At 70.5% G+C, this 56,526-nt stretch carries 51 protein-coding genes (2 of these 51 only partly in view); 32 read left to right on the top strand and 19 right to left on the bottom strand.

All coding sequences use genetic code 11. The features are described 5' to 3' along the window. Both ACYSUO_RS12650 and ACYSUO_RS12645 read right to left on the bottom strand, forming a co-directional pair. A protein-coding gene (locus ACYSUO_RS12650; protein ID WP_461776162.1) for an amidase crosses the window boundary here: on the bottom strand, window positions 1–1,327 show its 5' portion. The gene continues 107 nt to the left of window position 1, outside the view; the window shows 1,327 of its 1,434 coding nt (coding positions 1–1,327); its start codon is at window positions 1,325–1,327; its stop codon lies beyond the left edge, outside the window. Window positions 1,328–1,450: 123 nt separating this feature from the next. Next, window positions 1,451–2,464, bottom strand: coding sequence for an Lrp/AsnC family transcriptional regulator (locus tag ACYSUO_RS12645; RefSeq protein WP_461776161.1), 1,014 nt, complete (start codon window positions 2,462–2,464; stop codon window positions 1,451–1,453). A gap of 168 nt (window positions 2,465–2,632) precedes the next feature. Between ACYSUO_RS12645 and ACYSUO_RS12640 the strand changes: the two genes are divergently transcribed. The 6 genes from ACYSUO_RS12640 to ACYSUO_RS12615 are packed head-to-tail and all read left to right on the top strand — an operon-like array spanning window position 2,633 to window position 8,516. Beyond that, on the top strand, window positions 2,633–3,895 hold the full coding sequence (locus ACYSUO_RS12640) for a flavin-containing monooxygenase (RefSeq protein ID WP_461776160.1): 1,263 nt from the start codon (window positions 2,633–2,635) through the stop codon (window positions 3,893–3,895). 13 nt (window positions 3,896–3,908) lie between these two features. Beyond that, on the top strand, window positions 3,909–4,373 hold the full coding sequence (locus ACYSUO_RS12635) for a RidA family protein (protein ID WP_461776159.1): 465 nt from the start codon (window positions 3,909–3,911) through the stop codon (window positions 4,371–4,373). Beyond that, window positions 4,370–5,047, top strand: a complete 678-nt coding sequence (locus ACYSUO_RS12630; RefSeq protein ID WP_461776158.1) for a DUF1028 domain-containing protein — start codon at window positions 4,370–4,372, stop codon at window positions 5,045–5,047. Before ACYSUO_RS12635 ends, ACYSUO_RS12630 begins: the two co-directional genes overlap by 4 nt. Beyond that, window positions 5,044–6,189, top strand: coding sequence for a M20 family metallopeptidase (locus ACYSUO_RS12625; protein WP_461776157.1), 1,146 nt, complete (start codon window positions 5,044–5,046; stop codon window positions 6,187–6,189). Before ACYSUO_RS12630 ends, ACYSUO_RS12625 begins: the two co-directional genes overlap by 4 nt. Next, window positions 6,186–7,556, top strand: coding sequence for an MFS transporter (locus ACYSUO_RS12620; RefSeq protein ID WP_461776156.1), 1,371 nt, complete (start codon window positions 6,186–6,188; stop codon window positions 7,554–7,556). Before ACYSUO_RS12625 ends, ACYSUO_RS12620 begins: the two co-directional genes overlap by 4 nt. Window positions 7,557–7,598: 42 nt before the next feature. Next, window positions 7,599–8,516 carry a LysR substrate-binding domain-containing protein gene (locus tag ACYSUO_RS12615; protein WP_461776155.1) on the top strand — a complete coding sequence of 306 codons (918 nt, stop codon included), beginning with the start codon at window positions 7,599–7,601 and terminating at the stop codon, window positions 8,514–8,516. A gap of 12 nt (window positions 8,517–8,528) precedes the next feature. Here the strand turns inward: ACYSUO_RS12615 and ACYSUO_RS12610 are convergent, their stop codons facing one another. Continuing rightward, window positions 8,529–9,140, bottom strand: coding sequence for a TetR/AcrR family transcriptional regulator (locus ACYSUO_RS12610; RefSeq protein WP_461776154.1), 612 nt, complete (start codon window positions 9,138–9,140; stop codon window positions 8,529–8,531). A 201-nt stretch (window positions 9,141–9,341) separates the two neighbouring features. Between ACYSUO_RS12610 and ACYSUO_RS12605 the strand changes: the two genes are divergently transcribed. The 4 genes from ACYSUO_RS12605 (at window position 9,342) to ACYSUO_RS12590 (ending at window position 15,576) form a co-directional block, all read left to right on the top strand. Next, entirely contained in the window at window positions 9,342–10,814 is a 1,473-nt protein-coding gene (locus ACYSUO_RS12605) for an aldehyde dehydrogenase (RefSeq protein WP_461776153.1), read from the top strand. Between the two features lie 17 nt (window positions 10,815–10,831). Next, window positions 10,832–12,196: an aminotransferase family protein gene (locus tag ACYSUO_RS12600; protein WP_461776152.1), complete on the top strand. Its 1,365-nt coding sequence runs from the start codon at window positions 10,832–10,834 to the stop codon at window positions 12,194–12,196. Between the two features lie 118 nt (window positions 12,197–12,314). Further along, the gene (locus ACYSUO_RS12595) at window positions 12,315–13,808 is read left to right on the top strand and encodes an APC family permease (protein WP_461776151.1); all 1,494 of its coding nucleotides are present in this window, start codon (window positions 12,315–12,317) and stop codon (window positions 13,806–13,808) included. A gap of 115 nt (window positions 13,809–13,923) precedes the next feature. Continuing rightward, complete coding sequence (locus tag ACYSUO_RS12590) at window positions 13,924–15,576, top strand: GMC oxidoreductase (RefSeq protein ID WP_461776150.1); 1,653 nt, start codon at window positions 13,924–13,926, stop codon at window positions 15,574–15,576. 41 nt (window positions 15,577–15,617) lie between these two features. Here ACYSUO_RS12590 and ACYSUO_RS12585 read toward each other — a convergent pair whose 3' ends face one another. From ACYSUO_RS12585 to ychF, 3 genes are all read right to left on the bottom strand, one after another. After that, a complete protein-coding gene (locus tag ACYSUO_RS12585; RefSeq protein WP_461776259.1) occupies window positions 15,618–16,097 on the bottom strand; it encodes a carboxymuconolactone decarboxylase family protein in 480 nt (159 codons plus the stop codon). Between the two features lie 5 nt (window positions 16,098–16,102). Further along, on the bottom strand, window positions 16,103–17,182 hold the full coding sequence (locus tag ACYSUO_RS12580; protein ID WP_461776149.1) for an NAD(P)H-dependent amine dehydrogenase family protein: 1,080 nt from the start codon (window positions 17,180–17,182) through the stop codon (window positions 16,103–16,105). A gap of 93 nt (window positions 17,183–17,275) precedes the next feature. Next, window positions 17,276–18,364 carry a redox-regulated ATPase YchF gene (ychF, locus tag ACYSUO_RS12575; RefSeq protein WP_461776148.1) on the bottom strand — a complete coding sequence of 363 codons (1,089 nt, stop codon included), beginning with the start codon at window positions 18,362–18,364 and terminating at the stop codon, window positions 17,276–17,278. Window positions 18,365–18,523: 159 nt separating this feature from the next. Between ychF and ACYSUO_RS12570 the strand changes: the two genes are divergently transcribed. Next, on the top strand, window positions 18,524–19,153 hold the full coding sequence (locus ACYSUO_RS12570) for a DUF6542 domain-containing protein (RefSeq protein ID WP_461776147.1): 630 nt from the start codon (window positions 18,524–18,526) through the stop codon (window positions 19,151–19,153). Between the two features lie 50 nt (window positions 19,154–19,203). Here the strand turns inward: ACYSUO_RS12570 and ppgK are convergent, their stop codons facing one another. Next, on the bottom strand, window positions 19,204–19,953 hold the full coding sequence (ppgK, locus tag ACYSUO_RS12565; protein WP_461776146.1) for a polyphosphate--glucose phosphotransferase: 750 nt from the start codon (window positions 19,951–19,953) through the stop codon (window positions 19,204–19,206). Between the two features lie 29 nt (window positions 19,954–19,982). Continuing rightward, entirely contained in the window at window positions 19,983–20,999 is a 1,017-nt protein-coding gene (locus ACYSUO_RS12560) for a 4-hydroxy-3-methylbut-2-enyl diphosphate reductase (RefSeq protein WP_461776145.1), read from the bottom strand. 83 nt (window positions 21,000–21,082) lie between these two features. On the opposite strand from ACYSUO_RS12560, the gene ACYSUO_RS12555 reads away from it, so the two are divergent. From ACYSUO_RS12555 to ACYSUO_RS12540, 4 genes are all read left to right on the top strand, one after another. Beyond that, window positions 21,083–22,462, top strand: a complete 1,380-nt coding sequence (locus ACYSUO_RS12555) for an APC family permease (RefSeq protein WP_461776144.1) — start codon at window positions 21,083–21,085, stop codon at window positions 22,460–22,462. A gap of 81 nt (window positions 22,463–22,543) precedes the next feature. Continuing rightward, a complete protein-coding gene (gene xseA, locus ACYSUO_RS12550) occupies window positions 22,544–23,755 on the top strand; it encodes an exodeoxyribonuclease VII large subunit (protein WP_461776143.1) in 1,212 nt (403 codons plus the stop codon). A gap of 14 nt (window positions 23,756–23,769) precedes the next feature. Further along, window positions 23,770–24,027: an exodeoxyribonuclease VII small subunit gene (locus ACYSUO_RS12545; protein ID WP_461776142.1), complete on the top strand. Its 258-nt coding sequence runs from the start codon at window positions 23,770–23,772 to the stop codon at window positions 24,025–24,027. 166 nt (window positions 24,028–24,193) lie between these two features. Beyond that, window positions 24,194–24,784, top strand: coding sequence for a malonic semialdehyde reductase (locus ACYSUO_RS12540; protein ID WP_422432023.1), 591 nt, complete (start codon window positions 24,194–24,196; stop codon window positions 24,782–24,784). 133 nt (window positions 24,785–24,917) lie between these two features. On the opposite strand, the gene ACYSUO_RS12535 is transcribed toward ACYSUO_RS12540, so the two are convergent. After that, window positions 24,918–25,460, bottom strand: a complete 543-nt coding sequence (locus ACYSUO_RS12535; protein WP_461776258.1) for a DUF4245 domain-containing protein — start codon at window positions 25,458–25,460, stop codon at window positions 24,918–24,920. A 204-nt stretch (window positions 25,461–25,664) separates the two neighbouring features. On the opposite strand from ACYSUO_RS12535, the gene glpX reads away from it, so the two are divergent. Beyond that, window positions 25,665–26,699, top strand: a complete 1,035-nt coding sequence (gene glpX / locus ACYSUO_RS12530) for a class II fructose-bisphosphatase (RefSeq protein WP_266713611.1) — start codon at window positions 25,665–25,667, stop codon at window positions 26,697–26,699. A 78-nt stretch (window positions 26,700–26,777) separates the two neighbouring features. Here glpX and ACYSUO_RS12525 read toward each other — a convergent pair whose 3' ends face one another. Together ACYSUO_RS12525 and ACYSUO_RS12520 are read right to left on the bottom strand one after the other, a co-directional pair. Next, window positions 26,778–27,143 carry a WhiB family transcriptional regulator gene (locus ACYSUO_RS12525; protein WP_266713609.1) on the bottom strand — a complete coding sequence of 122 codons (366 nt, stop codon included), beginning with the start codon at window positions 27,141–27,143 and terminating at the stop codon, window positions 26,778–26,780. Between the two features lie 159 nt (window positions 27,144–27,302). After that, a complete protein-coding gene (locus ACYSUO_RS12520; RefSeq protein ID WP_461776141.1) occupies window positions 27,303–27,989 on the bottom strand; it encodes a DUF1707 SHOCT-like domain-containing protein in 687 nt (228 codons plus the stop codon). A 166-nt stretch (window positions 27,990–28,155) separates the two neighbouring features. Between ACYSUO_RS12520 and ACYSUO_RS12515 the strand changes: the two genes are divergently transcribed. From ACYSUO_RS12515 to ACYSUO_RS12495, 5 genes are all read left to right on the top strand, one after another. Beyond that, the gene (locus ACYSUO_RS12515; RefSeq protein ID WP_461776140.1) at window positions 28,156–29,832 is read left to right on the top strand and encodes a fumarate hydratase; all 1,677 of its coding nucleotides are present in this window, start codon (window positions 28,156–28,158) and stop codon (window positions 29,830–29,832) included. Between the two features lie 90 nt (window positions 29,833–29,922). Then, window positions 29,923–31,338, top strand: coding sequence for a class II fumarate hydratase (locus ACYSUO_RS12510; protein ID WP_461776139.1), 1,416 nt, complete (start codon window positions 29,923–29,925; stop codon window positions 31,336–31,338). A 73-nt stretch (window positions 31,339–31,411) separates the two neighbouring features. After that, window positions 31,412–32,089: a cytidylyl-2-hydroxypropylphosphonate hydrolase gene (fomD, locus tag ACYSUO_RS12505; RefSeq protein WP_461776138.1), complete on the top strand. Its 678-nt coding sequence runs from the start codon at window positions 31,412–31,414 to the stop codon at window positions 32,087–32,089. A 418-nt stretch (window positions 32,090–32,507) separates the two neighbouring features. Then, window positions 32,508–34,517, top strand: a complete 2,010-nt coding sequence (locus ACYSUO_RS12500; protein WP_461776137.1) for an ATP-binding SpoIIE family protein phosphatase — start codon at window positions 32,508–32,510, stop codon at window positions 34,515–34,517. A 10-nt stretch (window positions 34,518–34,527) separates the two neighbouring features. Beyond that, window positions 34,528–34,992, top strand: coding sequence for a hemerythrin domain-containing protein (locus ACYSUO_RS12495; protein WP_461776136.1), 465 nt, complete (start codon window positions 34,528–34,530; stop codon window positions 34,990–34,992). Here ACYSUO_RS12495 and ACYSUO_RS12490 read toward each other — a convergent pair. Continuing rightward, window positions 34,989–36,026 carry an Lrp/AsnC family transcriptional regulator gene (locus ACYSUO_RS12490; protein WP_461776135.1) on the bottom strand — a complete coding sequence of 346 codons (1,038 nt, stop codon included), beginning with the start codon at window positions 36,024–36,026 and terminating at the stop codon, window positions 34,989–34,991. The genes ACYSUO_RS12495 and ACYSUO_RS12490 overlap by 4 nt on opposite strands. 89 nt (window positions 36,027–36,115) lie before the next feature. On the opposite strand from ACYSUO_RS12490, the gene ACYSUO_RS12485 reads away from it, so the two are divergent. Beyond that, window positions 36,116–37,387 (top strand): MFS transporter, encoded by a 1,272-nt coding sequence (locus tag ACYSUO_RS12485; RefSeq protein ID WP_461776134.1) that lies wholly within the window; start codon window positions 36,116–36,118, stop codon window positions 37,385–37,387. Then, the gene (locus tag ACYSUO_RS12480; RefSeq protein ID WP_461776133.1) at window positions 37,384–38,661 is read left to right on the top strand and encodes an amidohydrolase; all 1,278 of its coding nucleotides are present in this window, start codon (window positions 37,384–37,386) and stop codon (window positions 38,659–38,661) included. The genes ACYSUO_RS12485 and ACYSUO_RS12480 overlap by 4 nt, the downstream gene beginning before the upstream one ends. 170 nt (window positions 38,662–38,831) lie before the next feature. Here the strand turns inward: ACYSUO_RS12480 and ACYSUO_RS12475 are convergent, their stop codons facing one another. Then, on the bottom strand, window positions 38,832–41,072 hold the full coding sequence (locus tag ACYSUO_RS12475; RefSeq protein ID WP_461776132.1) for a transglycosylase domain-containing protein: 2,241 nt from the start codon (window positions 41,070–41,072) through the stop codon (window positions 38,832–38,834). Window positions 41,073–41,359: 287 nt separating this feature from the next. Between ACYSUO_RS12475 and ACYSUO_RS12470 the strand changes: the two genes are divergently transcribed. From ACYSUO_RS12470 to ACYSUO_RS12450, 5 genes are all read left to right on the top strand, one after another. Further along, entirely contained in the window at window positions 41,360–42,310 is a 951-nt protein-coding gene (locus ACYSUO_RS12470) for an SPFH domain-containing protein (RefSeq protein WP_461776131.1), read from the top strand. Further along, on the top strand, window positions 42,307–42,537 hold the full coding sequence (locus ACYSUO_RS12465; protein WP_403719419.1) for a type II toxin-antitoxin system antitoxin: 231 nt from the start codon (window positions 42,307–42,309) through the stop codon (window positions 42,535–42,537). The genes ACYSUO_RS12470 and ACYSUO_RS12465 overlap by 4 nt, the downstream gene beginning before the upstream one ends. 115 nt (window positions 42,538–42,652) lie before the next feature. Next, window positions 42,653–43,180: a PadR family transcriptional regulator gene (locus ACYSUO_RS12460; RefSeq protein WP_461776130.1), complete on the top strand. Its 528-nt coding sequence runs from the start codon at window positions 42,653–42,655 to the stop codon at window positions 43,178–43,180. Then, window positions 43,177–43,875, top strand: a complete 699-nt coding sequence (locus ACYSUO_RS12455) for an ABC transporter ATP-binding protein (protein ID WP_461776129.1) — start codon at window positions 43,177–43,179, stop codon at window positions 43,873–43,875. Before ACYSUO_RS12460 ends, ACYSUO_RS12455 begins: the two co-directional genes overlap by 4 nt. Next, on the top strand, window positions 43,872–46,268 hold the full coding sequence (locus tag ACYSUO_RS12450; RefSeq protein ID WP_461776128.1) for an FtsX-like permease family protein: 2,397 nt from the start codon (window positions 43,872–43,874) through the stop codon (window positions 46,266–46,268). Before ACYSUO_RS12455 ends, ACYSUO_RS12450 begins: the two co-directional genes overlap by 4 nt. A 3-nt stretch (window positions 46,269–46,271) precedes the next feature. Here ACYSUO_RS12450 and ACYSUO_RS12445 read toward each other — a convergent pair whose 3' ends face one another. Further along, window positions 46,272–47,237: a LysR substrate-binding domain-containing protein gene (locus tag ACYSUO_RS12445; protein WP_461776127.1), complete on the bottom strand. Its 966-nt coding sequence runs from the start codon at window positions 47,235–47,237 to the stop codon at window positions 46,272–46,274. Window positions 47,238–47,369: 132 nt separating this feature from the next. Between ACYSUO_RS12445 and ACYSUO_RS12440 the strand changes: the two genes are divergently transcribed. Continuing rightward, window positions 47,370–47,924 (top strand): peroxiredoxin, encoded by a 555-nt coding sequence (locus tag ACYSUO_RS12440; protein ID WP_266713589.1) that lies wholly within the window; start codon window positions 47,370–47,372, stop codon window positions 47,922–47,924. Between the two features lie 2 nt (window positions 47,925–47,926). Continuing rightward, a complete protein-coding gene (locus ACYSUO_RS12435; RefSeq protein WP_326018640.1) occupies window positions 47,927–48,457 on the top strand; it encodes an alkyl hydroperoxide reductase in 531 nt (176 codons plus the stop codon). Between the two features lie 167 nt (window positions 48,458–48,624). Here the strand turns inward: ACYSUO_RS12435 and ACYSUO_RS12430 are convergent, their stop codons facing one another. The 4 genes from ACYSUO_RS12430 to ACYSUO_RS12415 all read right to left on the bottom strand — a co-directional run bounded on the left by ACYSUO_RS12430 (window position 48,625) and on the right by ACYSUO_RS12415 (window position 53,646). Then, window positions 48,625–49,992, bottom strand: coding sequence for an AI-2E family transporter (locus ACYSUO_RS12430; RefSeq protein WP_461776126.1), 1,368 nt, complete (start codon window positions 49,990–49,992; stop codon window positions 48,625–48,627). A gap of 108 nt (window positions 49,993–50,100) precedes the next feature. After that, window positions 50,101–50,826: an aggregation-promoting factor C-terminal-like domain-containing protein gene (locus ACYSUO_RS12425; RefSeq protein ID WP_461776125.1), complete on the bottom strand. Its 726-nt coding sequence runs from the start codon at window positions 50,824–50,826 to the stop codon at window positions 50,101–50,103. 418 nt (window positions 50,827–51,244) lie between these two features. Continuing rightward, on the bottom strand, window positions 51,245–52,570 hold the full coding sequence (locus tag ACYSUO_RS12420) for a PhoH family protein (RefSeq protein WP_327661785.1): 1,326 nt from the start codon (window positions 52,568–52,570) through the stop codon (window positions 51,245–51,247). Between the two features lie 302 nt (window positions 52,571–52,872). Further along, window positions 52,873–53,646 carry an isoprenyl transferase gene (locus tag ACYSUO_RS12415; RefSeq protein WP_327661786.1) on the bottom strand — a complete coding sequence of 258 codons (774 nt, stop codon included), beginning with the start codon at window positions 53,644–53,646 and terminating at the stop codon, window positions 52,873–52,875. A 108-nt stretch (window positions 53,647–53,754) separates the two neighbouring features. Between ACYSUO_RS12415 and mgrA the strand changes: the two genes are divergently transcribed. Both mgrA and ACYSUO_RS12405 read left to right on the top strand, forming a co-directional pair. Further along, on the top strand, window positions 53,755–54,792 hold the full coding sequence (gene mgrA / locus ACYSUO_RS12410) for an L-glyceraldehyde 3-phosphate reductase (protein ID WP_461776124.1): 1,038 nt from the start codon (window positions 53,755–53,757) through the stop codon (window positions 54,790–54,792). A gap of 702 nt (window positions 54,793–55,494) precedes the next feature. Further along, window positions 55,495–55,845 (top strand): ArsR/SmtB family transcription factor, encoded by a 351-nt coding sequence (locus ACYSUO_RS12405; RefSeq protein ID WP_399227676.1) that lies wholly within the window; start codon window positions 55,495–55,497, stop codon window positions 55,843–55,845. Between the two features lie 21 nt (window positions 55,846–55,866). Here the strand turns inward: ACYSUO_RS12405 and ACYSUO_RS12400 are convergent, their stop codons facing one another. Beyond that, window positions 55,867–56,526, bottom strand: the 3' portion of a protein-coding gene (locus ACYSUO_RS12400) for a DUF6882 domain-containing protein (RefSeq protein WP_461776123.1). Its footprint extends 33 nt past the window's final position; only the last 660 of its 693 coding nucleotides appear in the window; the start codon falls outside the window, past its right edge — the gene reads right to left on this strand; it ends in the stop codon at window positions 55,867–55,869.

Raw genomic sequence — 56,526 nt, 5'->3', positions numbered from 1 at the left:
CGACCGGAAGTCCCGCATCCGTGAAGCCGGCCGGGACGGAGAGGGCGGGTGCGCCCAGGACGGTGAGCAGATACGCGGAGCGCATCCAGTCGAGGTAGCTGTGCTGCGGCTGCCCGTCGATGACGGTCGGGTACTCCATGTCGACGTCGAACGGCAGGACCTGGCTGACCGGGGCGATCAGCACGTCGTAGCGCTCGAAGAACCCGGCGGCCGCGAGGTGGATGCGGGTGTGCTCGGTGCGGGCGCGGGCGAGGTCGGCCGAGGTGAGCCTGATGCCCTCCTCGATGTTCCAGATCAGGCTGGGCTTGAGCTGCTCGCGGGAGGACTCCAGGAGCGGGCCGAGCCCGGTGCGGAAGGCCTGCGCCCGCAGGGTGCGGAAGACGTCCTCGGCGCCGTCCAGGTCCGGGCAGTCCTCGACGACGTGCGCGCCGGCCGCCTCGAACACCTTGACCTGCTTGGCGACGAGCTCGCGGACCTCGGGGACGACGTGGACGCGGCCGCCGAGGTCGGGGGCGTACGCGACCCGCAGCCCCTTCAGGTCGCGCTCCAGCGGGGCGCGGAAGACGGATCCGGGGGTCTCCAGGGACTGCGGGCAGCGGGGGTCCGGGCCCGCCATCGCCGAGAGGAGGAGGGCGACGTCGGCGACGGTGCGGCCCATGGGGCCTGCGACGCCGAGCGTCTCCCACAGGTCGTTCGTGGGCAGTGAGGGCACGCGCCCCGGCGTGGTGCGCAGGCCCACGACGTTGCAGAACGAGGCCGGGTTGCGCAGCGAGCCGCCCATGTCGCTGCCGTCGGCGATCGGGGTGAGCCGGGCGGCGAGCGCGGCGGCGGCGCCACCACTGCTGCCGCCGGCCGAGCGCGACCGGTCGTACGGGTTCCGGGTCGCGCCGAAGACCGGGTTGAAGGTGTGCGAACCGGCCGCGAACTCGGGGACGTTGGTCTTCCCGATGCGGATCGCGCCGGCCGACTGGACGCGCTCGACGAGGAGTTCGTCCTCGTCGGGCACGTGCTCGGCGAAGAGCGGCGAGCCGTGCGTGGTGCGCATGCCGCGGGTGAGGTGGGTGTCCTTGAAGGCGATGGGCAGCCCGTGCAGCGGCCCCAACTCGGCTCCGGACGCCGCCAGTTCGTCCGCCTGTCCGGCCGCCGCCAGGGCGCCTTCCACGTCGAGCGTGACGATGGCGTTGAGCGCCGGGTTCACGCGCTCGATGCGGTCGAGGTGGGCGGAGACGAGCTCGCGCGCCGACAGTTCGCGGCGGCGGACGAGTCCGGCGAGCTCGACGGCGTCGAGCCCACAGAGGGAGTCGGAATCGGTGGGGCGTACGGGCATGACCGTCCTCGGGCAGGAGGCGACTGTGTGCGCCCTCACACTGCGGCGAGCTGACCTTTTAAGTCAATGGCTTGTACTGGATGAACTTTTCGGACGTCAGATTTACGGAACTGGCATTTACGGTCACATCGTTGAAACCTCGTCCTGCGAGGCTCGAAGCGTGGACACGGTGGACACGCCGCTGCGCTTCCAGGCCTCGACCACGAGGTGGGACTGCACGGACTCGGCCCTGCGCACCCACGCCGCTTCCGTCAGGAAGGTGTGCAGCGCCTCCTTCGACGGCTGCGTCACGTCGACGAGCAGCTGGTGCTCCCCCATGACCACGGCCGCGTACCGCACCAGCGGCGACTCGACGAGCAGCCGGCCCACCTCCTCGACCTCGCCGGGCCGGGTCCTGATCCACAGCAGCGCCTGCACGGGCAGTCCGAGCAGCGCGGGCTCCACGACCGCGCGGATGCTGACGAGCCCGGCGCGGCTCAGCGCGTCGACCCGGCGCCTGGCCGTGGCCACCGAGACCCCGGCGACGGCGGCGAGTTCGTCGTTGGTGCAGCGCCCGTCCGCGGCGAGGGCGCGCAGGATGGCCTCCTCGTCGGGCGCGAGCTCGACGTCGTCGAGGCCCACCCGGTCGTCCGGCCGCTCGCCGCCACCGAGCGCCTCGACCTCGGCTTCGTCGAGGATGCCCGGCGACCACTCGTGCACGGTGCGGAAGTAGCGCAGCACGGGCGAGACCTGCTGCTGCACGAGCCCCGGAAGGGCGGGCACCTCGTCCAGCATCAGCCGACCCAACTGGCCTGGCGGGCACTGCAGTTCCGCCACGCAGTCGGCGACGCCCGCGAGTACGTACGAGAAGACGACGTCGGGCCGCCGGGCCGTGGCGAGGGCAGCCTCCCGCACGGATCCCAGCCGGCAGTTCATCCGCAGGATCACGGTCTCGCCCCGCACGACGAGCCCGCGCACCGCGACGTCCCCGCTCTCCACGAGCCGGTGCCCGCGCCGCGCCACCTTCCGCTCCGGCTCCCCCAGCACATCGGCGATCCGCCGCCAGGAGGCCCGGCCGTCGATCTGCAGGGCGGCGACGATACGGCGGTCGAGCCCGTCGAGAGGGGCGGGCGGCGTGGGATTCGGCTGGGTCGTCACGCGTCGAGCGTAGGCGCTGGCCGATGGAGACACACGGTCCCGCATCTGAAAAACAGATCACTCACCCCGGAAACATCTGTTGGACAGGGTTGAGGGGGCGGCGAAGGATGTGCCGTGCGGTGCCGCGGAACCAGCGATGGACCAACTACCGCTCAAGTGGAGGCTTCAATGCCCAATGAAGAAACGGACGTTGTCGTCGTAGGTGCAGGTCAGGCCGGTATCGCGATGAGCGAGCACCTGGGGAACCTGGGCATCGCGCACATCGTCCTGGAGCGGGACCGGATCGCCGAGCGATGGCGCACCCAGCGCTGGGACTCGCTCGTCGCGAACGGGCCCGCCTGGCACGACCGGTTCCCGAACCTGGAGTTCCCCGACGTCGGCCCCGACGCCTTCGCGACGAAGGAGCAGGTCGCGGAGTACTTCGAGCGCTACGCCGAGAAGATCGACGCCCCCGTGCGGTGCGGCGTCGAGGTGTCCAAGGTGCGCAAGCACGAGGGGCGCCCCGGCTTCCGGGTCGAGACGTCCGAGGGCACCATCGACGCGGGGTTCGTGGTGGCCGCGACCGGGCCCTTCCAGCGGCCCGTGATCCCGCCCATCGTGCCGGAGGGCGCGGTCGGCACGCAGATCCACTCCAGCGAGTACCGCAACCCGGAGCAACTGCCCGAGGGCGCGGTGCTGGTGGTCGGTGCGGGTTCCTCGGGCGTGCAGATCGCCGACGAACTGCGCCGCTCGGGCCGCGAGGTCTTCCTGTCCGTGGGGCCGCACGACCGGCCGCCGCGGCAGTACCGCGGGCGTGACTTCTGCTGGTGGCTCGGGGTGCTCGGCCTGTGGGACCTGACGACGCCGCCGCAGGGCGCCGCCCACGTGACCATCGCGGTCAGCGGGGCGCGCGGCGGCCACTCCGTGGACTTCCGCGAGCTGGCCGGCACCGGCATCGAACTCCTCGGCATGACCTCCGCGTACGAGGACGGGCTGCTGAGCTTCGCGCCCGACCTCGCCGAGAACATCGCGCTCGGCGACGAGAAGTACCTGGAGCTGCTGCGGGCGGCCGACGCGTACACCGAGCGCAACGGGCTCGACCTCCCCGAGGAGCCCGGGGCCCACGTCCTCGGCCCCGACCCGGAGTGCGTGACGAACCCGCGCCTCGCGCTCGACCTGGCCGCTGCCGGTGTCACGTCGATCGTCTGGGCCACGGGCTTCGCCGCCGACTACAGCTGGCTCGACGTCGACGCGTACGACGAGAACGGCCGCCCCGACCAGCGCCGCGGGGTCTCCACCGAGCCCGGCGTCTACTTCCTGGGCCTGCCCTGGCTGTCCCGGCGCGGGTCCAGCTTCATCTGGGGTGTCTGGCACGACGCCAAGTACGTCGCCGACCACATCACGACCCGGCGCGGATACCTCTCGTACCCCGAACCGCAGCACCAGGACTGAGGAGCAGAGCACCATGGCCAACGCCCCGATCGTGGCCGGCGGGCACACCCGGATCCGGCCGTTCAACACCCGCGACACCTACCCCGAGCAGAACCTCGACAACGACCTCTGCCAGGCCGTCGTCGCCGGAGACACGGTGTACGTCCGCGGCCAGATCGGCCAGGACCTCGACACCAGTGAGAACGTCGGCGTCGGTGACGCGGAGGCGCAGGCCGAGCGGGCCATGGCGAACATCAAGATGCTGCTCGAGGAGTCGGGCAGCCGGATGGAACACCTGGTCAAGCTGACGATCTACCTGATCGACCCGCGCTACCGGGAGGCCGTGTACCGCACGGTCGGCCGCTGGACCAAGGGCGTCCACCCCATCTCCACCGGCATCGTCGTCTCGGCGCTGGCGCGCCCGGAGTGGCTGTGCGAGATCGACGCCGTCGCGGTGATCCCCAAGGACGCGCAGGACTCGAAGGAGGCGCGGGCATGACGTTCTCCCTTGTCGTACGCGACGGTGAGCGGTTCGGCATCGCGGGCAGCTCGTCGAGCCCCGCGGTCGCCGCCCGCATCGCCCATCTGCGGCCCGGCGTCGGCGCGGCGAGCTCGCAGAACATCACCGACCCGACGCTCGGCACGAGCCTGCTCGACGCCCTCGCCGAACACGGTGACGCGGAGCGCGCCCTGGCCGAGGTCACGGGCGACCCGCGCAACGAAAAGACCATCGCCTACCGGCAGTTGACCGCCCTCGGGCGCACAGGACCCGGCTTCGCGTACAGCGGCCCGCACACCCTCGGCACGTATGCGAGCGCCACCGCCGACGGCGCCGTCGCGGCGGGGAACATGCTCTCCGGCAAGCACATCCCCGGCGTGCTCCTGGAGGCGTATCAGGAAGCCACCGGCGAGCTGGAGGAGCGGCTGATCGCCGCTATGAAGGCCGCCGTCGCGGCGGGCGGCGAGGAAGGCCCGGTGCACTCGGCGGGTCTGGCGGTCGTCGCCGACGTCGGCTGGCGGGTCACCGACCTGCGCATCGACTGGGCGGACGACCCGATCGACCGGCTCGGCGAACTCCTCGACGTCTGGCTGCCACAGCGCGACGACTACGTGACGCGCGGCCTCGACCCGGCGAGCTCACCCTCGTACGGCGTTCCGGGGGACGAACGATGAGTGCCCTCAAGGACGCCGCCCGCAAGGAGGTCGACCGGCACGCCGGTCAACTGATCGCCCTGTCCGAGCAGTTGCACGCCGACCCGGAGACCGCCTGGGACGAGCACCGGGCGGCCGCCGCCGTGCCGGAGCTGCTCGACCGGGCCGGATTCGACGTCACGTCGAAGTATCTGGGCCTGGACACCGCGTTCCACGCCTCGTTCGGCAGCGGGCCGCGGCGGATCGCGCTGTGCGCCGAGTACGACGCGCTGCCCGGCCTCGGCCACGCGTGCGGGCACAACCTGATCGCGGCCTCCTCCATCGGCGCCGCCCTGGGCCTCGCCGCCGTAGCCGACGACCTGGGGTTCACCGTGGAGGTCTACGGCACCCCGGCCGAGGAGGGCGGCGGCGGCAAGATCGAGCTGCTCGACCGGGGCGCCTTCGCCGGGGTCGACCTCGCGATGATGGCGCACCCGGCGCCGGTCGACGTCGCCGAGGCGCAGCCGTTCGCGGTCAGCCACTCCAAGGTCGCGTACACCGGGAAGTCGGCGCACGCCGCCGCCTACCCGGAGGCCGGGGTCAACGCGGCCGACGCCTTCACCGTGGCCCAGGTCGCCATCGGCCTGCTGCGCCAGCAACTCCCGTCCTCCACGCGGGTGCACGGCGTCGTGACACACGCCGGGGACGCCCCGAACGCGATCCCGGAGCGCGCCTCGGGCCGCTGGTACGTGCGCGCCGAAACCCTCGCCGAACTCGCCGAGTTGGAGCCGCGCGTCATGCGGGCCTTCGAGGCGGGCGCCCTCGCGACGGGCTGCGAGCTGGAGATCGAACCGGAGAGCAAGCCGTACGCGGAGTTCCGCGCGGACGAGACCGCGCTCGCGCACTACCGCGCCAACGCCCTCGCCCTCGGGCGGGAGTTCGCGCCGCCGGGACAGGCCGCGCGCATGAACCGCGCCTCCACCGACATGGGCAACGTGTCGCAGGTGGTGCCCGCCATCCACCCCTACATCGGCATCGGCTCCCTGCCCGCCACCAACCACCAGCACGAGTTCGCCGCGTACTGCGTGGGCTCCGCCGCCGAGCGGGCGCTGCTCGACGCGGCGGTCGCGCTGGCGTGGACGGGCGTGGACCGCGCCGGACCATCCGAGGAGGCGACGACATGACCGTGACCGAGCAGTCCGGAACCGACGTGCCCACCGATGTCGCGACGCTGCGCAGAAGCGTCGCGGCCGGGGCCGTCGGCGTCTTCGTGCACTGGTTCGACTGGGCGGCGTACGCGTATCTCGCGGGCACCGTCGCGACCGTGTTCTTCCCCGCCGACGACAGCACGACCGGGCTGCTCGCCGTGTTCGGCGTCTTCGCGGTCTCGTTCGGCGTCCGGCCGATCGGCGCCCTCGTCTTCGGGCCGCTCGGCGACAAGATCGGCCGCAAGCGGACGCTGTCCCTGGTCATCTTCATGATGTCCGGCGCGACCCTGGCGATCGGGCTGCTCCCCGGCTACGACTCGATCGGCATCGCGGCGCCGATCCTCCTGGTGGTGCTCCGGCTGGTCCAGGGGTTCGCGGCGGGCGGCGAGTTCGGCAGCGCGGCCAGCTTCCTCGCCGAGAGCGCGCCGCGCCGCCGCCGCGGTTTCGGCGTGAGCTGGCTGGAGGTCGGCTCGCTGCTCGGCTTCCTGGCCGGCTCGTTCGTCTTCCTGCTGCTGTCCTCGGGGCTCGACGAGGCGCAGCTCACCTCCTGGGGCTGGCGGATCCCGTTCCTGATCGCGGCGCCGCTCGGCGTCATCGGCGTGATCATCCGCAACAAGATCGAGGACACCCCGGAGTACCGGGCGCTCGAAGCGAACGACACGGTCCCGCGCAGCCCCGCCCGCGAGCTGCTGCGCACCCACAAGCGCCAACTGCTCCAGGCGGCGGGCCTGATGGCGGCCATGCACGTGCCGTTCTACGCGGTCCTCACCTACCTGGTCACGTACGAGACCGACCACCTCGGCCACTCCGCCGACAGCGCGGCCCTGCTGTCCACCGTGATCTCGCTGCTCGGCCTCGTGCTCGTGCCGCTGTTCGGCGCGCTGTCCGACCGGGTGGGGCGCAAGCCGGTGTTCATCGGGGCGACGGCGGCCCTCCTGGTCGTCTCCACCCCGGCGTTCTGGCTGATGCGGACCGGGATGGCCGGGACCTGGATCGGCGGGCTCGCGCTCGGCGCGATCCTGGCGGCGATCCTCGGCACGTACGCGGTGTGGTCGGCGGAGGTCTTCCCCACGCGCACCCGGCAGAGCGGCCTGTCCATCTCGTACAACGTGACGGCGGCGCTGTTCGCGGGCACCGTGCCGTACCTGATGACGCTGCTCATCTCGGCGACCGGGAGCACGCTGGTGCCGGGCCCGTACCTGATGGTGTTCGCCGTGGGCGGCCTGGTCGCGGCGCTGTCCCTGAAGGAGACGGCGGGCTCCGCGCTGCTGCACCCCGAGGACGTACGGGAGTCGGCCTCCGTACAGGAGTCGACCTCCGTACAGGAGGAGAGCGCGGCTTAGAGTCGGGCGCACGCACCCGGTTCATCTGGCACGAGGTCTCGCATGACGTCTCCGTTGGGTTTCACGCTCGTTCAGCTGCGCTACTTCCTGGTCGCGGCCGAACGCGGCTCGATGACGGAGGCGTCCGCGGAGCTGCACATCGCGCAGTCCGCCGTGTCCGCCGCCATCCACAACCTGGAGCGCGACCTCCAGGTGCAGCTGTTCATCCGCCGCAGGGGCCGGGGCCTGACCCTGACCCCCGCCGGGGAGCGGCTGCGGGCGCAGGGCCGTGACCTCCTCGCCCGCGCGCGCGAGGTCGAGCGGGAGGCGCGCGGGGACGGCGCGGAGCTGTCGGGGCCCGTGACCGTCGGCTGTTTCGTGACGCTCGCGCCGTACTATCTGCCGCGCCTGTTCAGCGAGTGCACGCGCCGCCACCCGGGCATCGAGATCGACGTGGTGGAGGCGGAGGCCGACGAGCTCGTCGAGGCCCTGACGACGGGCCGCATCGACTTCGCCCTCACGTACGACCTGGGCCTGTCGACCGAGCCGGAGCTGCGCAGCGAGACGATCGCCCGCGCCCCGGCCTACGTCATCGTCGCGGCCGACCACCCCCTCGCCGGCCGGGGCAGCGTCTCCCTCGCCGACCTGTCCGCCGAGCCGCTCGTCCTCCTCGACCTCCCGCACAGCCGCGACTACTTCCGCTCCCTCGTCGCCGCCACCGGCACCGCCCCCGACGTCCGCTACCGCACCCGCAGCTACGAGACCGTGCGCTCCATGGTGGCCCGGGGCCTCGGCTACTCCGTGCTCAACCAGCGCCCCGCGACCGGCCTGACCTACGGCGGGGGCGAGATCGCGGAACTCGAACTCCGGGACGCCGGGCGCCCGTTGGAGGTCAGGATCGCCTCGCTCGGCGGCATGACGCAGAGCGCGCGGGCACGCGCGGTGATGGACGTACTGCGGGACAGCGCCGACGCCACGTGAGGCGTCGAGGCGTCACAGGTCGGCGCACCCCGTGACCGCCCGCGCGTGGACCCGGATCAGCCGCTGCGCCTCGGCCCGCGTCAGCCCGGCGTTGCGGCTCACGATGTGCAGCCCGTAGCCGTCCTCCAGCGCGACCAGGTTCCTGGCCAGGTCACCCACGGGCCCCGCAAGCGTGAACACCCCCGTCGCGGCGCCCACTTCGAGCACGGTGACGTACAGACCCACCTCACTGGCGAACAGTGACGCCATCAGCTCGGCGTGTCCGGGGCTGCGGTCGGCCCGCCGGTGCAACTCGAAGAGCAGCCCGTGCGTCGCGTCGTCGGGGGCGGAGGGCAGCCCGGAGGCAATCAGCGCGCGCAGCCGTGCCACCGGGTCGGCGACCTCGTCGGTGACCTCGTGCCGCGCGGCCAGGAAGCGCTCGACCGCACCCCGGTGCACCTCCAGGACCAGCTCGCCCAGCTCCGGGTAGTAGTAGAGGACCGAGCCCGCGGACATGCCGGCCTCCGCCGCGATGTCCTTGATCCGCAGCCCTTCGAGGCCCCGCTCCGTGATGGCCCGCCCCGCCGCGTCCACGAGCGCCTCGCGCCGCGCGGTCTGGTTCTTCGGTCTCCCCGGTTTACCCATGCGGTTAATTCTCTGTTACCGAGTTCAAGGAAATCAAGCCGATCGCGCGGAACCCATTGACGGGCCGCTGACGCATTGTTTGAATCCAACTTCAAAGATCTCGTCGCCGATCTCGCACAGATCGCAGATCCCGCACAGGTCATAGATCTCGCACAGACCGCTCCCGTACGCCCCGTGCCGTACGCAATCGAAGGTCACCGCATGACGACGCACTCGCACTGGCGGCAGCGCGCCGCCGAGTTCGCACCCCGCACCCGCCTCTACATCGACGGAGCGTGGACCGACCCCTCGGACGGGGAGTGGCTCCCCACCGTCGATCCGGCCACCGGCAAGACCGTCGCCGACGTCGCGGTCGCCTCGGCCGCCGACGTCGACCGGGCCGTGGCCGCCGCCCGCGCCTCCTTCGAGGACGGCCGCTGGTCGCGCGCCGACCCGGCCGAACGCAAGCGCGTCCTCCTGGAGTTGGCCCGCCTGATCGAGGCCAACGGCGAGGAACTCGCCCTCTGCGACACCCTCGACATGGGCAAGCCGATCGCCGAGTCGTACGGCACCGACGTGCCCGGCGCCGCCGGCGTCTTCGCCTGGTACGCCGAGGCGATCGACAAGCTGTACGACGAGGTGGCCCCCGCCCCGCCCGGCAATCTCGCCCTGGTGAGGCGCGCCCCGCTGGGCGTGGTCGGCGCGGTGGTGCCGTGGAACTTCCCGCTGGACATAGCGAGTTGGAAGCTGGCACCCGCACTCGCGGCCGGCAACAGCGTCGTGCTCAAGCCCGCCGAGCAGTCGCCGCTCTCCGCGCTCCGCCTCGCCGAACTCGCCACGGAGGCCGGGCTTCCCGACGGAGTCCTGAACGTCGTTCCCGGCCCCGGCGGGGTGACGGGCCGCGCGCTCGGCCTGCACCCCGACGTCGACACCCTCGTCTTCACCGGCTCCACCGCCGTGGCCAGGAAGTTCCTCGGCTACTCCGCCGAGTCGAACATGAAGCAGGTGTGGCCCGAGGCCGGCGGCAAGAGCCCCAACATGGTCTTCGCCGACGCCGACCTGGAGGCCGCGGCGGAACGCGCCGCGTGGGGCTTCGCGTACAACGCCGGACAGGTCTGCTCCTCCAACACCCGACTCCTGGTGGAGGCCTCGATCGCCGAGGAGTTCACCGCCCGCGTCGCCGAGCACGCCCGCGCCTGGGTCCCCGGCGACCCGCTCGACCCCGCGACCCGGATCGGCCCGCTGGTCGACGCGGCGCAGGTGGAGCGGGTGCTCGCCGCGGTACACGCCGCGGGCGGCACGCTCGCCTGCGGCGGCACCCGGCCCGACCGCGAGGGCGCGTACCTGGACCCGACGGTCGTCACCGGCCTGACCCCCGAATCCCCGCTCGTACGCGAGGAGTTGTTCGGCCCGGTCCTCGTGGTCCTGCCGTTCCGCGACGAGGCGGAGGCGGTCCGCCTCGCCAACGACTCCGCGTACGGCCTGGCCGCCTCCGTGTGGACGCGGGACATCGGCCGCGCCCACCGCGTCGCCGAGGCCCTGACCGCGGGCACCGTCTCGGTCAACACCGTCGACGCGCTCAGCCCGCTCACCCCCTTCGGCGGCTTCAAGCAGTCGGGCCACGGCCGCGACCTCTCCCTGCACTCCTTCGACAAGTACACGGGCCTGAAGACCACGTGGATCGCGTACAACTGAAAGGGCTTGACCACACCATGAGCCGCACCGCAGACCGGACCGCAGACCAGCTCGCCGCCCTCGACCGGGCGCACATCATCCACCCCTACCTGCCGGGCAGCGCCACCGAGCGCGTCGTGATGACCGAGGGGTCGGGCTGCCGCCTGACCGACTCCGAGGGGCGGAGCTACCTCGACGCCACCGGCGGCCTGTGGCTGGCCCAGGTCGGCCACGGCCGCGAGGACCTGGCGGACGTCGCCCACGAGCAGATGAAGAAGCTCGAGTACTTCACGAGCTTCTGGGAGTTCTCCAACGACCGCGCCATCGAACTCGCCGCGCGCCTGGCCGAGTTGGCACCGGACCCGCTGAACCACGTCTACTTCACGTCCGGCGGTTCGGAGGGCAACGAGGCGGCCATCAAGATGGCCCGCTACTACCACCACCGCCGCGGCGACACCGACCGCACCTGGATCCTGGCGCGCGACAAGGCGTACCACGGCATCGGCTACGGCGGCGGCTCGGCCACCGGATTCCCGCTGTACCACGAGGGCTTCGCCCCGATGATGCCGCACGTCTCGCACCTGACGCCGCCCTGGCCGTACCGCACGGACCTGTACGCGGGCCAGGACCCCACGGACTTCCTGATCCGCGAACTGGAGGAGCGCATCGCGGAGATCGGCGCGAAGAACATCGCGGCGATGATCGGCGAGCCCATCATGGGCGTCGGCGGCATGCTGGTCCCGCCGGCCGACTACTGGCCGCGCGTGCGCGAGGTCCTGGACCGCCACGGCATCCTGCTCATCTTCGACGAGGTGGTGACGGCGTACGGCCGCGTGGGCGAGTGGTTCGCCGCCCAGCACTTCGGCGTCACGCCCGACATCATCGTCACGGCCAAGGGCATCACCTCCGGCTACGTACCGCTGGGCGCGCTGATGGTCGCGGACAACGTCGCCGAGGTGCTGCTCCGGGATCACGGCTTCCCGATGGGCTACACGTACAACGGCCATCCGGTCGCGACCGCCGTCGCGCTCGCCAACCTCGACGTCATCGAGAAGGAGGGCCTGCTGGGCCGGGCGAAGACGATCGGCGCCACGCTGCACGCCGAACTCCAGTCCCAGCTGGGCGACTTGCCGATCGTCGGCGAGATCCGCTCGGTCGGCATGATGCTCGCGGTGGAACTGGTCGCGGACCGCGCCACCCGCGCCCCGCTCCCCCTGCACCCCGACCGGATGCCGCACGACGTGATCCGCCGCGAGACCGGCGTCATCGTCCGCGACTCCGCGCACAGCCTGGTCCTGTCCCCGCCGCTGATCATGACGGAGACCGAGACCAAGGAGGTGGCGTCGGCGCTGCGCGGCGTACTGGAGCGCACGGACGCCTCCGGAGAGATCCGGGAGGCGTGACAGTACGGGGCCCGGCGGTGGACACCGCCGGGCCCCGGCCCGCACGTGGTCACGCCCGCACCCCGCACACCCGCACGCCTCAGCTCGCAGTCCCCGACTCCCGCCTTAGGACATGCCCGTGCCCACGAACAGCCCCTCCGCAGCGCCACAGAAGCCGCACGACACCACGTCGGACCCGAACTCGAACCTGAAGCGCAGCCTGAAGCGCTTCGACATCACGGCGATGGCCGTCGCCGCGGTGATCTCCTTCGACACCATCGGCCAGATCGCCACCGGCGGCGGCGAGGCGGCCACCTGGACCGCCGCCATCGCCCTGTTCTTCCTGCTCCCCTACGCCCTGCTGTTCGCGGAGACCGGCGCCGCATTCCCGCAGGAGGGCGGCCCGTACGTCTGGGTGAAACTGGCCCTCGGCCGCCCGGCGGCGGCGCTCACCACGCTCTTCTACTGGGTCACGAACCCGATCTGGCTGGGCGGTTCACTGGTCTTCCTGGCCGCCGAGACCTGGGACGGCTTCGTCTTCCACCTGGGCTCGGGCACGTTCGCCGACTACACGTTCAAGCTGCTCTTCGTGTGGGTCGCGATCCTCACGGCGATCGTCTCGCTCAGCCGCGGCAAGTGGATCACGACGGCGGGCGCGGCGGTCAAGGTCCTGTCGCTGGCACTCTTCACGATCACCGCGATCCTGTACGGGGCGGAACACGGCTTCCAGGGCCTGGCGACCGCCCACTTCGCCCCCACGACAGCCGGCTTCCTCGCCCTCGTCCCGATCCTTCTCTTCGCCTACGTCGGGTTCGAGGCGCCGAACGCGGCGGGCGAGGAGATGCACGACCCGCAGCGCGACGTCCCCGCGGCGCTGGGCCGCTCGGCGACGATCGCGGCGGCCTGCTACCTCCTCCCGATCCTCGCGCTCCTCGCGGTCGTCCCCTCGAACAAGGTCACCGGCATCGGCGGCTTCATGGAGGGCGTCCGCCTGGTCTTCGGCGTCTACGGCCCGGCGGCAGGCCCCCTCCTCACCGTCACGGCGGTGATGTTCGTCTTCGCCCTCCTCACGCAGGGCAGCGCGTGGATGATCGTCAGCGACCGCATGCAGGCGATGGCGGCGGCCGACGGCGGCTTCTTCAGCCGCGCACTGGGCGCCTTCCACCCGAAGCTCGGCACCCCGGTCCGCACGAACCTGCTCTCCGGCGCGGTGGCCACGGTGTTCATGCTCGCGGCGATGCAACTGGTGAAGGGCGACACGGGCGCGATCTTCGGCGTGGTCCTGACGGTGGCGGTGACGACACTCCTCCTCTCCTACCTCCTGGTCGTCCCCGCCCTGGTGGTCCTGCGCGTGCGCCGCCCGGAGGTCCCCCGCCCCTACCAAGTCCCGTTCGGCAACCGGGGCTTCATGGCCTGCGCGGCCCTCGTCTACGCCTGGATCCTGGTCGGCTCCTGGTCCGCCCTGTTCCCCGGCGTCCTGGAGTCCGTCTTCGGCCTCGACTACGACTTCATGGACGTGTGGGGCGTCTCCCGCGCCACGTTCGAGACGTTCACGCTGGGCACGATCGTGGTGCTGCTCCTGGTGGGCACGGCGGGCCTCGCGGCGGCGCGCCGCTCCGAGCGACGGCCGTGAGCCAGGAGCCGTACGGGTACAAGATCGGACAGAAGTTACTTCTAGGTATGCAGTGACTTAATGAGCCAGTAGCAGTAGAACTCGTTCTCATTCGTACGAGAGTGAGGAACGGCATATGAGTGACACACCCGTGCGCCCTACCGCCCAGGAGGGCGTCACACGTCGAAGATTCATCGCCGGAACCGGTGCCATGGTCGGCGTCGCCACGCTCGCGAGTCAGCTCGCCGCGAGCCAGGCACAGGCCGCCGCCCCGGCCGCGGCGGCCGCCGTCATCGGCGACGGGGCCCGTGTCCCCGTCCTGGTGATCGGCACCGGGTACGGCGGCTCCGTCGCCGCCCTGCGCCTCGCCCAGGCGGGCGTCGACGTCCACATGATCGAGATGGGCATGGCCTGGGACACCCCCGGCTCCGACGGCAAGATCTTCGCCCACACGACCTCACCCGACGGCCGTTCCTACTGGCTGCGCACCAAGACGAAACAGCCCCTGAGCAACTTCCTCGGCTTCCCGATCGACCGGAACATCCCCCGCTACACCGGGATCCTCGACGCCGAGGAGATGGGCGGGATCATCGTCTACCAGGGCCGGGGCGTCGGCGGTGGCTCACTGGTCAACGGCGGCATGGCGGTCACACCCAAGCGCGAGAACTTCGGCGCCGTCCTCCCGTCGGTCGACGCCGACGAGATGTACTCGACGTACTACCCGCGCGCCAACGCCGGTCTCGGCGTCAGCACCATCGACCCCGCCTGGTTCGACAGCGTCGACTGCTACCAGTACTCCCGGGTCGGCCGTAAGCACGCCCAGCGTTCCGGCTTCCCGTACGTCTTCGTGCCCGGCGTCTACGACTGGGACTACATGAAGCAGGAGGCGGCGGGCACGGCCCCCAAGTCGGCGGTCTCCGGCGAGATCCTCTACGGCAACAACTACGGCAAGAAGTCCCTCCAGAAGACCTACATCGCGAAGGCCACCGCCACCGGCAGGGTCACCATCTCCCCGCTGCACAAGGTCACCACGGTCTCCCCCGCGTCCGGCGGCGGCTACACCGTCGTCATCGAGCAGCTCGACACCAGCGGCACCACTACGGCCACCAAGACCGTGACCGCGGACAGGGTGTTCTTCGCCGCCGGCAGCGTCGGCACCAGCAAGCTCCTGGTCAAACTGAAGGCCACCGGCGCACTGCCCGGGCTGAACGGGGAGATCGGCAAGGGCTGGGGCGACAACGGCAACGTCATGTGCGGCCGCGCCAACCACATGTGGGACGCGACCGGCTCGGTCCAGTCGGCCATCCCCACGGGCGGCATCGACAACTGGGCGGCCGGTGGAGCGTTCGCCGAGGTCGCGCCGCTGCCCACCGGGATCGAGACCTACGCCTCGTTCTACCTCTCGATCACCAAGAACCCGAACCGTGCCGCGTTCACCTGGAACGCCGCCGCGAACAAGGTGGAGCTGAACTGGCAGACGGCATGGAAGCAGCCGTCCATCGACGCCGCCAAGACCATCTTCGACAAGATCAACTCAAAGGAGGGGACGATCTACCGCACCGATCTGTTCGGCACGTACAAGATCTGGGGCGACCACCTCACCTACCACCCGCTCGGCGGCGCCGTCCTGAACAAGGCCACCGACAACTACGGCCGTCTGCACGGCCATCCGGGCCTGTACGTCATCGACGGCTCGCTGATCCCCGGCAACGTGAGCGTCAACCCGTTCGTCACCATCACGGCGCTCGCCGAGCGGAACATTGAGAAGATCATCGCCACTGATCTGTAGCAACTCCCCTCAATAACCGGGCAGTTCAATGACTGGGCAGTTCAATGACCGGGGAGTACGCACACCGCGTCGAGGCCGAGCACATGGTTGAGCCGGCCGAACGCCAGCCAGGAACCGATGCTCATGCTCAGCTCCACGATCTCGCGCTGGCTGTAGTGCGCGGTCATCCGCGTCCAGAACTCCTCGTCGAGGCCATGGTGATCCAGGGCGTACCGCTCGGCGTACTCGGCGGCAAGACGTGTGCGGTCGTCGAAGGCGTCGGTGGTGCGCCACTGGGTCACCGCGTCGGCGAACTCCTCCTCGACCTTCTGGCCCTCGCGTTCGGTCCGCCAGTCGAGGCAGAAGAGGCACCCGTTGATCTGCGCGATGCGCAGCCGCGCGGCCTCGAACTCCCGCAGGCCCAGGGTCGTGTGCTCGTACACCGCGAGGGAGAAGTTCGCGGCGGCCGTGCCGATCCCGGGGACCATGTCGCCCCACACGTACCCGATCGGCTCCTGCCCCTCGGGAATGTCTATGTTCATCGCGCTCATTGCTTGCTCCTTCCGAGCTTGCCGGTCGCGGGGCGCAGCGGGACGTCGAGCGCGTCGTAGAGTCCGGGTTCCGCGGCCACGAGCCAGTCGATGGCGCCGACCAGGCGGCCGACCGCGGTGGCGTTGCCGCCCGCCGACCGGTTCTCGCCCTCGTCGGTGGCCTCGACCGTGACCTCGATGCGCGGGCGGCCCTCGATGATCACCCGGTGGGCACCCGCGCCGTCGGGCGGTGTCGGCCAGTCCGGGGCGCAGGACGGGTGGATGCGGGTGACGTGCTCGATGACGATGCGGGGTTCGCCGTCGACGATGCCCTGCACCTCGAACCGCACCGCGCCCTGGGTGCCCGCCTCGAAGTCGCCCATCGTCCGCGTGCTCACCGAGGTGTCGAGCGCGCGGCGCTCCAACGTCTCGCGGATGTCGTCGAGTTCGACGCCCAGGGCCCTGGCCATCAGCCGGATCTGACCGCCCCACACCATGGTCGGGACGGTCTGAGCGAGCATCAGCGGCTCATAGCCCATGGGGTGCCCCATGCCGATCAGGTGGCGTACGGAATCCTCCTGGTCGTACGTGGAGTAGTCGAAGATCTCCTGGCAGCGGATCGCGTCGACGGTGCTGCCGAGTCCGCTGACGAGGAGCGGCAGTACGTCGTTGCCCCAGCCGGGATCGACACCGGACACGAACAGCGAGCCGCCGCCGTCCGCGATGGCGGCGAGGACCGGATCCCGCAGTTCGGGCGGGGCGTTGCGCTGGTCGTAGAGGGCGTACAGCGCGGGGGTGACGACCACGGCGCCGGCCCGGACCGCCCTCGCGATGTCGGCGAGGGCGTCGTCGGGGCGGAGGTCGCCGGAGGCCGCGTACACCACGGCCCGCGGCGATGCGCCGAGGACCGCGTCGATGTCGTCGGTCGCCGGGACCCCCAGATCCCGCTCGAGCCCGGCGAGTTCGGCCGCGTCGCGGCCGACCTTGTCGGGGGCGTGGACGAGCACTGCCGTGAGCTTCAGCCCCGGATGGGCCGCGACGGCACGGATGGCCGCGCGGCCGACATTTCCGGTACCCCAGACAACCGTCGGAATCATGCGCCGGAGGGTAACCAGAGGACGTATCAGTTCATAGAGCCATGACCGGCGAGATTTGCTCACCGGACCAGTGACATGCCGATACGTCAGCCACTACACGTTGAAGCGGAACTCCACCACGTCGCCGTCCTGCATCACGTAGTCCTTGCCCTCCATGCGCGCCTTGCCGGCGGCGCGGGCGTCGGCGACCGAGCCCGTTTCGACCAGATCGGCGAAGGAGATGACCTCGGCCTTGATGAAGCCCTTTTGGAAGTCGGTGTGGATGACACCGGCCGCCTCGGGGGCCGTGGCGCCCTTCTTGATGGTCCAGGCGCGGGACTCCTTGGGGCCTGCCGTCAGGTAGGTCTGGAGGCCGAGGGTGTTGAAGCCGACCGTGGCGAGCGTGGCGAGGCCCGGCTCCTCCTGGCCGACGGACTGGAGGAGTTCGAGGGCCTCCTCCTCGTCGAGCTCGGCGAGGTCCGCCTCCAGCTTGGCGTTCAGGAAGATCGCCTCGGCCGGGGCGACGAGGGCGCGCTGCTCCTCCTTGAACGCCTCGTCCGTCAGCTCGTCCTCGTCGACGTTGAAGACGTAGAGGAAGGGCTTGGTGGTGAGGAGGTGCAGGTCGTGGAGGAGCTCCTCGTTGCCCGAGCCCTGGACGATGCCCGCCGAGAACAGCGTCTCGCCCTTCTCCAGGATCTCCTTGGCCGCCTCGACCGCCTTGACCTTCGGAGCGATGTCCTTCTTGATGCGCGACTCCTTCTGGAGGCGCGGGAGGACCTTCTCGATGGTCTGGAGGTCGGCGAGGATCAGCTCGGTGTTGATCGTCTCGATGTCGCTCTTCGGCTCGACCTTGCCGTCCACGTGCACGACGTTCTCGTCCTGGAAGGCGCGGATGACCTGGCAGATCGCGTCGGACTCGCGGATGTTCGCCAGGAACTTGTTGCCCAGGCCCTCACCCTCGGAGGCGCCGCGCACGATGCCCGCGATGTCGACGAAGTCGACCGTGGCCGGGAGCACCTTCTGGGAGGAGAAGATCTCCGCCAGCTTCGTGAGGCGGGCGTCCGGGACGCCGACCACGCCGACGTTCGGCTCGATCGTGGCGAACGGGTAGTTGGCCGCGAGCACGTCGTTCTTGGTCAGGGCGTTGAACAGGGTCGACTTGCCGACATTCGGCAGACCGACGATTCCGATCGTGAGCGACACGTTGCGACTTCCCGTACGTGATGTGGTGGTGTGGGGCAGGGCGATCCACCAGTCTACGGCCTCGCCCGACCCGGCCGACTTCCGCCAAGCGCGGTCAAGCTCGGCCAAAGTGCGTGTCCCTTGGCCTATTGGGCACATAAGCGCATCTATGTTGGGCTTGTGGAGCAACCCAGGACGCGTCCCCCGCAGGCCAGGCCCCGCCGCACGGCCCCGCTGCCGCCGCAGGCGCAGGGCGGCCAGGACGGCGCCGTGCCGTCCGGTGAGTCCGCCACCGTGTACCGCGCCGCCCGTGGGGGTCCGGCTCCCGGGCGCCGCCCCCTCCGCTTCCCGAACCCACGGCTCACGGGGCGGGGCAGCGGTCTGTTCTGCATCGCCGCGATGCTGGTCGTCGGGTTCCTCGACCGGCTGCTGTTCGGGGGCGCCGCGGCCGTCTACGGAGTGCTGTTCCTGCTCGTCAGCGGGCTCACGGCGGTGTGGGTGCGGGGCGCGGACCTGGTGACGGCGCCGGTCGTGGTGCCGATCGCGTTCGCCGTCGGCATCGCGCCGATCTCCGAGGGCACGGGTGGCTTCGGGCAGCAGTTCATGGGGCTCGCGACGACGCTCGCCATGAACGCGATCTGGCTGTACGGCGGGACGCTCATCACCGGTGTGCTCGTGACCGTACGGAAGGTGCGGCTCATGGCCCGGCGGGCCGCGGTGCGCAGGGCCGGTGGCCGGCAGCCGTCCGGCGCGCAGTCCTCGTCCCAGTCCGCTTCCCAGGCGCCGGGACCGCGCCGCCGTACCGCGTAGCCGGCTCCGTGTAGCCGACTACGTGTGGTCGACTCCCGTAGAGCGGGGCGCTACGCGCGCGACGCCGTCATCGCCGCTCCCACGATCCCCGCGTTGTTCTGCAGCTCGGCCGGGACGATCTCCGCCTTGATGCCCTTGATCAGCGGCAGGAACTTGTGCGCCTTGCGGCTGATCCCGCCGCCGATGATGAACAGCTCTGGCGAGACGAGCATCTCCACGTGCGCCAGATACTTCTGCACGCGGTGCGCCCAGTGCTCCCAGCTGAGGTCGTGGTCCTCGCGCGCCTTCGTGGAGGCGTGCTTCTCCGCGTCGTGCCCGTTCAGCTCCAGGTGGCCCAGTTCCGTGTTCGGCACGAGGACGCCGTCGGTGAACAGGGCGCTCCCGATGCCCGTACCGAAGGTGAGCAGCAGCACGGTGCCCTTGCGGCCGCGGCCCGCGCCGAAGTGCATCTCGGCGACGCCCGCGGCGTCCGCGTCGTTGAGCACCGTGACCGGGAGCCCGCCGAGCTTCTCGCTCAGCAGGGCCCGCGCGTCCACGTCGACCCAGCTCTTGTCGACGTTCGCCGCCGTGCGCACCGTGGCGCCGCCGGTGACGACGCCGGGGAACGTGATGCCCACCCGGTCGGGCCGCACGTCGGCGAAGTGGTCGATGACCTGCTTGACCCCGTCGGCCACGCCCTCGGGCGTGGCCGGGTGCGGGGTCAGCACCTTGTGGCGCTCCTGGGCGAGATCGCCGCGCTCCAGGTCGACCGGGGCGCCCTTGATCCCGGATCCGCCGATGTCCACACCGAAGATCTGCATGACTCCACGTTACGACGGGAGACCGACAGTCACTCCTTGGAAGCGGATTCTCCGGCTTCGCCGACCAGCGACCGGGCCTCCGCGCGCAGGTCGCGGCGGAGCTCCTTGGGCAGCGAGAACGTGATCGACTCCTCGGCCGCCTTCACGATCTCCACGTCCGCGTAGTCGCGCTGCTTCAGGTACTCCAGGACCTCCTCGACGAGGACGTCCGGGACCGAGGCACCGGAGGTGACGCCGACGGTCGTGACGCCGTCCAGCCAGGACTCGTCGATCTCGGAGGCGTAGTCCACGAGGTGGGCGTCCTTGGCACCGGCCAGCTTGGCGACCTCGACGAGACGCACGGAGTTCGAGGAGTTGCGCGAGCCGACGACGATGACGAGGTCGGACTCGGCGCCCATCTGCTTCACGGCGAGCTGACGGTTCTGGGTGGCGTAGCAGATGTCGTCGCTGGGCGGCGAGATCAGTCCCGGGAACTTGCCCTTGAGGGCGTCGACGGTCTCCATCGTCTCGTCGACGGAGAGCGTGGTCTGGGAGAGCCAGACGACCTTCTCCGGGTCGCGGACCTCGACCTTGGCGACGTCCTCGGGGCCGTCGACGAGCGTGATGTGCTCGGGGGCCTCGCCGGACGTGCCGATGACCTCCTCGTGGCCCTCGTGCCCGATCAGGAGGATGTCGAAGTCGTCCTTGGCGTAGCGGATCGCCTCCTTGTGGACCTTGGTCACCAGGGGGCAGGTGGCGTCGATGGTGGCGAGCTTGCCGCGCTCGGCCTCTTCGTGGACGGTCGGTGCGACACCGTGCGCCGAGAACATCACGATGGAGCCCTCGGGGACCTCCTCCGTCTGCTCGACGAAGATGGCGCCCTTCCTCTCCAGGGTCTGCACGACGTACTTGTTGTGCACGATCTCGTGGCGGACATAGATGGGCGCCCCGAACTGCTCGAGGGCCTTCTCGACGGCGATCACGGCACGGTCCACACCGGCGCAGTAACCCCGGGGGGCGGCGAGCAGGACGCGGCGGGAGCCAGGCGTTGCAGTCATGCCCCCCATCGTAAGGGCGACCCCAGGGCGCCAAAGATCGTCCAGGTGGGGAGACTGGGTTCTGCGCGCTGCACGAGAGCTACGGAGGCACCATGTCCGCCGACATCACACAAGAAGAGACCGCCCTGCGGCGCAGTCTCGGCTTCCGGGACCTCGTGGTCTACGGGCTCCTCTTCATCGCCCCCATGGCGCCCGTCGGCGTCTTCGGCACCCTGGACGCGAAATCGCACGGTGCGGTCGCCCTCGTCTACATCGTCGCGACGATCGCGATGGCGTTCACCGCATTCAGCTACGCACAGATGGTGCAGGTGGCCCCGCAGGCGGGCTCGGTCTTCGCCTACGCGCGCGCGGGTCTCGGAAAGGGCCCGGGGTTCATCGCGGGCTGGATGGCGATGCTCGACTACGTACTGATCCCCGCGGTCGCGTATCTCTTCGCCGGCATCGCGATGAACTCGCTCGTCCCCTCGGTCTCCCAGTGGGTGTGGACGGCGCTCGCGGTGGTGATCACGACGCTGCTCAACCTGTGGGGTGTGCGGGCGGCGGCGCGGGTCGGGTTCGCGGTCCTGGCGCTGGAGATCGTGGTCCTGCTGGTCTTCGTGGTCTCGGCGGTCGTGGTGCTGGCCACGGACGGGCCGCAGCGCGACTGGCTGTCCCCGCTGACGGGCGACGGCACGCAGGGCGCGTTCGCGCTGTCGGCGGTGATCGGCGCGGTGTCCGTTGCGGTCCTGTCGTACCTGGGCTTCGACGCCATCGCGTCGTTCGCGGAGGAGGTCACCGGGGGCTCGGCGAAGGTCGCGCGTGCGGTGCTGTTCTGCCTCGTCTTCACGGGTGTGCTGTTCGTCGCGCAGACCTACTTGGTCGCGCTGCTCGAACCCACGACGTCGGCGCAGCTCGCCGCCGACCCCGGAAAGCAGGGCAGCGCCTTCTACGACGCCGTGGACGCGTCCGTGGGCTCGTGGCTGCACGACCTGGTGGCGGTGAGCAAGGCGATCGGCGCGGCGTTCGCGGCGCTCGCGGGGCAGGCGGCGGCCGGGCGGCTGCTCTTCGCGATGGCCCGCGACCGGCGGCTGCCGAAGGCGCTCTCGCGGACGTACTCCGGGGTGCCGCGGGTGGCGCTGCTGCTCGCCGCGGTGATCACGCTCGTCGCGGCGGTGTGGGCGGCCAGCCGGGACGACGGCATGGACCACCTGGTCTCGGTCGTCGACATCGGCGCCCTGACGGCCTTCACGCTGCTGCACGCGAGCGTGGTGGGGTATTTCGCGGTACGCCGCCGTGGCGGCGAGGTGAGCTGGTGGCGCCACATCCTGATTCCGGTCGTCGGCGCGGCGATCACCGTCGCGGTGATCGTGGAGGCGTCGAGGACGGCGCAGGTGGTCGGCGCGATCTGGCTGGTCATCGGCCTCGTGGTGCTCGCGGTGCAGCGGGGCCGGGAGCCGGCCGTGCCACAGGCGGACGGCGGCACGGCGGGCTGAGACCGTCGGCAGTCTCAGCCGCACGGGGCACCGGTACCCGGGACCACCTGCGGTGTCAGTGTCTGCGACTACGCTCACGGCATGGCTGTCAACACGTCCGCGGACGCACCGCTGCCCGTCGGGCAGGTGTCGCGGCTCATCGGGGGATGGATCGACCGGCTCGGCGCCGTGTGGGTCGAGGGGCAGATCACGCAGCTGTCCCGCAGACCGGGCGCGGGCGTCGTGTTCCTGACGCTGCGCGACACGTCGCACGAGATCTCCGTGGCGGTGACCTGCTACCGGCAGGTGTTCGACGCGGTGGCGGACGTGGTGCGCGAGGGCTCCCGCGTCGTCGTGCACGCGAAGCCGGAGTGGTACGCGCCGCGCGGGCAGCTCTCGCTGCGGGCCGCCGAGATCCGCCCGGTCGGCGTCGGTGAACTGCTCGCGCGCCTGGAGCAGTTGAAGAAGGCGCTGGGCGCGGAGGGCCTGTTCGCGGACGACCGCAAGAAGCCGCTGCCGTTCCTGCCGCAGCTCATCGGCCTGGTCTGCGGCCGCGCCTCGGCCGCCGAGCGCGACGTGCTGGAGAACGCGCGGCACCGCTGGCCCGCCGTCCGCTTCGAGGTGCGCAACGTACCGGTGCAGGGGGTGCACGCGGTGCCGCAAGTGGTCCAGGCCGTCAAGGAACTGGACGCGATCGACGACGTCGACGTGATCATCGTGGCGCGCGGCGGCGGCAGCGTGGAGGACCTGCTCCCGTTCTCCGACGAACAGCTGGTGCGGACGGTGTCCTCCTGCCGTACGCCCGTCGTCTCCGCGATCGGCCACGAGCCGGACAACCCGCTGCTCGACTACGTGGCCGACCTGCGCGCCTCGACGCCGACGGACGCGGCGAAGAAGGTCGTTCCGGACGTCGGCGAGGAGTACGAGCGGGTGAGCTGGCTGCGGGACCGGGCCAGGCGCAGCGTCGAGGGGCTCCTGGAGCGGGAGGAGCGGGGCCTCGCGGCGGCGCTCTCCCGGCCCTCGATAGAGGATCCGCACCGCATGGTCGACGAGCGGGAGGAGCAGGTCGCGGCGCTGACCGAGCGCTCCCGCCGCACCCTCGGCCACCTCCTCGACCGCGCCGAGTCGGAGCTGACGCACACGCACGCGCGCGTGGTCGCGCTCTCCCCCGCGGCCACCCTGAAGCGGGGTTACGCGGTGCTGCAGAAGCCGGACGGGCACGTGGTGCGGGGCCCGGACGAGGTGGCGGGGGACGAGGAGCTGCGGGCCCGCGTCGCCGAGGGCGAATTCACCGTACGAGTAACCGAAGCGTGAGGACGGACAACAGGATGGCTACGAAGACGGCACAGCCGGCCGACGAGGCGCTCGGCTACGAGCAGGCGCGGGACGAACTGATCGATGTCGTACGGCGCCTGGAGGCCGGCGGCACGTCCCTGGAGGAGTCCCTCGCCCTGTGGGAGCGCGGCGAGGAGCTGGCGAAGGTCTGCCGCCGCTGGCTGGACGGCGCGCGTGCCCGCCTGGACGCGGCGCTCGCGGAAGAGGGCGAGGAGGAGGCCGGGGAGACCGAGGACGCCGACGAGGAGTGACGCGTCCCTTGGGTCGACCGGCCGCCCGCCCGTGACCCCCTTGTGAAGAGGGTCACGAAGCGTTTGGTTGAAGGTTGAACCTCATCGGCGTACCGTCTTCCATGTGGGCCGATCCGGACAGAACGGATCGCCGCAGCCGTGACCGTCGCACCGAGAAGGTTGATCCATGTCTCTCGTTCTTGACCCCGCCGCGCAGGACCTGCTGTTCCGTGAGGCCCGCACCGCGAACACGTTCTCGTCGGAGCCCGTGACCGACGAGCAGATCGCCGCGATCTACGACCTGGTCAAGTACGGCCCGACCGCCTTCAACCAGTCGCCGCTGCGCATCACCCTGGTCCGCTCCCCCGAGGCCCGCGAGCGCCTCGTCAAGCACATGGCCGAGGGCAACCAGCCGAAGACCGCCACCGCCCCGCTGGTCGCGATCCTCTCCACGGACCACGAGTTCCACGAGGAGCTGCCGCAGCTCTTCCCGCACGCCCCGGGCATCGCGGACATGTTCTTCTCCGAGCGCCCGGTCCGCGAGCAGGCCGGCACGCTGAACGCGACGCTGCAGGCCGCCTACTTCATCATCGGCGTGCGCGCCGCCGGCCTGTCCGCGGGCCCGATGACCGGCTTCGACTTCGCCGGCGTCCAGAAGGAGTTCCTGGACGACGACCACACCCCGCTGATGGTCATCAACATCGGCAAGCCGGGCGAGGACGCCTGGTTCCCGCGCTCCCCGCGCCTGGAGCAGGAGCAGGTCATCACCACGATCTGAGCCACGCTCCAGATCTAGCGGTCACGACCGTCTGAGTTCCGCGCGTACGCGTACGCACACGAGGAAGGGCCCCGGCTTCGGCCGGGGCCCTTCCTCGTGCGTGGTGGAGTGGTGGACCTGGTGGACGGTGCGGTCACACCTTCTCGCGCTTCGCCTCCAGCGCCTCGGCCATCTTCGTCAGTCCGGCGAAGTCGGCCGTGCCGGTCACCACCGTGGTGGAGCCCTTCTGCTTCAGCACCAGGGCGTCGTACTTCTCGCCCTTGTAGCGCTCCCAGGTCTCGCCGCCGATCCGCTGCGTGTCACCGGTCGCCGACGCACCCTGGCTCACCTGGTTGATGAACCCCTTCGACGCTCCGGACGCCTGCTCGACGGCGACGTACTGCCCGTCGGGGTCGAGGAACCCGAGGTGCCACGCGTCGTTCGAAGTGCCCTGGTAGCGCACGGAGGTCGGCTTCCAGTCGTGCGAAAGACCCGTGGGCGCCGCCACCGGGTACGGCGCCGCACGGCGGGCCGTCGACAGCTCGACCTTGTAGTCGACGCGCTTGACCTGCGGCTCCCCGGAATCGTCGTGCGGGACGAAGAGGTAGATCACGCCGGCCGCGACGACACAGACGCCGAGCGAGAGGACCAGGCTGCCGACCGTTTTCTTACCGTTTCTTGCTGCCACGCGCCCCATCGTCGCAGGTCGCCGGATGATCTCTGCCGGGAGGTCCGGATTCGCGCGGTCCGGCATGCGCATGCCCGCTCATCCGTGGGGCGGTCTGCTCAGATTGTCGGACTGACGATAGAGTCCTCCCATACCAACCCCTCGTCCGGCCGTCGTCGTATCCCGGTGAAGCCGAACAATCCGGTGAACCCCGGAACAGAAAGGTGCGTCTCGATGACCGAGCATCACCAGCTTCCGTCCGAACTCGAGGTCCCTTCCGAGGCCCCCGACCGCAACCTCGCCCTGGAACTCGTCCGGGTCACCGAAGCCGCGGCCATGGCCGCCGGCCGCTGGGTGGGCCGCGGCGACAAGAACGGCGCCGACGGCGCGGCCGTGCGCGCCATGCGCGCCCTCGTCTCCACCGTCTCGATGAACGGCGTGGTCGTCATCGGTGAGGGCGAGAAGGACGAGGCCCCGATGCTCTTCAACGGGGAGCGGATCGGCGACGGCACCGGCGCCGAGGTCGACATCGCCGTCGACCCGATCGACGGCACGACGCTCTGCGCGAAGGGCATGCCGAACGCGATCGCCGTGCTCGCCGCCGCGGACCGCGGCACGATGTTCGACCCGTCCGCCGTGTTCTACATGGACAAGCTGGTCACCGGGCCCGAGGCCGCCGACTACGTGGACATCAACGCCCCGGTGTCGGTGAACATCCGCCGGGTCGCCAAGGCGAAGAAGCGTGCGCCCGAGGACATCACCGTGGTCATCCTCGACCGGCCGCGGCACGAGGGGATCATCAAGGAGGTCCGGGAGACCGGCGCCCGCATCAAGCTGATCTCGGACGGCGACGTCGCCGGTTCGATCCTCGCGGTACGGGAGGGCAGCGGCGTCGACCTGCTGCTCGGCATCGGCGGTACGCCCGAGGGCATCATCTCGGCCTGCGCGATCAAGTGCCTGGGCGGTGTGATCCAGGGCAAGCTGTGGCCGAAGGACGACGAGGAGCGGCAGCGGGCGGTCGACGCGGGGCACGATCTGGACCGGGTGCTGTCCACGGACGACCTGGTGTCCGGCGAGAACATCTTCTTCGTCGCCACGGGGATCACCGACGGTGAGCTGCTGCGGGGGGTGCGGTACGACTCGGAGCGGGCGCACACGTCGTCGCTCGTGATGCGGTCGAAGTCCGGGACGATTCGGCAGATCGACTCGACGCATCGGCTGAGCAAGCTGCGTGCCTACAGCGCGATCGACTTCGACCGGGCCAAGTAGGTTGCGGGGGTCCGTGGTTGACGCCTCGGGGCGCCGCCCCGGACCCCGCGGGCTCTCGTTCGAAAGGCGGGGCTTGAGTTAGCCGGCCAGCGCCGTTCGCGGCGCGTTCTTGAGTTCGACCTCGCGGCGGCGCCTGCGCGCCAGCACCACCCGGCGTTCCGCCGCCGTGAGGCCGCCCCACACCCCGTACGGCTCCGGCTGGAGCAGCGCGTGCTCGCGGCACTCGACCATGACGGGGCAGCGGGCGCAGACCCGCTTGGCCGCTTCCTCGCGCGCGAGACGCGCGGCGGTCGGTTCCTTGGAAGGGGCGAAGAAGAGTCCCGCCTCGTCGCGCCTGCACACCGCCTCCGTGTGCCATGGAGCGTCCTGATCCCTGCCCCTGACTGGCTCGCGCTGCTGCGGTACGGCGGTGACCTGCAGGGACTGATGCGGCGGGTGCAGCACGGTCTACTCCTGACGACGGCTGACGACGGCTTTCGCGAGCGGGCGACGATGCAGCAAGCTCTACCCGCTGTGTCGGCTCCTATGCACTGAGTTCCGAAGCACGGAAGTTCCAGGGCGCATACGGGAGTTCACCGCCCGGCAGCCACCGGGGCGCGGCCGTCAGCCGAGGTGCTTGCGCAGGTGCTTCTCCAGGTTCTCGATGAGCTTGCCGCGCTTCGGCTTCGCCTCGATGTTCCCGAGGACCGCCGTCCCGTCCACGTACACGACGGGCGCCTCGGGCTCGCGCGCGTCCAGCGTGTCCACCTCGAAGTTGCCGAGGACGCCCGCGCCGCTGCCGCGCAGCGAGATGTTCTCGGGGACGCGGATCTCCACGTTGCCGAACACGGAGACCGCCTTGATGTACACCTGCGGGTACTCGAAGATCGCCTCGCTGAGGTCGATCTCCACGTTGCCGAAGATCGCGTACGCGTGCGTGCGCCGGCCCACCCGCCAGCGGCCCTTGCGCGTCGTGGAGCTGAGGACCGCCACCAGGTTCTCGTCGGCCACCGCGGGGACCGTGCCGGGCGCCGGGCGGCTCGGGGCGGGGCCCGGGTCGGGCGCGGGGCGGTGCGGCGCGTGGGCACCCGGCAAGTCGCGCACCAGCGGCTCCAGTTCACCGACCGTCTTGGCGCGGTAGACCCCGTCGATCCGCTCGGCGTGCTCCTCCGCGTCGAGCCGGCCCTCCGCGAGCGCCTCGCGCAGGATGTCCGCGATCCGGTCGCGGTCGGCGTCGGACGCGCGCAGGTCGGTGGGCTCCGCCACGGGAGCGCTGGGCGCGGGCTGCGAAGGGCGCTTTTGAAGGTCCACGACAGCAGAGTACCGAAACGCGATAGATCGCGACACCCCCCGTCGCGGGCCGCCAGGGGCCAACTGAGCCTTACCTCACAGGCTCGGCCGCCCGACCAGGTTCTACGCTGGTTGGCGCTGCCAACGGATGCCAGCTGCTGTCTCTGTCGAGTGAGGAATGGGCGAGATGCCTGAGTTCGCGTACACCGATCTGCTTCCCCAAGGTGAGGACCCCACCACGTACCGGTTGGTGACCTCGGAGGGTGTCTCCACCGCGGAGGGGCCGGACGGCCGTACGTTCCTGAAGGTCGAGCCGGAGGCGCTGCGCAAGCTCGCCGAAGAGGCCATCCACGACATCCAGCACTACCTGCGCCCGACCCACCTCGCGCAGCTGCGCCGCATCGTCGACGACCCCGAGGCGTCCGGCAACGACAAGTTCGTCGCGCTCGACCTGCTGAAGAACGCCAACATCGCGGCCGCGGGCGTGCTCCCCATGTGCCAGGACACCGGCACCGCCATCGTCATGGGCAAGCGCGGGCAGAACGTCCTCACCGAAGGTGAGGACGAGAAGTCCCTCAGCAAGGGCATCTACGACGCCTACCAGAACCTGAACCTGCGCTACTCGCAGATGGCCCCGCTGAACATGTGGGAGGAGAAGAACACCGGCTCCAACCTCCCCGCGCAGATCGAGCTCTACGCGACGGACGGCGGCGCCTACAAGTTCCTCTTCATGGCCAAGGGCGGCGGCTCCGCCAACAAGTCGTTCCTGTACCAGGAGACGAAGGCCGTACTGAACGAGTCCTCCATGATGAAGTTCCTGGAGGAGAAGATCCGCTCCCTGGGCACGGCCGCCTGCCCGCCGTACCACCTCGCGATCGTCGTCGGCGGCACCTCCGCCGAGTACGCCCTGAAGACCGCCAAGTACGCCTCCGCGCACTACCTGGACGAGATCCCGGCCGAGGGCTCCGAGCTCGGGCACGGCTTCCGCGACAAGGAGCTCGAGGACAAGGTCTTCGAGCTGACGCAGAAGATCGGCATCGGCGCGCAGTTCGGCGGCAAGTACTTCTGCCACGACGTGCGCGTGGTGCGTCTGCCGCGGCACGGCGCGTCCTGCCCGGTCGCCATCGCCGTGTCCTGCTCCGCCGACCGCCAGGCCGTCGCGAAGATCACCGCGGAGGGCGTCTTCCTGGAGCAGCTGGAGACGGACCCGGCGCGCTTCCTGCCGGAGACGACCGAGGAGCACCTCTCCGAGGACGAGTCGAGCGACGTCGTGAAGATCGACCTCAACCAGCCGATGGACGCGATCCTCGCCGAGCTCGCCAAGCACCCGGTGAAGACCCGCCTCTCCCTCACAGGACCGCTCGTCGTCGCCCGCGACATCGCGCACGCCAAGATCAAGGAGCGTCTGGACGCCGGCGAGGAGATGCCGCAGTACCTGAAGGACCACCCCGTGTACTACGCGGGCCCGGCGAAGACCCCCGAGGGCTACGCGTCCGGCTCCTTCGGCCCGACGACGGCCGGCCGCATGGACTCCTACGTGGAGCAGTTCCAGGCCGCGGGCGGCTCCAAGGTCATGCTCGCCAAGGGCAACCGCTCCAAGCAGGTCACCGACGCGTGCGACGCGCACGGCGGCTTCTACCTCGGCTCCATCGGTGGCCCGGCCGCGCGTCTCGCGCAGGACTGCATCAAGAAGGTCGAGGTCGTCGAGTACGAGGAGCTCGGCATGGAGGCCGTCTGGAAGATCGAGGTCGAGGACTTCCCGGCGTTCATCGTCGTGGACGACAAGGGCAACGACTTCTTCCAGAACCCGGCGCCCGAGCCGACCTTCACGCACATCCCGGTGCGCGGCCCCGGCCTCTCGTAACCGGTGGGCAGTAACCAGTAGGCGTCACACGATGGTGGGGTTGTTCCGGCGTTCCGGAACAACCCCGCCGTCGTATTCGCTGTACCTGGTATGAGCGACGTACCTGGGACGAGCGAGAACGACGGCGACTACCGCATCGAGCACGACTCCATGGGCGAGGTCCGCGTGCCCGCCGCCGCGAAGTGGCGGGCCCAGACGCAGCGCGCCGTGGAGAACTTCCCCATCTCCGGGCAGCGCATCGAGCGCGCCCACATCGAGGCCCTCGCCCGCATCAAGGGCGCGGCGGCCACGGTGAACGCGGAGCTCGGGGTGGTCGACAAGGACATCGCCGAGGCCATCGCCGCGGCCGCCGCCGAGGTGGCCGAGGGGCGCTGGGACGACGAGTTCCCGATCGACGTGTTCCAGACCGGCTCCGGTACGTCGTCGAACATGAACACCAACGAGGTCCTGGCCACGCTCGCCACCGAGCGCCTGGGCCGCGACGTGCACCCGAACGACCACGTGAACGCCTCGCAGTCGTCCAACGACGTGTTCCCCTCGTCCATCCACATCGCGGCCACCGCCGCCGTCACCCACGATCTGATCCCGGCCCTGGAGCACCTTGCCGCGTCCCTGGAGCGCAAGTCCGCCGAGTTCGCCGACGTCGTGAAGTCGGGGCGTACGCACCTGATGGACGCGACGCCGGTGACGCTCGGCCAGGAGTTCGGCGGCTACGCGGCGCAGGTCCGCTACGGCGTCGAGCGGCTCACCGCCTCGCTCCCCCGCCTCGCCGAACTCCCCCTGGGCGGCACCGCGGTCGGCACGGGCATCAACACCCCGCCCGGCTTCTCGGCCGCCGTCATCGCCGAGGTCGCGCGCGCGACGGGGCTGCCGCTGACCGAGGCCCGCGACCACTTCGAGGCGCAGGGCGCGCGCGACGGGATCGTGGAGACGAGCGGCCAGCTGCGGACGATCGCCGTCGGCCTGACGAAGATCGCCAACGATCTGCGGTGGGCCGCGTCCGGGCCCCGTACCGGGCTCGCGGAGATCAACCTCCCGGATCTGCAACCCGGTTCGTCGATCATGCCGGGCAAGGTGAATCCGGTCATTCCCGAGGCGACGCTGATGGTCGCGGCCCAGGTCACCGGCAACGACGCGACGGTCGCCGCGGCCGGCGCCGCGGGCAACTTCGAGTTGAACGTGATGCTTCCGGTGATCGCCAAGAACGTGCTGGAGTCCATCCGGCTGCTCGCCAACGTGTCCCGGCTGCTCGCCGACCGCACCGTCGACGGCATCACCGCCAACCGCGAACGCGCCCGCGAGTACGCCGAGTCCTCCCCGTCCGTCGTCACGCCGCTCAACAAGTACATCGGCTACGAGGAGGCCGCCAAGGTCGCCAAGAAGTCGCTCGCCGAGCGGCGCACCATCCGTGAAGTCGTGCTCGACGGCGGCTACGTGGAGCGGGGCGACCTCACCGTCGAACAACTCGACGAGGCGCTCGATGTCCTGCGGATGACGCGGCCGTGACAGCCCGTGGTCGATTGGCGTATTCGTGATACGCACCGCAGCGTCGTATGCCGTTGGCACCTAATATCTGTGCATGACAGACGAGTACCGGATGACCGAGAGTGGAGGGCGCTGGGCGCCCGGTGAGCCGATCCTGTGGCGCTACCGCGCCAACGGGGGCGACGGCTTCCACATCTGCCGTCCGGTCACGGTCGTCCAGGACACCGCCGAGCTGCTCGCCGTGTGGATGGCGCCCGGCACCGAGTGCGTGAAGCCGGTGCTCGCCGACGGCACGCCCGTGCACCGCGAGCCGCTCGCCACCCGCTACACCAAGCCGCGCACCCTGCAGCGCGACCGCTGGTTCGGCACGGGCGTGCTGAAGCTGGCGCGGCCCGGCGACCCCTGGTCGGTGTGGCTGTTCTGGGAGCCGGGCTGGAGGTTCCGCAATTGGTACGTGAACCTGGAGGCGCCGCGCGCCCGTTGGGCCGCGGGCGTCGACTCGGAGGACCACTTCCTCGACCTGTCGGTGTACCCGGACGGCAGCTGGCGCTGGCACGACGAGGACGAGTTCGCGCAGGCGCAGGCCGTCGGCCTGATGAGCCCCGCACAGGCATCCGAGGTGCGCTCCGCGGGGCGCCGTGCGGTCGAGGAGATCGAGAACTGGCGGCGGCCGTTCTCGGACGGCTGGCAGCACTGGCGCCCGGACCCGGCGTGGCCGGTTCCCGCCCTGCCGGCCGACTGGGACCGTACGCCCGCGTACGTGTCCTCATGAGACCCTTGATGCGCCCCCATGGGGTAACCGTAGGATCGTCCTCCGCAAGAGAGCACCGGTCCGGATGTGCGGGTTCTAGGGACAACTCTTGGCACGCACAACTGGTCTGACACGATGTCAACGAGGTCATCGAGGGGCGGCTGGACCGTGAACGTGGGTGAGACGACGCAGTGGGCGGGCCGGTACGAGACGGCCGCCGGAACCGCGAGCAGCGCTGTCCGCAGGTCCCCGGTGTGCTCGGCCGCGGGGATTCCGTTCCCGGAGCGCGGGTTCCGGGTATCCGGTCCCCTACGGGACACGCCGCAGGTCACCGGCAGCGGCGCCACCCCCGACAGGCCATGGCCCCAGCTGTTTCCCAACTACCGGCGCACTGGCCAGTGACGCGGCGCGCAGCCCCGGACGGACGGAATCGACACGCGTGACGGAGTACCCCACCTCCCACGAAGGCCGCCACCACGGAACGGCGGCCCGCCCCGCCGACCCCCGCGGGGCCCTTCGGCACAGCCCTGACACCTCCGCGTCGTCCGGCGAGGCCTCCGCCCCGGGCTCCGGAGGGCTGCCGGAACAGCCGCGGCGCGCCTCCGGTTCCGCCCCTGACGCCGAGCACGCGCAGCCCGTGGCGCCCTCGCCCGAGCCCGTGCGGCCAGGGCCGCCGGACGGCCCGGACCGCCGCACCGGGCAGCCGCGCCCCAGCGGACAGCCGACGGCGATGCGGCGCGACGGCGACCGGCTGCGCTTCGTCGGCGCCGCGACCCGGCGGATCGCCCGCGGCCTGGACCTCGACGAGATCGTGATGGGCCTGTGCCGGGCGACCGTGCCGACGTTCTCCGACGCGATCCTGGTGTATCTGCGCGAGCCGCTGCCGGTGGGCGACGAGCGGCCGACCGGGCCGATGGTGCTGCGCCTGCGCCGCACCGACCGGATCCCGGACGCCACCGACACCGCCACCGACTCGGACACCGAGGGCGCGGGAATCACGGTCCCGATCACCCCGCAGCTCGAACTGACGGCGGGCTGCGCCGACTTGTGCGAGGTACGCCCCGGTGGCGCGCTCGCCGAGGTGCTGCGCGGCGTACGCCCCGTGTTCGCCGACTCGCCCGCCGCGCTCGCCGCGCTGCCCGAACTCCTGGGCTCCGACCGGGCGTTGCCGGGCGGCCAGCGCGCGATCCTGGCACCACTGCGCGGCCGCCGCCGGGTGATCGGGGCCGCGGTGTTCCTGCGCCGCCCCGACCGGCACGCGTTCGACGCCGACGACCTGCTGGTGGCGGGGCAGTTGGCGACGCACAGCGCGCTCGGCATCGACAAGGCGGTGCTGTACGGCCGCGAGGCGTACATCGCGGACGAGCTGCAGCGCACGATGCTTCCGGAGACGCTGCCGAACCCGACGGGCGTGCGGCTGGCCTCGCGCTATCTGCCGGCGGCGGAGACGGCGCGGGTCGGCGGCGACTGGTACGACGCGATCCCCCTGCCCGGCAGCCGGGTTGCGCTGGTCGTCGGCGACGTCATGGGCCACTCGATGACGTCGGCCGCCATCATGGGCCAGTTGCGGACGACCGCGCAGACCCTCGCCGGGCTCGACCTGCCACCGCAGGAGGTCCTGCACCACCTCGACGAGCAGGCCCAGCGGCTCGGCACGGACCGCATGGCGACCTGCATGTACGCCGTGTACGACCCGGTCGCGCACCGCATCACCATCGCCAACGCCGGGCATCCACCGCCCGTCCTGCTGCACCTCGGCGGGCGCTCCGAGGTGCTGCGGGTGCCGCCCGGCGCGCCGATCGGCGTCGGCGGGGTCGACTTCGAGGCGGTCGAGCTGGACGCCCCGGCGGGCGCGACGCTGCTCCTGTACACGGACGGGCTCGTCGAATCGCGGCTGCGGGACGTGTGGACCGGGATAGAGCAGCTGCGCGAACGGCTCGCCGCCACCGCGCAGTTGACGGGCCCGGATCATCCGCCGCCCCTTGAAGCGCTGTGCGACGAGGTGCTCGACATGCTCGGCCCGGGCGACCGGGACGACGACATCGCGCTGCTCGCCGCCCGGTTCGACGGGATCGCGCCGAGCGACGTCGCGTACTGGACCCTGGAGCCGGAGGACGCGGCGCCGGGCCGGGCCCGCAGGCTGGCGCGCAGCGCCCTGGACCGCTGGGGTCTGGAGGACCTCACGGACTCGGTCGAGCTCCTGGTGAGCGAGGTCGTGACGAACGCGGTGCGGTACGCCACGCGGCCGGTGACGCTGCGCTTGTTGCGGACCGACGTGCTGCGCTGCGAAGTGGGCGACGACGTACCGCAGTTGCCGAGGCTTCGGCAGGCGCGGGCGACGGACGAGGGCGGCCGCGGGCTCTACCTGGTGAACCGGCTCGCCCGGCGGTGGGGTGCGACGCGCCTGTCCACCGGCAAGGTCGTCTGGTTCGAGCTTCCGGTGCCGTAAATATGTGGCCATGTGCCACTACTGCGGATGCCGCGAGATCCCGCTGATCAAGGAGTTCATCGCCGAGCACGAGCGCGTCACCGACGCCGCCGGTGACGCGCTGCGGGCGCTGGAGCGCGGCGATGTGGCGGCCGCGCGGACGCTCGTGGACACGATGGCGCGGGAGCTCGCCTCGCACTGGAAGGGCGAGGAGGACGGCCTGTTCGCGGTGATGCGCGACGACCCGGAGTACGCCGACTACATCGACGCCCTGGTCGCCGAGCACCGCGAGCTCGGCGCACTGCTGCCCACTCTCGACCTCACGGACCCCGGCGACGTACAGCGCCTCAAGGACGAGACGGACGAGTTGCACCGGCACATCGCCAAGGAGGAGGACGGCCTCTTCCCGGCGTCGCTGACGGCGCTGTCCGGGGACGGGTGGGACGCGTCGATGGCGGCGTGGCGCGCGGCGCACCCTTCGCACGGCGGAGGCTAGAACCCCACCGGCACATACCCCGTGGCCCGCCCCCGGTCGTCCAGCACCCGCCCCATCCGCTTCACCGTGCGCAGCGTCACCGTGCGGTCCTCGACGCGCAGGGCGGGGAACCGGTCGTCCAGGGCGGCCTCCAGGGTGGCCATGCCGTCGAGGTCGCGGAGCCACACCTGGAAGAGCAGGTTGCAGGAGCCCGTGACCGAGGTGCACAGCCGCATCTGCGGAAAGCGGGCGAGGGCCGAACCCGTGCGGTCGAGCGCGCCGTGCGGGACGGTCGCCCGGTACGTGGCGAGGGCCGGCCAGCCCGCCAGCTGCTGGGCCAGATCGCAGCGCAGCAGGACCTCCCGGTCGCGCAGTTCGCGCGCGAGCCTGCGCCGCACGGTCGACTCGCCGACGCCGACGACCGCCGCCAACTCGGCGAACCCCGCACGGCCGTTCGCGCCCAGCTCGCGAAGGAGTGCCAGGTCGACCTCGTCGCGGGGCCGGAACGGGCGGGACGGCGCGCCGGGCCCGGGCCCGGCCGTGTTGAGCCGCGCCCGCCCCGCCCGGTCGAGGGCGCGCACCTTCCAGCCACTGCCCTCCTGGTAGAGCCGCATGCTCAGCCGGGTCCGCGTGCCGCGCACGCCCGGCAGGCGGCCCAGGTCGTCGCTGACCCGGCGCCCGAGCGCGGGCAGGTCGGTCGCCGCGATCGAGAGCAGCAGGTCGTAGTCGCCGACGACGTGCTCGGCGCTGAACACCCACGGAAGCCGGACGAGGCGGGCGCTCAGCTCCTCCAACTCGCCCGGTGTGCACGTCACTTCCACGTAGGCGACGGTGGCCGTCGTCGGCCCCGCGTACGCCGTCACCCACGCCAGGCCCGCCCGCTCCAGGCGCGCCCAGCGGCGGGCCGCGGTCGTCGCGTCGATGCCGACGGCCGGCCCCACCCGGCTCCACGGGGCGCGCGGATCGGTCTGCAAGGCGTCGATCAGGGCGAGATCGGCCTCCTCGAAGGCGGCGGATTCCGGCACGAGACCGTGCGCGTTGCCGTTTTCCAGCATTTGAGGCCCCTTCCCGCACGGCGGCCGGATTCTGTCCCCACTTCCGAGCCGTCCCCCACACCAGCACGCCCACTCTAGAAGGAGTGCCTGTGGTCCCACCCTCGCAAGGCCCCGCACGTGAGCGTCTCGACAAAGGCGCCAAGATCACGGTCACGCTGCTCTTCGCCGCCTGGCTGATCGACTACATCGACCGTCTGGTCATCAATCTCGCGCTGCCCTCGATCGGCCACGAATTCGACCTCAACCGCGCCCAGCAGGGCCTTGCGGTCTCCGTGTTCTTCGTGGCGTACGCCGTCTGCCAGATCCCGGGCGGCATGCTCGCCGACCGGTTCGGCGCCAAGCGCGTCACCTGCTGGGCGCTGCTCATCTGGTCCGTGTTCACGGCGCTCACCGGGCTCGCGGGCTCCTTCGCGATCCTTCTGGTGGTGCGCTTCCTGTTCGGTATCGCCGAAGGTGTCTTCCCCGGCGCCTCGATGAAGGCGGTGAGCGAGCGGACGACGCCGGGCCAGCGGATGAGCGCCAACGGCATCGTGCAGTCGTCGAACGCCGTCGCCGCGGTCGTCGCCCCGCTGATCGCGGCGCCGCTCATCGCCCACTTCGGCTGGCGCTCGGCGTTCTTCACCGTCGCCGGCATCGGCGTCTTCGTGTACGCGGCCGTCCAACTGTGGCTGCCGGAGCGGGAGCGGACGGAGGCCGACGCACGGCCCACCGGCTCCGCCCGCACCGTGATTCGCTCGGGGACCATGTGGGCGTTCGCCGGGATGTTCTTCGGCTACGACATCATCGTGTGGGGCCTGAACACCTGGGTGCCCTCGTACCTCAACCAGGAGCGCGGGCTCGCGCTCACCTCGGCGGGCGCCCTGTCGATCCTGCCCGCGGGCGCGGCGACCGTCGCCGTGATCGTCGGCGGCCGGCTCGCGGACCGCCTCGAAGGCAACCAACGCAAGATCGTGGTGCCCGCCATGACGGTCTCCTCGGTCGCCCTGATCCTCATGGCGACGGCTTCCGGCACCGTCGCGTTCATCGGCTGGATGACGGTGGCGATCGCGTCGGCCTCGCTGGGCTACATGCCGATCTTCGCGGTGCCGCTGCGCAGCCTGCCGCCCGAACTGACCGGCGCGGCCGCCGGGTTGATCACGTTCGGCGGGCAGGCCGGTGGCGTCGTCGCGCCGACCGCGATGGGGCTGCTCGCGGACTCGGCCGGATTCGGCGCCGCGTTCGGCTTCCTCGTCGTCGGCGCGGTGCTCGCCGCGGTCCTCGCCTGCGTCACCCCGCAGACCACGCTCACCTTCCGCCGGGCGCTGCGGCTGCCCGAGGAGGCCGAGCCCACCCCCGTACCCGTACAAGGAGAGCCCCGATGACCGCCACACCCGCCACGGCCACCACCCTTGAGGGCCTGCTGCCGTCCCTGCGCGAGCTCTACCGGGACCTGCACGCACACCCCGAACTCTCCCTCCAGGAGACCCGCACCGCCGGGATCGTCGCCGCCCGGCTGCGCGAACAGGGCGGCTGGGAGGTGACCGAGGGCGTCGGCGGCACCGGCGTCGTCGGAGTCCTGCGCAACGGCGAGGGTCCGACCGTCCTGCTGCGCGCCGACATGGACGGCCTGCCCGTCCTGGAGGCGACGGGCCTGCCCTACGCGTCCGTGGCGCGCGGCACCGACCGCGACGGCAACGACGTACCGGTCATGCACGCCTGCGGCCACGACATGCACGTCACGTGTCTGCTCGGCGTGACGGCGCTGCTCGCGGCGGAGCGGAACACGTGGCGCGGCACCGTCGTCGCCGTGTTCCAGCCTGCGGAGGAGATCGGCCGCGGGGCCAGGGACATGCTGGACGACGGGTTCGCGGAGCGTTTCCCGAAGCCGGACGTGTGCCTCGGGCAGCACGTCGGACCGTTCCCGACGGGGGTCGCGGTGACCCGGCCCGGAGCGGTGATGGCGGCCTCCGACAGCTACCGCGTACGCCTCTTCGGGCGGGGTGGGCACGGCTCGACGCCCGAGTCGACCGTCGACCCGGTGGTCCTCGCGGCGGCCGTCGTGATGCGCCTTCAGACCGTCGTCTCGCGCGAGGTCGGTGCCTCGCAGACGGCCGTCGTGACGGTGGGCTCGATCCACGCCGGCACGAAGGAGAACATCATCGCGGACGAGGCCGAGCTGAAGCTCAACATTCGCTCGGTCGACCCGGTGGTGCGCGAGCGGGTGCTCGCGGCGGTGCGCCGGATCGTCCGGGCGGAGGCGGAGGCCTCGGGCTCGCCCAAGGAGCCGGAGTTCACCTCGCTCGGCTCCTTCCCCGTCACGGAGAACACCGACGACGCCACCGCCACGACGATCGACGGGCTGCGCGGGGCGCTCGGCGAGCAGGGCGTCCTCGTGCTTCCGCAGCCGATCAACGGCAGCGAGGACTTCGGCCTGTTCGGCAAGGAGCTCGGCGTGCCCTCGGTGTTCTGGCACTTCGGCGGGGCCGACCCGGCCGCCTTCGCGGGGCACGACGCGGGCACGCTCGCCTCGCGCGGACTGCCCGCGGAGATCCCGGTGAACCACTCGCCGCAGTACGCGCCGCTCCAGGACCCCACGATCGAGCTGGGGGTGCGGGCCTTCCTCGCGGCGGCCCGCACCTGGCTCGGCTCTGTCTAGGGCCTGTCGTCAAACTCGCGTCGTCGCCCGGAGGGCGGCTCGGCGGCGTCTGGTGCGTGCGATCGCAAGGCGCCGGAGAGTCCTAGTAGCGGAGCTACTCGGGCTTTTCGGCAACGCCGCGAGCGTGCGTGCCAGGCGTCGCCGGGCAGACGGGAGTTTGACGACAGGCCCTAGGGCCTGTCCCTGCCGTTCCCGCCGCCGTTCTCCGGCTCGATCGGGTCCTCCGGCCAGGTCTCGGTCGGGCTGTCGGTCGGGATCGGGAGCGTCTCCGTCGGCTCGTCGCTCGGCGTCTCGCTCGTCGGCGTCTCGCTCGGCGTCGACTTGGTCGGCGTCGGCTCGGTCGTCTCCGACTTGCTCGGCGTCGGGTCGGTCGTGGGCTCCTCGGTCGGGGTGGCCGGGGCGGTCGTCGTGGGCTGGACGGCCTTGCCCATGTCGGTGTCCAGGTCGAACTTCCCGTTCGCACTGGACGAGTTGAAGGTGTACTGCGCCCAGATCTGGGCGGGGAAGCTGCCGCCGTCGACTCGCGGCAGGCCGCCCGCGCCCTCCATGGACACGTGCGCGCCGGCCTCGGACGACTTCAGCGCGCCCTCACCGAACAGGCCCACCGAGGTGACCAGGTCCGGCGTGTACCCGGTGAACCAGGCCGACTTGTTGTCGTCGGAGGTACCGGTCTTGCCGGCGACCTGCTGGCCCTCGCGGGACGGGTTGTCGCGCACGGAGGTCTTCGCCGTACCGTCGTCGACCACACCGGTGAGGACCGAGGTGACCGAGTCGGCGGCGCCGCGGCTGATGACCTGCTCGCCGACGGGGGCCTCCAGCGGGACCTTCTCGCCCTGCTTGGACACCGCCTTCACGACCCGCGGGGTGACCTTCTTGCCGTGGTTGTCGAGGGTCGCGTAGACGCCGGCCATCTCCATCGGGCTCGCGCCCATGGTGCCGAGGGTCTGCGCAGGGAACGGCTTGAGGTCGCCCGAGTCCATGCCGAGCTTCTTCGCCGTGGCCATCACCTGGTCCATGCCGACGTCGACGCCGAGCTGCGCGAAGACGGAGTTGATGGACTTGTTCATGGCGGTCTGGACGGTGACCGGGCCGTAGCTCTTCTTGTCCTCGTTCGGCGGGGCGAAGCCGACCTTCTCGCCGTTGTCGACGACCGGGCGCCTGCTGGTGCCGTCGTAGATCGTGTCCGCGGTGATGTTCTGGCCGGACTGCGTCGTCGCCTCGTTCTCCAGGGCGGCCGCGAGGATCAGCGGCTTGAAGGTGGAGGCGGGCTGGTAGTCGGTGCGGGTCGCGTTGTTGACGTAGTGCTCGCTGAGCCCTTCACCGCCGTACAGCGCGAGGACCTTGCCGGTCTTCGGGTCGACGGAGACGGCGCCGGCCTGCACGCGCGCGTCGGCCTTCTTGTCCTTGCGGTCGAGCTTGTCGTTGAGCTGCTGCTCGACCGACTTCTCGAGCTGCTTCTGCTTCTTGCGGTCGACGTTGAGGGTGACCGTGTAGCCGCCGGCGTCGAACTGCGCCTCGGTGAGGTTGAGTTCCTTCATGACCTCGTCGCGCGCGGCGGTGTAGAGGTAGCCCTCCTGGCCCTGGAGCCCGGAGGCGGCCTTCGGCGGGATGGGCTTGTCGAACTTCATGCCCTGCCGGTCGCTCGCGCTCAGCCAGTGCATGTCGACCATGTTGTCGAGCACGTAGTTCCAGCGCGCCTTGGCCAGTTGCCTTCCGGTGTCGGAGGCGACCGCCCAGTCGTACTGGTTCGGGGCCTGGAGCAGCGCGGCGAGATACGCGCCCTGCTCCACGGACAGCTTCGAGGCGTCCTTGCCGTAGTAGGCCTGGGCGGCGGCCTGGATGCCCCAGGCGCCGCGCCCGTAGTAGCTGGTGTTGATGTACCCGGCGAGGATGTCGTCCTTGGACTGCTTCTGGTCGACCTTCAGCGAGATGACCAGTTCCTTGAGCTTGCGGGAGACGGTCTGTTCCTGCGTCAGGTAGTAGTTCTTCACGTACTGCTGGGTGATCGTCGAACCACCCTGCTTGCCCTTGCCCATGACGGTGTTGAGCATGCCGCGGGCGGTGCCCTTCAGGTCGACGCCCTTGTCCGTGTAGAACGTCTTGTTCTCGGCGGCGACGAACGTGTGCTGGACGCCCTCGGGCACCTCGGCGAGGTCGACGAGCTCCCGGTTGACCTTGCCGGTGCGGGCCATGGTCGAACCGTCGCTGTACTTGTAGACGTTGCTCTGCACCTGGGCGTCGGGGTTGCCCTCGGGTACGTCGATCACCAGGTACAGCACGATGAACGCGCCCATGCACAGCAGCACGAGTCCGAAGAACGTGCCCAGGAGCTTCTTCCAGGTGAAGAAGCGGCGTATGCCCGACGGCCGCGCCGCGCGCTTGCGCGCCTTCCTCGCATCCGCTCGGCCCATGACCTCAGTCGCTCCGCTTCTTGTCCTAGTACGTGTACGCCTTCGCGTACGGGTACGAACCCAGTTCTCACGATCGTGCTGAATCGGCTCAAGAACCTAACCCGTCACTTATGTCGAATCTTCATTGATTCGGCCATATCGGACGTGACAATCAGCACCTGCCCCATGGGAACCGACGAGCGAGGCGTGCGGATGGTTGCCGTACGCGATAAAGTGATATCACTTTGCTAGACCACGTTCGCGGCAGTGCTGTCACGAACGACCAGCTCAGAGATACGGGGACGGACATGTCCGAGACGGACGCCACACCGAACACTTCCGACACGAACACTCCAGACGTACAGATGCCGAAGGCGCAGGTACGCGAGTTCACGGCCCACAGCATCGGCGGCGGACTCGCCCTGCTGCTCGGCCTCGTCGGCCTGATCGTCGGCGGAGGCCTGATCGCGATCGCCGGCTCCACCGACTCGTCGGGCGCCAGGGGGGCGCTCATCGCGGTCGGCGTCGTCGTCGCGATCTGTTCGGTCTTCGCCATGGCGGGCCTGAACATGGTGGCGCCGGGCGAGGCCCGCGTCGTCCAGCTCTTCGGCCGCTACCGGGGCACGATCCGCACGGACGGCCTGCGGTGGGTCAACCCGCTGACCTCGCGCACCAAGATCTCGACCCGCGTGCGCAACCACGAGACGGCGGTCCTGAAGGTCAACGACGCGTACGGCAACCCGATCGAGCTCGCCGCGGTCGTCGTCTGGAAGGTCGAGGACACGGCCCAGGCGACCTTCGAGGTCGACGACTTCCTGGAGTTCGTCTCGACGCAGACCGAGGCGGCCGTCCGGCACATCGCCATCGAGTACCCCTACGACGCGCACGACGAGGAGGGCCTGTCGCTGCGCGGCAACGCCGAGGAGATCACGGAGAAGCTCGCCCTCGAGCTCCACGCGCGCGTGGAGGCGGCCGGCGTCCAGATCATCGAGTCCCGCTTCACGCACCTCGCGTACGCCCCCGAGATCGCGTCCGCGATGCTCCAGCGCCAGCAGGCGGGCGCGGTCGTGGCGGCCCGCCGCCAGATCGTCGACGGAGCGGTCGGCATGGTCGAGGCCGCGCTCGCCCGGATCGCCGAGCAGGACTTCGTGGAGCTGGACGAGGAGCGCAAGGCGACCATGGTCTCCAACCTGCTGGTCGTCCTCTGCGGGGACCGCGCGGCGCAGCCCGTCCTGAACACGGGAACGCTCTACCAGTGACGCCGCCCCCTGACCGCGAGCGCCGCCCGGCACGCAAACAGGTCCTGCTGCGGCTCGACCCCGCGGTGTACGACGCGCTCGCGCGCTGGGCGGGCGAGGACCTGCGCTCGGCCAACGCGCAGATCGAGTTCCTGTTGCGCAAGGCGCTCGCGGAGGCGGGACGCCTGCCGGGTTCGGCGAAGCCGATACCGAGGCGGGGTCGTCCCCCGGCCAGCGAGACCGACTGAACGACACGGGGCTGGATCTGCTCAATCGCCGCAGGGGCTTGATGACTCAAGCCCCTGCGGCGTTCTCATGGCCAGCTATACACACCGCGTATACATGGTGTGTATAGTCGCCCGCATGTCCATCGGCCACACCCTCCTCGGGCTGCTCGAATCAGGGCCCCGCCACGGTTACGACCTCAAGCGCACCTTCGACGAGACGTTCGGGCACGACAAGCCGCTGCACTACGGGCAGGTCTACTCGACCATGTCCCGCCTCCTGAAGAACGGCCTCGTCGAGGTCGACGGGATCGAGGCCGGCGGCGGCCCCGAGCGCAAGCGGTACGCGATCACCGACGCCGGCGTCACCGACGTACGGCAGTGGCTCGCGACGCCGGAGAAGCCGGAGCCGTACCTCCAGTCGACCCTCTACACGAAGGTCGTCCTCGCCCTGCTGACCCGGCGCGACGCGACCGAACTCCTCGACGCGCAGCGCTCCGAGCACCTGCGCCTGATGCGCATCCTCACGGACCGCAAGCGCAAGGGCGACCTCGCCGACCAACTCATCTGCGACCACGCCCTGTTCCACCTGGAAGCCGACCTGCGCTGGCTGGAACTGACCGCCGCGCGCCTCGACAAGCTCGCCGCGGAGGTACGTCCTTCATGAGTTCCCCCACCACTCCCGCCGGTTCCCTGCTGGCCGCCACCGGCCTGCACAAGACGTACGGGCCGACCCCGGCCCTCGACGGCGCCTCCTTCTCCGTCCACCCCGGCGAGGTCGTCGCCGTCATGGGCCCCTCGGGCTCGGGCAAGTCGACGCTGCTGCACTGCCTCGCCGGCATCGTCACGCCGGACTCCGGCACCATCACGTACAACGGCCGCGAGCTGACCGCCATGTCCGACGCGGAGCGCAGCGCGCTGCGCCGCGGCGAGTTCGGCTTCGTGTTCCAGTTCGGGCAGCTGGTCCCGGAGTTGACGTGCGTCGAGAACGTCGCGCTGCCGCTGCGGCTGAACGGCGTGAAGCGCAAGGAGGCCGAGCGCCGGGCCGTCGAATGGCTCCAGCGCCTGGAGGTCGACGACCTCGCGCGCAAGCGGCCGGGTGAGGTCTCCGGCGGCCAGGGCCAGCGCGTCGCCGTCGCCCGTTCCCTGGTCACGGGGCCGCGCGTGCTGTTCGCCGACGAGCCCACCGGCGCCCTGGACTCGCTCAACGGCGAGCGCGTCATGGAGCTGCTCACGGACGCCGCCCGAAGCACCGGCGCCGCCGTCGTCCTGGTCACCCACGAGACGCGGGTCGCCGCCTACTCGGACCGCGAGATCGTCGTACGGGACGGCAAGGCCCGGGACATGGAGTTCGCCCGATGACACTCCTCGACGACCGCCCCGCCCAGGCCCCGCCCGCACCCACGGACCCCGGCCTCGCGGGCCGGCTGCGCGATCTCGCGCTCGGTGTCCGCTTCGGCTTCTCCGGCGGCCGCGAGGGCTGGATCCGTACGCTGCTCACCGCGCTCGGCGTCGGCCTCGGCGTCGCCGTTCTCCTTGGCGCCGCGTCCGTGCCGAACTTCACGAGCGCGCGCGACGCCCGCTCCGACGCCCGCTCGATCGGCTACGCCGAAGAGAGCGTGAAGCCGTCCGACAGCACGCTGCTCACGCTCGACACCTCCTCCTCGTACCGGGACCTCTCCGTCGGCGGCTACATGCTGGACGCCGACGGCAAGAACCCGGTCCTGCCGCCCGGCGTCGACAAGTTGCCCGGCCCCGGCGAGATGCTGGTCTCGCCCGCGCTGCGCGACCTCCTCGACTCTCCCGAGGGTGAACTCCTCAAGAAGCGCTACGACTTCCGCGACGTCGGCACCATCCACGAGGCCGGCCTGAGCGACCCCTTCGAGCTGTACATGTACGCGGGCGGCGAGGACCTGAGCACCGACCGCGGCGCCACCCGCGTCGACGGGTTCGGGCAGCCGGGCGACAGCACCCCGCTGGACCCGGCCCTGGTGCTGCTGATCCTGCTGGGCTGCGTGGTGCTGCTCGCGCCCATCGCCATCTTCATCGCGACCGCCGTACGGTTCGGCGGCGAGCGGCGCGACCGCAGGCTCGCCGCGCTGCGACTCGTCGGCGCGGACGCGCGGATGACGCGGTGGGTGGCTGCCGGTGAGGCGCTGTTCGGCACGCTCGTCGGCCTCGCGTTCGGCCTGCTCGCCTTCTTCGCGGGGAGGCAGGTGTTCGCCCACGTCGAGGTGTGGCGCCTGTCCGCGTTCCCCGACGACTTCACCCCGGTGCCGGTCCTCGCCGCGGTGGTGCTCCTTGCGGTGCCGCTGTCCGCGATCGCCGTCACGGTGTTCGCCCTGCGGACCGTCTCGATCGAGCCGCTCGGTGTCGTACGGGGCGGGCGCGTGCGCGGCCGCAGGCTGTGGTGGCGGCTGCCCGTCCCCTTCGCCGGCCTCCTGGTCCTGTTCCTGTCCAGCTTCGACGCGGGCTCGTCCCAGCTGTCCATGGTGGTGATCGCGGGCGGCGTCCTGCTGACCCTCGTCGGCCTGGTGCTCGTGCTGCCCTGGCTGGTGGAGGCCGTCGTGAGCCGGCTGCGCGGCGGCTCCGTGCCCTGGCAACTGGCGACCCGCAGGCTCCAGTTGAACAGCAGCGGCGCCACCCGCGCGATCTCCGGCATCACCATCGCGGTGGCCGGCGGCATCGCCCTCCAGATGTTCACCGTCGGCATCAACGACAGCTTCAACAGCTCGACCGGCCAGGATCCGCAGCGCGCCCAGATCGGCGCGAACACCGACTTCCCGAGCGGCGCGCTGGCCGACCGCATGGTCCAGGAGTTCCGGACCACCAAGGGCGTCAAGAAGGTCATCGGCACGGTCAGCACCTCGGCCGAGCTGGTGGGCGCCAAGCCGGGCGCGGACGGCTATCCCCCGTCCGTCTCACTGTCCGTCGGCTCCTGCCCCTCGCTGCGCGAACTGGCCCACCTGCCGTCGTGCTCGGACGGCGACGTCTTCCGCGTCACCCGCTCCCACGACTCGTACAGCGACGATCAGTTGGAGAAGGTGGCCGTGCCCGGCGGGCGGCTCCTCGTGGACAACCCCGAGGACGCGGGCCGCACCGACCTGAAGCCCGTGCACTGGTCACTGCCCGAGGACGTACGCACCGTCGACTCCCGCAAGGACCCGGCGGGCGAGTACTACGGCGGCATCCTCGCCACCCCCGGCGCCCTCGACCCGGCGACCCTGCACACCGCGTCGACCAACGCGCAGATCCAGATCGACGAGAGCGTGCCGGACGCGGCGGACCAGGTCCGCAACACCGCGTTCGCGGTCGACCCGGGCATGCGGGTGTGGACGTACGAGGTGTCGAGCCGCGACAAGGAGTACGAGAGCATCCGCACGGCCCTCTTCACGGCCGCGGCGCTCACCATGGTGATCATCGCGGCGTCGATGCTGGTCTCGCAGATCGAGCAACTCCGCGAGCGCAAGCGGCTGTTGTCGGTACTCGTCGCCTACGGCACGAAGCGCTCGACGCTCGCCTGGTCCGTGCTGTGGCAGACGGCGATCCCGGTGGTGCTCGGCATGACCGTGGCGGTCGCGGGCGGGCTGACGCTCGGCTGGCTGATGCTGCGCCTCATCGGCAAACCGGTGACCGACTGGCTGCTGTTCCTCCCGCTGGCCGGGGTGGCGGCCGCCCTCATCGCGGCGGTGACCCTGCTGTCCCTGCCTCCGCTGTACCGCATGATGCGGGCGGAGGGGCTGCGGACGGAGTGACGCTCAGCGGTCACCGAGGACGCGAACCGGCAGGCCCTGCAAGGCGGTTCGCAGGGCCGAGGCCAGCTCCTCGTACTCCGCGGAGCGCGCCGCCCCCGTCCGCATGGCGAGTGCCACGCGGCGCGCGGGGGCGGGCTCCGCGAAGTAGCCGGTGAGCAGCTGACTGCTCCGGCTGGTCTCGACGGACACGGCGGTGCGCGGCAGCAGCGTCACCCCGAGGCCGCCCGCGACGAGTTGGACCAGCGTGGCGAGCCCGGCGGCGGTCGTGGCGACGGGAGCGTCGTCGCGGCCCGCCTCCCGGCAGATGTCCAGGGCCTGGTCGCGCAGGCAGTGCCCCTCGTCCAGGAGCAGCAGATTCAGCTCCCGCAGAGCCTCGCGCGGAATCCCCTCCCGTCCGCCGAGCCAGTGGTCGAGCGGCGTGACGAGCACGAAGTCCTCGTCGAACAAAGGGAGTTCACTCACCCCCGGCACCCCGAGCGGCACGGCGAGCAGCAGCAGATCGAGCCGCCCCGCCCCCAGTCCCTCGATGAGCGAGGACGTCTGCTCCTCGTGCACCTGGAGGTCCAGGTCCGGATACGTGTCGTGGACGAGCCGCAGCACCGTCGGCAGCAGATACGGCGCCACCGTGGGAATCACCCCGAGCCGCAGCACGCCCGTGAACGGCGCCCGCACCGCCTCGGCCTCCTCGACGAGCGCGCCGACCCCCTCGAGCACCGCCTTGGCCCGCACGGCGATCCGCTCCCCGGCCGGCGAGAGCAGCACCTTTCTCGTCGTACGCTCGAGAAGGGTCACGCCCAGCACCTCTTCGAGCGCCGAGACCGCTCCCGACAGCGCGGGCTGACTCATCCCGATCGCCGCCGCGGCGTCCCGGAAGTGCAGATGCTCCGCGACCGCGGCGAACGCCCGCAGCTGCGCCAGGCTGGGCTGCCGACGCCGCGCCCCCACGGGCTTTCCGTTCTGTACGGCCACTGATAGCCACCTCCGATCAACATGACCGAGTCTAGCTATTTCCGTAATCAATGCACCCTGTGCCACGATCTTGAGCAGTCCAACCCATGGAAACAGCCCCAAAAGGGATGTTTTCTACTGCAAGGAGTTCGTGTGCTCACTGTCGGTGACAAGTTCCCCGAGTTCGACCTGACTGCCTGTGTCTCGCTGGAGAAGGGTTCCGAGTTCGAGCAGATCAACCACAAGACCTACGAGGGCAAGTGGAAGATCGTCTTCGCGTGGCCCAAGGACTTCACCTTCGTGTGCCCCACCGAGATCGCCGCGTTCGGCAAGCTGAACGAGGAGTTCGCCGACCGTGACGCCCAGATCCTCGGCTTCTCCGGTGACTCCGAGTTCGTGCACCACGCCTGGCGCAAGGACCACCCGGACCTGACGGACCTCCCGTTCCCGATGATGGCCGACTCGAAGCACGAGCTCATGCGTGACCTCGGCATCGAGGGCGAGGACGGCTTCGCGCAGCGCGCCGTCTTCATCGTCGACCAGAACAACGAGATCCAGTTCACGATGGTGACCGCCGGCTCCGTCGGCCGTAACCCCAAGGAGGTCCTGCGGGTCCTCGACGCCCTCCAGACGGACGAGCTGTGCCCGTGCAACTGGACCTCGGGCGAGGACACCCTCGACCCGGTCGCGCTGCTGGCCGGTGAGTGAGCATGGCCCTCGATGAACTGAAGTCCGCCGTTCCGGACTACGCCAAGGACCTGAAGCTCAACCTGGGCTCGGTCATCGGCAACTCGGACCTTCCGGCCCAGCAGCTGTGGGGCACGGTCCTGGCGACCGCCATCGCCTCCCGGTCCCCGCGCGTGCTGCGGGAGCTGGAGCCCGAGGCGAAGGCGAACCTGTCGCCCGAGGCGTACACCGCGGCGAAGTCGGCGGCGGCCATCATGGCGATGAACAACGTCTTCTACCGCACGCGTCACCTGCTCTCGGACAACGAGTACGGGACGATGCGCGCGGGTCTGCGGATGAACGTCATCGGCAACCCGGGGGTCGACAAGGTCGACTTCGAGCTGTGGTCGTTCGCGGTCTCGGCGATCAACGGGTGCGGGATGTGCCTCGACTCGCACGAGCAGGTGCTGCGCAAGGCGGGTGTCGACCGTGAGGTCGTCCAGGAGGCCTTCAAGATCGCCTCCGTGATCCAGGCGGTCGGCGTCACGCTGGACGCGGAAGACGCGCTGGCTTGATTTAAGCCCCTGCGGCGATTGAGCAGCGGGGTCCGGGGCAGAGCCCCGAGGCGTAAGGAACGGGGGCCGGATGATTCCGGCCCCCGTTTCCCATGTCGCGGGGCGCTGCCCCGGCCCCCGCGCCTCAATCGCCGGCGGGGCTGGATTTACTCACCCGCCCCGGGGCCCTATTTGCCAGCGGGGCTTGAGTCGACCGCCGTGGCGCCCCGTGGCTCCGGCGTGCCGCTGAGGTGCGCCTCCCGGGACCACGCCCGTAGGTAGACGACCACCGTGTTCGTGACCGCCACCAGCGGCACCGCCACCACCGCTCCGCCGATGCCGGAGACCATGCCGCCCGCGGCGACCGCCAGGACGACGGCCAGGGGGTGGACCCGGACCGCGCGGCCCAGGATGAAGGGCTGCAGGATGTGGCCCTCGATCTGCTGCACCGCGAGCACCACGCCCAGCGTCATCACCGCGGCGAACACGCCCTGCGTCACCAGCGCGACGACCACGGCGAGCGCGCCGGAGACGACGGCGCCCACCAGCGGGATGAACGCGAACAGGAAGATGAAGACCGCCAGGGGCACGGCCATCGGGACGCCGAGGAAGAAGATCCCCAGGCCGATGAAGATGGCGTCGATCAGTGCCACTATCACCGTCCCGCGGACGTACGCCGTGAGCGTGCGCCAGGCCCTCGGCCCCGCGCCCGCGATGCCGGGACGGGCCTGCGCGGGGACGAGCCCCAGGGTCCACTGCCAGATGCGCCGGCCGTCGTAGAGCAGGAACAGCGTCGAGAAGATCGTCAGGAGTACGCCCGTCAGCGCCTCGACGATGACGGTGACGCCTTCAAGACCGGCCGACGTGATCTCGTCCGTGTTCGCGCCGACCGCGTCACGCAACGACTTGGCGATGTCGTTGATCTGACCGTCGGTCACGTGGAAGGGGCTGTTCAGCAGCCACCTGCGCAGATCGTCGATGCCGTCCTGGACCTGCTCGGACAGCTGGTCGATGTTCTCCTGGACCTGCCAGACCACGAACCAGCCGACGAGCCCCATGATGACGAAGCCGAGGACGGCCGTCAGGGCCGTCGCGAGGCCCCTGGGCACTCCCCTGCGCATGAGGCGCGCCACCGTCGGCTGGAGCAGCGCGGTGATCAGCAGCGCCGCGATGAACGCGAACACCACCAGCTGCACCGAGCTGATGACCTTCATCAGGACCCAGAGCGTCCCGGCGAGCACCAGGAGCCGCCAGCCCGCCTCGGCCGCGACCCGAAGGCCCCACGGCACGGCGGCGGTCGGCTCGGGACGCGGGGAGACGGCCGGCGCGTACGCGGGCGGTGCGGGCACGTGGTCCGTGTCGTGCGCGGGCTGCGCTTCGGCCGGGCCCGGCGCACCGGGATCCGGCGCGGGAGCCACCGCCGGCGCCCGCGTCGGCCGGGGCGGCAGCTCCTCCGCCTCCGCCCGTTCGGCCTCCGCGCGGCGCTCGTCCAGGCGCTCGCCCACCTTGCTGATTCCCGCGCCGACCCGGCCGAGCCACCCTGGAACTCGCGACATCATCCGTCCTCTTTGAGCCTGTGGCCCCGACCGTACCGCGTGACAACGTCGAAGCCCCTCACCGTGAGGACGGTGAGGGGCTTCGCGAGGTTGCGAACTACTGGTTGCTCAGTACCAGTTGTTGGCCTGCCAGAACGACCAGGCCTCGCAGGGGCTGCCATAGCGGTCGTTCATGTAACCGAGGCCCCACTTTATCTGCGTGGCCGGGTTCGTCTGCCAGTCCGCGCCGGCCGACGACATCTTGGTGCCGGGCAGCGCCTGGAAGAGACCGTAGGCACCGGACGAGGCGTTGACGGCCTTGTAGTTCCAGCTGGACTCGTGGTCCACGATGTTGCTGAAGCACTGGAACTGACCCGACGGCACCATCTGACGCGCCATCGACTGGACCTGGGCGACGCTGTACGAAGACTGTGCCGTGAAGTCGGAGGCGTCGCGGGTGGCCGAACGGCTGGCGGCCGCCTTCTTGGCTGCCTCCCGCTCCTTGGCCTCCTTCTCGGCCTTCTCCTTGGCCTCCTTGGCGTCCTGTGCGGCCTGCTGCTTGGCGACCGCGTCCTCGGCTGCCTGCTTCCGGGCGGACTCCTCGGCGGACTTCTGCGCAGCCGTGTCGGCCGCGATGGCCTGGGTCTGCGCCTGCTGCTTCAGCGACGAGGTCTGCACCTGCGCCTGCTGACCGGCAGGGATGTCTGCGAGGAGGGTCGAGTCGCTCGCCGTTGCCTCAGCAGCCTCCGGGGAGGGCTGACCGGTGCTGCCCGAGGCAACACCCACGACGGCGCCGACTGTGGTGACCGCGGTGGCCGAGGCCACTGCGAATCCCCGGACCGAAATCCGGCTCACACGGTTTCCTTCCAGCATCGCCCGCTTGAACGTGACCGTCGCGGACGCAATCTTGCCCCTGACACTGGTCTCCACAACTGCGGGGTCACGGGAGACACGGGCCCGGTGGACAACTCCCGTGACGGGAGCGCCGCATGGTGCTCGGGCGGCATACGACGGCCTCTATGTAGTTCAGGTGCAGCGGGTGCTGCTGTTGTTTCGTACCGCTGGGGGCACGCAAGTGTCGTATGCGGGGCCTGACAGGACGGTGACTCTGCCGTATCCGAGCATGGCAAGGCAATTCCCCACCGCGTGTGAAAGGTCACACCTCGTTTGCTCCCCGGGATTTTCGGAAACGAGCACACGCCGCGGCGCCGCCCGGCTAGGCTCTCCCGCCTTGCCGAACGGCGCCAAAAGGGACGAACAGGCCCTGTACGGACTAGATCTGACCGTCCTCCAGCATTTCGGTCACCAGGGCCGCGATCTGCGACCTTTCCGATCGGGTGAGTGTGACGTGCGCGAAGAGCGGATGTCCCTTCAGCTTCTCGACGACCGCGACCACCCCGTCGTACCGGCCGACGCGGAGGTTGTCGCGCTGCGCGACGTCATGGGTGAGGACGACACGCGAGTTCGCCCCAATGCGTGAAAGGACCGTCAGAAGGACGTTCCGCTCCAGGGACTGCGCCTCGTCCACGATCACGAACGCGTCGTGCAGCGAGCGGCCCCTGATGTGGGTGAGCGGCAGGACCTCCAGCATCCCCCGGGCGGTGACCTCTTCGATCACCTCGCGCGAGGTGACGGCGGACAGCGTGTCGAAGACCGCCTGCGCCCACGGCCCCATCTTCTCGGCCTCGCTGCCCGGCAGATAGCCGAGCTCCTGACCGCCGACGGCGTAGAGCGGCCGGAAGACCATCACCTTCTGGTGCTGGCGCCGCTCCAGGACGGCCTCCAGGCCCGCGCAGAGCGCGAGCGCGGACTTGCCGGTGCCGGCCCGGCCGCCCATCGAGATGATCCCGACGTCCGGATCGAGCAGCAGATCGAGGGCGATCCGCTGCTCGGCGCTGCGCCCCTTGAGGCCGAAGGCCTCCCGATCGCCGCGCACCAGGCGGACGTTGCCCTCGGGTGTGACGCGGCCGAGCGCCTTTCCGCGCTCGGACTGGATCGTCAGACCCGTGTGCACGGGAAGGTCGGCGGCCTCGGGAACGTAGAGGGTGTCCTCTTCGAAGAGGAGGTCGACCTGCTCGGCGGGCAGCGTCAGTTCGGACATGCCGGTCCAGCCGGAGTCCGTGATGGCGAGTTCGGCGCGGTACTCCTCGGCGAGAAGCCCCACGGAGGACGCCTTGATCCGCAGCGGCAGGTCCTTCGACACGACGGTGACGTCGTATCCCTCGGCCTGCAGATTGCGGGCGACCGCCAGGATGCGGCTGTCGTTGTCCCCCAGGCGGTAGCCCGAGGGCAGCACGCTGGGATCGGAGTGGTTGAGCTCGACGCGCAGGGTGCCGCCCAGTTCGCCGGTAGGGATCGGCGCATCCAGGCGTCCGTGGCGGATCCGGTAGTCGTCGAGCAGGCGCAGGGCCTGCCTGGCGAAGTAACCCAGCTCCGGATGATGCCGTTTGGCCTCCAACTCGGTGACCACGACGACAGGAAGGACCACTTCGTGTTCGTCGAAACGGGTCATGGAGTTCGGATCGGCCAGCAGGACGCTGGTGTCGAGAACATAAGTGCGCCGGTCGGGCTTGGGAAGGCGCTTGTTACTGGTCACCACGGAAGGACGTACCCCCTCGGATGAGGTCGGGGAGCGACGGAGTTTTCGGGACCGGTTCGTGGGCCGCTTGCGCGGGCCGAGAACCGGCCCTCCAAGGCGTCTTCCGTACCCACTTGCGTACGGTCGTCCTGGTGCAAAGGGCCTCCCGGGCGGACGGCCCCGTGCCGTCCGCTGAGATGCGGTGTCCTTGGCTCGGACACCGACTTGGAAGGCTTATTCCCTCGAACAAGCGCCGCCATGCAAAAGCACATGACGGCGCGTGCGTTAACTCCTGATGACGTACGTCTCCCGGTGACCGGTGGTCAGCCGCCGAAACGGCGGTGGCGCAGCGCGTAGTCGCGCATCGCGCGCAGGAAGTCGACCTTGCGGAAGGCCGGCCAGAAGACTTCACAGAAGTAGTACTCGGAGTGGGCCGTCTGCCAGAGCATGAACCCGGACAGCCGCTGCTCGCCGCTGGTGCGGATGACCAGATCCGGGTCGGGCTGTTCCTTGGTGTAGAGGTGCTTGCCGATGGCGTCGACGGTGACGGTGTCGGCGACGTCCTCCAGCGACTGCCCCTTGTCGGAGGCGTCGAGCAGCATCGAGCGGACGGCGTCGGCGATCTCCTGGCGGCCGCCGTAGCCGATCGCGACGTTGACCACTATTCCGTCGCGCTCCGCGGTGGACTCCTCGGCCTCCTTGAGCACGGCCTGCATGCCCGACGGGAGGATGTCGGTGTTGCCCACGTGCTGCACGCGCCAGCGGCCGTCCTCGGCGAGCGTGCGCACGACGCCCTCGATGATGCCGAGGAGCGGGACCAGCTCTTCCTGGGGACGGTCGAAGTTGTCCGTCGAGAGCAGCCAGAGCGTGACGACCTCGACGTCCGTCTCGCTGCACCAGCCGAGGAACTCCTCGATCTTCGCCGCGCCCGCCTGGTGGCCCTGGGCGGTGGTGGATCCGGCGGCCTTGGCCCAGCGACGGTTGCCGTCCATGATGACGCCGATGTGCTTGGGCGCCTGATCGTGGTCAAGGTGGCCTTCCACCCGGCGTGCGTACAGCCTGACCAGCAGGCCACGCAGCCTGTCGCGCAGGTTCACGGTCTTTTTGCCCTCCGTGCTGATGGGAGTCCCCGAAGGCGGAAGCCTACTCGGGCGTACCTGGGTGCCGGCTGTGGGGTGTCAGGGACCTGACGTAGCTTCGTAGCCATGAACGACACCTCTCCTTACGTCGCCTCGGCGGGCCGGTACGGTTCCATGGAGTACCGGCGCACGGGCCGAAGCGGCCTGAAGCTCCCCGCCGTCTCCCTCGGACTGTGGCACAACTTCGGTGACGACCGCACACTTGCCAGCCAGCGCTCGATCCTGCGCCGTGCCTTCGATCTGGGCGTCACACACTTCGACCTCGCGAACAACTACGGGCCGCCGCCCGGCAGCGCCGAGCTGAACTTCGGCAAGATCTTCGCGCAGGACTTCGCGCCGTACCGGGACGAGCTGGTCCTCTCGACCAAGGCGGGCTACCGCATGCACCCGGGCCCGTACGGGGAGTGGGGCAGCCGCAAGTACCTGATGTCGTCGCTCGACGCGTCCCTGAAGCGGATGGGCGTCGACTACGTCGACATCTTCTACTCGCACCGCTTCGACCCGGACACGCCGCTCGAGGAGACGATGGGCGCGCTCGCCTCCGCCGTCCAGCAGGGCAAGGCGCTGTACGTGGGGGTGTCCTCGTACACCAGCGAGCAGACGGCCGAAGCGGCGCGCCTGCTGCGGGAGATGGGCGTTCCGGCGATCATCCACCAGCCCTCGTACTCGATGCTCAACCGCTGGACCGAGGACGACAATCTGCTGGACACGCTGGAGACGGCCGGGATGGGCTGCATCTCCTTCGCGCCGCTCGCGCAGGGCCTGTTGACCGGCAAGTACCTGAAGGAGATCCCGGAGGGTTCGCGTGCGACACAGGGCAAGTCGCTCGACCCCGACCTGCTGAGCGAGGACGTCGTCCGCCGGCTGAACGGGCTGAACGACATCGCGCAGCGCCGCGGCCAGTCCCTCGCGCAGATGGCGCTGAGCTGGGTGCTGCGGGACGAGCGGATGACGTCGGCGCTGATCGGCGCGTCCAGCGTCAAGCAGCTGGAGGAGAACCTGGCGGCGCTGGACGGTCCGAAGCTGACCGACGAGGAGCTGACCGAAATCGACTCGTTCGCCGTCTCCACAGAGGGCACGAACATCTGGAACGGCCGGCGCTGAACCCCCGTAACGGGAGTGGGGGTCACCCGGAGAAGTCCGGGACAGAAAAAACGGGCCGGTCCGTGGGGGGGGATACGGACCGGCCCGAGGGGGGGGTTTCCACCATAACCCTTCGTAAGTGCGGACGCTCGCATCGGCGTGCCACAACTACGCTCCGGAGTCGTACGGCGACGCCATGAGGGGGCTTTCAAGCCGTCCCGCAGCAGGTTCGACGGGGTTCGCGGTCCGGTTTCGCGGGGCGCGTCGCCCCCGGAGTGGCGTCCCTCTCCCGTGTCACACGCGTGGTTGACGCGGGGGCGGCCCTCAGGGCTCCGCCACCAGTGAATGGCGTGATGACGGCCGGGGTACCGCGCAGCCCCCTCCACTGCGCGGTACCGACGCGCAGCTTTGCTCACGCGAATTGCCGTTGGTCTGAACTTACGTGATTCTTAGGCCGCATTCGATCGCGTATCGATAACGATCCGGATCGGCCGCTCCGCCAGTTCACGTATCTGTTCGCCCTATTGCCCCACCGAGGCCGCCAGGGTCAGCAACTCGGCTTCTGTGTACGGGGGTTCGGGGTGAGGCAGGTGGCGGTCGCGGCGACCTCGGTCGATGCGGAGGCGGGCACGGGTGCAGGCGTGGGGCTCGCGGTACAGGAACACATGAAGACCTATTCACGCATGCCATGGAAGCCGGTCGTCGCCTGGATACGATGAGCCCATGGGCCATGGAATCGATCACAAGAGCAGCACGCGCGAGCGGCTCGACGCCGTGGGTGCGGCCGATGTCGCGGCGACGCTCCAGGCCCTCGCGACCCCGTCCCGGCTGCGCATTCTGGCGCGTCTACAGGAGGGTCCGTGTGCGGTCGGCGACCTGGCGGAGGCGGCGGGGCTCGAACAGTCCGCGTGCTCGCACCAGCTGCGGCTGCTGCGCAATCTGGGCCTGGTCAGCAGTGAGCGCAAGGGGCGCTCGATCGTCTACGCGCTGTATGACGACCACGTCGCGCAGCTTCTCGACCAGGCGCTTTTCCATGTGGAGCACCTGCGCCTCGGACTGCGCGACGAGGCGTAGCTTTCTGCGGTCGCGCCGCCTTCAGTGCAAGGCGAGGCGGATGCCGGCGATGCGGCCCGCCTCGTCGAAGCCGATCTCGGCCGGGACGGAACCGGGCAGCTCCGCGGCGATCTGCCCGCCGTTGTCCTGGTACGCCACCCCGTGGTGGTCGAAGAAGCCCGCGACCAGGCGCCTGGCGTCGACGCCGAGCAGGCCCTCGGCCTGTACGAGCGTGCGCGGCAGCGTGACCGGGTCAAGAGGGGCGCGCGGCACCTGCGGATCCTCGGGCAGGAAGTAGACCTGGGTCTCCGGGTTCGCGGGCACGCCGATGTAGCCGGGAGCGCCGGTCACGCCCATCCCCGCGAAGGCGAGGGTCTCGGCGGCCCGCCGGGGGTCGGGGAAGCCGGACAGGTCGAGGACCTGGGTCGTGAACTCGGCTATCCCCTGACTCTGGCCGAATCGCCCCACCTGTTCGGAGAGCGCCGCGACGGGCGTGCCGCGCAGTTCGGGGTTGGCCCAGCCCCACATCCACGACCGCTGAGCGGCGTCGTAGGTGCCGAGCACGCCGACCCGTATGTCCACGTGGCCCTGCCGGTAGCGGCATGTCGGCAGGTCGGCCGTCCACGACGCCCCTTCGGGCAGGAACCCCATGAGAGCTTCGAGCTGAGCGCCACCCCACGCCGCGTGCCGCTCGGTCTCGTA

The sequence above is a fragment of the Streptomyces sp. UC4497 genome, from assembly GCF_054871485.1.
The sequence above is the reverse complement of the archived record's forward strand: the minus strand, read 5'-3'. Positions and strand labels throughout refer to the sequence as shown.

Coding starts and splice junctions, on each gene's coding strand:
- ACYSUO_RS12640 (WP_461776160.1), top strand. CDS start 2,633: ATGCCCAATGAAGAAACGGACGTTGTCGTCGTAGGTGCAGGTCAGGCC.
- ACYSUO_RS12635 (WP_461776159.1), top strand. CDS start 3,909: ATGGCCAACGCCCCGATCGTGGCCGGCGGGCACACCCGGATCCGGCCG.
- ACYSUO_RS12630 (WP_461776158.1), top strand. CDS start 4,370: ATGACGTTCTCCCTTGTCGTACGCGACGGTGAGCGGTTCGGCATCGCG.
- ACYSUO_RS12625 (WP_461776157.1), top strand. CDS start 5,044: ATGAGTGCCCTCAAGGACGCCGCCCGCAAGGAGGTCGACCGGCACGCC.
- ACYSUO_RS12620 (WP_461776156.1), top strand. CDS start 6,186: ATGACCGTGACCGAGCAGTCCGGAACCGACGTGCCCACCGATGTCGCG.
- ACYSUO_RS12615 (WP_461776155.1), top strand. CDS start 7,599: ATGACGTCTCCGTTGGGTTTCACGCTCGTTCAGCTGCGCTACTTCCTG.
- ACYSUO_RS12610 (WP_461776154.1), bottom strand. CDS start 9,140: ATGGGTAAACCGGGGAGACCGAAGAACCAGACCGCGCGGCGCGAGGCG.
- ACYSUO_RS12605 (WP_461776153.1), top strand. CDS start 9,342: ATGACGACGCACTCGCACTGGCGGCAGCGCGCCGCCGAGTTCGCACCC.
- ACYSUO_RS12600 (WP_461776152.1), top strand. CDS start 10,832: ATGAGCCGCACCGCAGACCGGACCGCAGACCAGCTCGCCGCCCTCGAC.
- ACYSUO_RS12590 (WP_461776150.1), top strand. CDS start 13,924: ATGAGTGACACACCCGTGCGCCCTACCGCCCAGGAGGGCGTCACACGT.
- ACYSUO_RS12585 (WP_461776259.1), bottom strand. CDS start 16,097: ATGAACATAGACATTCCCGAGGGGCAGGAGCCGATCGGGTACGTGTGG.
- ACYSUO_RS12580 (WP_461776149.1), bottom strand. CDS start 17,182: ATGATTCCGACGGTTGTCTGGGGTACCGGAAATGTCGGCCGCGCGGCC.
- ppgK (WP_461776146.1), bottom strand. CDS start 19,953: ATGCAGATCTTCGGTGTGGACATCGGCGGATCCGGGATCAAGGGCGCC.
- ACYSUO_RS12560 (WP_461776145.1), bottom strand. CDS start 20,999: ATGGGGGGCATGACTGCAACGCCTGGCTCCCGCCGCGTCCTGCTCGCC.
- ACYSUO_RS12555 (WP_461776144.1), top strand. CDS start 21,083: ATGTCCGCCGACATCACACAAGAAGAGACCGCCCTGCGGCGCAGTCTC.
- xseA (WP_461776143.1), top strand. CDS start 22,544: ATGGCTGTCAACACGTCCGCGGACGCACCGCTGCCCGTCGGGCAGGTG.
- ACYSUO_RS12545 (WP_461776142.1), top strand. CDS start 23,770: ATGGCTACGAAGACGGCACAGCCGGCCGACGAGGCGCTCGGCTACGAG.
- ACYSUO_RS12540 (WP_422432023.1), top strand. CDS start 24,194: ATGTCTCTCGTTCTTGACCCCGCCGCGCAGGACCTGCTGTTCCGTGAG.
- ACYSUO_RS12535 (WP_461776258.1), bottom strand. CDS start 25,460: ATGGGGCGCGTGGCAGCAAGAAACGGTAAGAAAACGGTCGGCAGCCTG.
- glpX (WP_266713611.1), top strand. CDS start 25,665: ATGACCGAGCATCACCAGCTTCCGTCCGAACTCGAGGTCCCTTCCGAG.
- ACYSUO_RS12515 (WP_461776140.1), top strand. CDS start 28,156: ATGCCTGAGTTCGCGTACACCGATCTGCTTCCCCAAGGTGAGGACCCC.
- ACYSUO_RS12510 (WP_461776139.1), top strand. CDS start 29,923: ATGAGCGACGTACCTGGGACGAGCGAGAACGACGGCGACTACCGCATC.
- fomD (WP_461776138.1), top strand. CDS start 31,412: ATGACAGACGAGTACCGGATGACCGAGAGTGGAGGGCGCTGGGCGCCC.
- ACYSUO_RS12495 (WP_461776136.1), top strand. CDS start 34,528: ATGTGCCACTACTGCGGATGCCGCGAGATCCCGCTGATCAAGGAGTTC.
- ACYSUO_RS12490 (WP_461776135.1), bottom strand. CDS start 36,026: ATGCTGGAAAACGGCAACGCGCACGGTCTCGTGCCGGAATCCGCCGCC.
- ACYSUO_RS12480 (WP_461776133.1), top strand. CDS start 37,384: ATGACCGCCACACCCGCCACGGCCACCACCCTTGAGGGCCTGCTGCCG.
- ACYSUO_RS12475 (WP_461776132.1), bottom strand. CDS start 41,072: ATGGGCCGAGCGGATGCGAGGAAGGCGCGCAAGCGCGCGGCGCGGCCG.
- ACYSUO_RS12470 (WP_461776131.1), top strand. CDS start 41,360: ATGTCCGAGACGGACGCCACACCGAACACTTCCGACACGAACACTCCA.
- ACYSUO_RS12460 (WP_461776130.1), top strand. CDS start 42,653: ATGTCCATCGGCCACACCCTCCTCGGGCTGCTCGAATCAGGGCCCCGC.
- ACYSUO_RS12455 (WP_461776129.1), top strand. CDS start 43,177: ATGAGTTCCCCCACCACTCCCGCCGGTTCCCTGCTGGCCGCCACCGGC.
- ACYSUO_RS12450 (WP_461776128.1), top strand. CDS start 43,872: ATGACACTCCTCGACGACCGCCCCGCCCAGGCCCCGCCCGCACCCACG.
- ACYSUO_RS12435 (WP_326018640.1), top strand. CDS start 47,927: ATGGCCCTCGATGAACTGAAGTCCGCCGTTCCGGACTACGCCAAGGAC.
- ACYSUO_RS12430 (WP_461776126.1), bottom strand. CDS start 49,992: ATGTCGCGAGTTCCAGGGTGGCTCGGCCGGGTCGGCGCGGGAATCAGC.
- mgrA (WP_461776124.1), top strand. CDS start 53,755: ATGAACGACACCTCTCCTTACGTCGCCTCGGCGGGCCGGTACGGTTCC.
- ACYSUO_RS12405 (WP_399227676.1), top strand. CDS start 55,495: ATGGGCCATGGAATCGATCACAAGAGCAGCACGCGCGAGCGGCTCGAC.